The sequence below is a fragment of the Pseudomonas sp. P9_2 genome (assembly GCF_034008255.1).
Lineage (GTDB): Bacteria > Pseudomonadota > Gammaproteobacteria > Pseudomonadales > Pseudomonadaceae > Aquipseudomonas > Aquipseudomonas synxantha_A.
Map to the genome: position 1 here is coordinate 5,638,303 of NZ_CP125376.1, position 56,298 is coordinate 5,694,600.

At 59.4% G+C, this 56,298-nt stretch carries 52 protein-coding genes (2 of these 52 cut by a window edge); 27 read left to right on the plus strand and 25 right to left on the minus strand.

The features are described from left to right. The 3 genes from mgtA to QMK52_RS24635 all read right to left on the minus strand — a co-directional run. A protein-coding gene (mgtA, locus tag QMK52_RS24625) for a magnesium-translocating P-type ATPase (RefSeq protein ID WP_320403594.1) crosses the window boundary here: on the minus strand, positions 1-924 show its 5' portion. It extends 1,782 nt beyond the left edge of the window; the window shows 924 of its 2,706 coding nt (coding positions 1-924); the start codon lies at positions 922-924; the stop codon falls past the left edge of the window. 479 nt (positions 925-1,403) lie between these two features. Beyond that, entirely contained in the window at positions 1,404-1,748 is a 345-nt protein-coding gene (locus QMK52_RS24630) for an antibiotic biosynthesis monooxygenase family protein (RefSeq protein ID WP_194440424.1), read from the minus strand. Then, positions 1,745-2,905: a cytochrome P450 gene (locus QMK52_RS24635; protein WP_194440423.1), complete on the minus strand. Its 1,161-nt coding sequence runs from the start codon at positions 2,903-2,905 to the stop codon at positions 1,745-1,747. Before QMK52_RS24635 ends, QMK52_RS24630 begins: the two co-directional genes overlap by 4 nt. Positions 2,906-2,979: 74 nt before the next feature. On the opposite strand from QMK52_RS24635, the gene QMK52_RS24640 reads away from it, so the two are divergent. Next, a complete protein-coding gene (locus QMK52_RS24640) occupies positions 2,980-3,717 on the plus strand; it encodes an ArsR/SmtB family transcription factor (protein ID WP_005786968.1) in 738 nt (245 codons plus the stop codon). A 17-nt stretch (positions 3,718-3,734) separates the two neighbouring features. Here the strand turns inward: QMK52_RS24640 and QMK52_RS24645 are convergent, their stop codons facing one another. The 3 genes from QMK52_RS24645 to QMK52_RS24655 all read right to left on the minus strand — a co-directional run bounded on the left by QMK52_RS24645 (position 3,735) and on the right by QMK52_RS24655 (position 6,104). Further along, positions 3,735-4,079, minus strand: coding sequence for an FKBP-type peptidyl-prolyl cis-trans isomerase (locus QMK52_RS24645; protein WP_005786966.1), 345 nt, complete (start codon positions 4,077-4,079; stop codon positions 3,735-3,737). 357 nt (positions 4,080-4,436) lie between these two features. After that, positions 4,437-5,057, minus strand: coding sequence for a hypothetical protein (locus tag QMK52_RS24650; protein ID WP_005786964.1), 621 nt, complete (start codon positions 5,055-5,057; stop codon positions 4,437-4,439). A gap of 78 nt (positions 5,058-5,135) precedes the next feature. After that, positions 5,136-6,104, minus strand: a complete 969-nt coding sequence (locus tag QMK52_RS24655) for a hypothetical protein (protein WP_019821429.1) — start codon at positions 6,102-6,104, stop codon at positions 5,136-5,138. Between the two features lie 203 nt (positions 6,105-6,307). Here QMK52_RS24655 and QMK52_RS24660 point away from each other — a divergent pair, with 203 nt between their 5' ends. Both QMK52_RS24660 and QMK52_RS24665 read left to right on the plus strand, forming a co-directional pair. After that, on the plus strand, positions 6,308-7,804 hold the full coding sequence (locus QMK52_RS24660; protein ID WP_320403595.1) for a helix-turn-helix transcriptional regulator: 1,497 nt from the start codon (positions 6,308-6,310) through the stop codon (positions 7,802-7,804). A 103-nt stretch (positions 7,805-7,907) separates the two neighbouring features. Next, the gene (locus QMK52_RS24665) at positions 7,908-8,180 is read left to right on the plus strand and encodes a DUF1652 domain-containing protein (RefSeq protein ID WP_005786957.1); all 273 of its coding nucleotides are present in this window, start codon (positions 7,908-7,910) and stop codon (positions 8,178-8,180) included. On the opposite strand, the gene QMK52_RS24670 is transcribed toward QMK52_RS24665, so the two are convergent. Then, on the minus strand, positions 8,143-9,336 hold the full coding sequence (locus tag QMK52_RS24670) for an MFS transporter (RefSeq protein WP_005786955.1): 1,194 nt from the start codon (positions 9,334-9,336) through the stop codon (positions 8,143-8,145). The genes QMK52_RS24665 and QMK52_RS24670 overlap by 38 nt on opposite strands. Before the next feature lie 88 nt (positions 9,337-9,424). Continuing rightward, positions 9,425-9,733 (minus strand): RcnB family protein, encoded by a 309-nt coding sequence (locus QMK52_RS24675; RefSeq protein WP_005786954.1) that lies wholly within the window; start codon positions 9,731-9,733, stop codon positions 9,425-9,427. Positions 9,734-10,001: 268 nt separating this feature from the next. Here QMK52_RS24675 and QMK52_RS24680 point away from each other — a divergent pair, with 268 nt between their 5' ends. From QMK52_RS24680 to QMK52_RS24690, 3 genes are all read left to right on the plus strand, one after another. Beyond that, complete coding sequence (locus tag QMK52_RS24680) at positions 10,002-10,559, plus strand: helix-turn-helix domain-containing protein (RefSeq protein ID WP_032803410.1); 558 nt, start codon at positions 10,002-10,004, stop codon at positions 10,557-10,559. Between the two features lie 11 nt (positions 10,560-10,570). After that, positions 10,571-11,917, plus strand: coding sequence for a glutamine synthetase family protein (locus tag QMK52_RS24685; protein WP_320403596.1), 1,347 nt, complete (start codon positions 10,571-10,573; stop codon positions 11,915-11,917). 178 nt (positions 11,918-12,095) lie between these two features. Next, complete coding sequence (locus QMK52_RS24690; RefSeq protein WP_320403597.1) at positions 12,096-13,955, plus strand: DUF3857 domain-containing transglutaminase family protein; 1,860 nt, start codon at positions 12,096-12,098, stop codon at positions 13,953-13,955. Between the two features lie 123 nt (positions 13,956-14,078). Here the strand turns inward: QMK52_RS24690 and QMK52_RS24695 are convergent, their stop codons facing one another. Next, positions 14,079-14,972 carry a LysR family transcriptional regulator gene (locus QMK52_RS24695; protein WP_005786946.1) on the minus strand — a complete coding sequence of 298 codons (894 nt, stop codon included), beginning with the start codon at positions 14,970-14,972 and terminating at the stop codon, positions 14,079-14,081. Between the two features lie 129 nt (positions 14,973-15,101). Between QMK52_RS24695 and QMK52_RS24700 the strand changes: the two genes are divergently transcribed. The 6 genes from QMK52_RS24700 (at position 15,102) to QMK52_RS24725 (ending at position 22,832) form a co-directional block, all read left to right on the plus strand. Then, entirely contained in the window at positions 15,102-16,769 is a 1,668-nt protein-coding gene (locus QMK52_RS24700; RefSeq protein WP_320403598.1) for a GMC family oxidoreductase, read from the plus strand. Positions 16,770-16,860: 91 nt separating this feature from the next. After that, positions 16,861-18,483: an MFS transporter gene (locus QMK52_RS24705; RefSeq protein ID WP_320403599.1), complete on the plus strand. Its 1,623-nt coding sequence runs from the start codon at positions 16,861-16,863 to the stop codon at positions 18,481-18,483. 166 nt (positions 18,484-18,649) lie between these two features. After that, positions 18,650-20,599 (plus strand): DNA topoisomerase III, encoded by a 1,950-nt coding sequence (locus tag QMK52_RS24710; protein WP_320403600.1) that lies wholly within the window; start codon positions 18,650-18,652, stop codon positions 20,597-20,599. 130 nt (positions 20,600-20,729) lie between these two features. After that, on the plus strand, positions 20,730-21,170 hold the full coding sequence (locus QMK52_RS24715) for a CBS domain-containing protein (protein ID WP_005786938.1): 441 nt from the start codon (positions 20,730-20,732) through the stop codon (positions 21,168-21,170). Between the two features lie 8 nt (positions 21,171-21,178). Continuing rightward, the gene (locus QMK52_RS24720) at positions 21,179-22,033 is read left to right on the plus strand and encodes an NAD-dependent protein deacetylase (protein ID WP_320403601.1); all 855 of its coding nucleotides are present in this window, start codon (positions 21,179-21,181) and stop codon (positions 22,031-22,033) included. Between the two features lie 469 nt (positions 22,034-22,502). Beyond that, positions 22,503-22,832 carry a hypothetical protein gene (locus tag QMK52_RS24725; RefSeq protein ID WP_003190335.1) on the plus strand — a complete coding sequence of 110 codons (330 nt, stop codon included), beginning with the start codon at positions 22,503-22,505 and terminating at the stop codon, positions 22,830-22,832. Positions 22,833-22,887: 55 nt separating this feature from the next. Here the strand turns inward: QMK52_RS24725 and QMK52_RS24730 are convergent, their stop codons facing one another. Continuing rightward, a complete protein-coding gene (locus tag QMK52_RS24730) occupies positions 22,888-23,790 on the minus strand; it encodes a LysR family transcriptional regulator (RefSeq protein ID WP_032876764.1) in 903 nt (300 codons plus the stop codon). Between the two features lie 133 nt (positions 23,791-23,923). On the opposite strand from QMK52_RS24730, the gene QMK52_RS24735 reads away from it, so the two are divergent. From QMK52_RS24735 to QMK52_RS24745, 3 genes are read left to right on the plus strand one after another with little or no spacing between them, the layout of a single operon-like run. Then, positions 23,924-24,622: a CoA transferase subunit A gene (locus QMK52_RS24735; RefSeq protein ID WP_010211319.1), complete on the plus strand. Its 699-nt coding sequence runs from the start codon at positions 23,924-23,926 to the stop codon at positions 24,620-24,622. A 31-nt stretch (positions 24,623-24,653) separates the two neighbouring features. Next, on the plus strand, positions 24,654-25,313 hold the full coding sequence (locus QMK52_RS24740; protein WP_005786928.1) for a CoA transferase subunit B: 660 nt from the start codon (positions 24,654-24,656) through the stop codon (positions 25,311-25,313). Positions 25,314-25,324: 11 nt separating this feature from the next. Next, a complete protein-coding gene (locus tag QMK52_RS24745) occupies positions 25,325-26,506 on the plus strand; it encodes an acetyl-CoA C-acetyltransferase (RefSeq protein ID WP_005786925.1) in 1,182 nt (393 codons plus the stop codon). A gap of 166 nt (positions 26,507-26,672) precedes the next feature. Here QMK52_RS24745 and QMK52_RS24750 read toward each other — a convergent pair whose 3' ends face one another. Continuing rightward, entirely contained in the window at positions 26,673-27,092 is a 420-nt protein-coding gene (locus QMK52_RS24750) for a PaaI family thioesterase (RefSeq protein WP_005786923.1), read from the minus strand. Between the two features lie 157 nt (positions 27,093-27,249). Here QMK52_RS24750 and QMK52_RS24755 point away from each other — a divergent pair, with 157 nt between their 5' ends. Next, a complete protein-coding gene (locus QMK52_RS24755; protein ID WP_194440415.1) occupies positions 27,250-28,044 on the plus strand; it encodes a DUF4349 domain-containing protein in 795 nt (264 codons plus the stop codon). Here the strand turns inward: QMK52_RS24755 and QMK52_RS24760 are convergent, their stop codons facing one another. Further along, on the minus strand, positions 28,045-29,130 hold the full coding sequence (locus QMK52_RS24760; RefSeq protein WP_005786919.1) for a DUF1615 domain-containing protein: 1,086 nt from the start codon (positions 29,128-29,130) through the stop codon (positions 28,045-28,047). It abuts the gene before it with no gap. Between the two features lie 273 nt (positions 29,131-29,403). On the opposite strand from QMK52_RS24760, the gene QMK52_RS24765 reads away from it, so the two are divergent. Together QMK52_RS24765 and QMK52_RS24770 are read left to right on the plus strand one after the other, a co-directional pair. Then, positions 29,404-34,056: an RHS repeat-associated core domain-containing protein gene (locus tag QMK52_RS24765; protein WP_320403602.1), complete on the plus strand. Its 4,653-nt coding sequence runs from the start codon at positions 29,404-29,406 to the stop codon at positions 34,054-34,056. Beyond that, positions 34,053-34,382, plus strand: a complete 330-nt coding sequence (locus QMK52_RS24770) for a hypothetical protein (protein ID WP_032803409.1) — start codon at positions 34,053-34,055, stop codon at positions 34,380-34,382. The genes QMK52_RS24765 and QMK52_RS24770 overlap by 4 nt, the downstream gene beginning before the upstream one ends. 80 nt (positions 34,383-34,462) lie before the next feature. On the opposite strand, the gene hemB is transcribed toward QMK52_RS24770, so the two are convergent. The 3 genes from hemB to QMK52_RS24785 all read right to left on the minus strand — a co-directional run bounded on the left by hemB (position 34,463) and on the right by QMK52_RS24785 (position 37,098). Continuing rightward, positions 34,463-35,437, minus strand: coding sequence for a porphobilinogen synthase (hemB, locus tag QMK52_RS24775; protein WP_005786915.1), 975 nt, complete (start codon positions 35,435-35,437; stop codon positions 34,463-34,465). A gap of 116 nt (positions 35,438-35,553) precedes the next feature. Further along, on the minus strand, positions 35,554-36,396 hold the full coding sequence (locus tag QMK52_RS24780; RefSeq protein WP_194440412.1) for a PhzF family phenazine biosynthesis protein: 843 nt from the start codon (positions 36,394-36,396) through the stop codon (positions 35,554-35,556). 3 nt (positions 36,397-36,399) lie between these two features. After that, positions 36,400-37,098 (minus strand): glutathione S-transferase N-terminal domain-containing protein, encoded by a 699-nt coding sequence (locus tag QMK52_RS24785; protein WP_005786912.1) that lies wholly within the window; start codon positions 37,096-37,098, stop codon positions 36,400-36,402. Positions 37,099-37,350: 252 nt separating this feature from the next. On the opposite strand from QMK52_RS24785, the gene QMK52_RS24790 reads away from it, so the two are divergent. Together QMK52_RS24790 and QMK52_RS24795 are read left to right on the plus strand one after the other, a co-directional pair. Beyond that, on the plus strand, positions 37,351-38,052 hold the full coding sequence (locus QMK52_RS24790; protein WP_005786910.1) for a hypothetical protein: 702 nt from the start codon (positions 37,351-37,353) through the stop codon (positions 38,050-38,052). A gap of 58 nt (positions 38,053-38,110) precedes the next feature. Next, on the plus strand, positions 38,111-39,166 hold the full coding sequence (locus QMK52_RS24795; protein ID WP_320403603.1) for a permease: 1,056 nt from the start codon (positions 38,111-38,113) through the stop codon (positions 39,164-39,166). 109 nt (positions 39,167-39,275) lie between these two features. Here QMK52_RS24795 and mnmH read toward each other — a convergent pair whose 3' ends face one another. From mnmH to QMK52_RS24815, 4 genes are all read right to left on the minus strand, one after another. After that, complete coding sequence (gene mnmH, locus QMK52_RS24800) at positions 39,276-40,379, minus strand: tRNA 2-selenouridine(34) synthase MnmH (protein ID WP_194440409.1); 1,104 nt, start codon at positions 40,377-40,379, stop codon at positions 39,276-39,278. Continuing rightward, the gene (gene selD, locus QMK52_RS24805) at positions 40,379-41,413 is read right to left on the minus strand and encodes a selenide, water dikinase SelD (RefSeq protein ID WP_005786904.1); all 1,035 of its coding nucleotides are present in this window, start codon (positions 41,411-41,413) and stop codon (positions 40,379-40,381) included. The genes mnmH and selD overlap by 1 nt, the downstream gene beginning before the upstream one ends. A gap of 94 nt (positions 41,414-41,507) precedes the next feature. Then, entirely contained in the window at positions 41,508-42,257 is a 750-nt protein-coding gene (locus QMK52_RS24810) for a TerC family protein (protein WP_005786902.1), read from the minus strand. 31 nt (positions 42,258-42,288) lie between these two features. Continuing rightward, entirely contained in the window at positions 42,289-42,540 is a 252-nt protein-coding gene (locus tag QMK52_RS24815) for a hypothetical protein (protein ID WP_005786899.1), read from the minus strand. Between the two features lie 134 nt (positions 42,541-42,674). On the opposite strand from QMK52_RS24815, the gene nhaR reads away from it, so the two are divergent. After that, complete coding sequence (nhaR, locus tag QMK52_RS24820) at positions 42,675-43,577, plus strand: transcriptional activator NhaR (protein ID WP_005786897.1); 903 nt, start codon at positions 42,675-42,677, stop codon at positions 43,575-43,577. A 22-nt stretch (positions 43,578-43,599) separates the two neighbouring features. Here the strand turns inward: nhaR and QMK52_RS24825 are convergent, their stop codons facing one another. Beyond that, positions 43,600-44,754, minus strand: coding sequence for an MFS transporter (locus QMK52_RS24825; RefSeq protein WP_005786895.1), 1,155 nt, complete (start codon positions 44,752-44,754; stop codon positions 43,600-43,602). 240 nt (positions 44,755-44,994) lie between these two features. On the opposite strand from QMK52_RS24825, the gene sstT reads away from it, so the two are divergent. Then, on the plus strand, positions 44,995-46,215 hold the full coding sequence (gene sstT, locus QMK52_RS24830; protein WP_005786893.1) for a serine/threonine transporter SstT: 1,221 nt from the start codon (positions 44,995-44,997) through the stop codon (positions 46,213-46,215). Between the two features lie 77 nt (positions 46,216-46,292). Here sstT and QMK52_RS24835 read toward each other — a convergent pair whose 3' ends face one another. After that, positions 46,293-49,553, minus strand: a complete 3,261-nt coding sequence (locus tag QMK52_RS24835) for a hypothetical protein (protein WP_320403604.1) — start codon at positions 49,551-49,553, stop codon at positions 46,293-46,295. Between the two features lie 177 nt (positions 49,554-49,730). Further along, positions 49,731-50,240, minus strand: a complete 510-nt coding sequence (locus tag QMK52_RS24840) for a DUF1993 family protein (protein ID WP_005786889.1) — start codon at positions 50,238-50,240, stop codon at positions 49,731-49,733. 116 nt (positions 50,241-50,356) lie between these two features. Between QMK52_RS24840 and QMK52_RS24845 the strand changes: the two genes are divergently transcribed. Continuing rightward, the gene (locus QMK52_RS24845; RefSeq protein WP_005786887.1) at positions 50,357-51,007 is read left to right on the plus strand and encodes a YceH family protein; all 651 of its coding nucleotides are present in this window, start codon (positions 50,357-50,359) and stop codon (positions 51,005-51,007) included. 69 nt (positions 51,008-51,076) lie between these two features. Here the strand turns inward: QMK52_RS24845 and QMK52_RS24850 are convergent, their stop codons facing one another. After that, a complete protein-coding gene (locus tag QMK52_RS24850) occupies positions 51,077-51,895 on the minus strand; it encodes a shikimate 5-dehydrogenase (protein ID WP_005786885.1) in 819 nt (272 codons plus the stop codon). Positions 51,896-52,051: 156 nt separating this feature from the next. Between QMK52_RS24850 and QMK52_RS24855 the strand changes: the two genes are divergently transcribed. The 3 genes from QMK52_RS24855 (at position 52,052) to QMK52_RS24865 (ending at position 53,114) form a co-directional block, all read left to right on the plus strand. Beyond that, positions 52,052-52,426, plus strand: coding sequence for a hypothetical protein (locus QMK52_RS24855; RefSeq protein WP_087945233.1), 375 nt, complete (start codon positions 52,052-52,054; stop codon positions 52,424-52,426). A 219-nt stretch (positions 52,427-52,645) separates the two neighbouring features. Further along, positions 52,646-52,840 carry a hypothetical protein gene (locus tag QMK52_RS24860; protein WP_003190284.1) on the plus strand — a complete coding sequence of 65 codons (195 nt, stop codon included), beginning with the start codon at positions 52,646-52,648 and terminating at the stop codon, positions 52,838-52,840. A 91-nt stretch (positions 52,841-52,931) separates the two neighbouring features. Beyond that, complete coding sequence (locus tag QMK52_RS24865) at positions 52,932-53,114, plus strand: hypothetical protein (protein ID WP_005786881.1); 183 nt, start codon at positions 52,932-52,934, stop codon at positions 53,112-53,114. Between the two features lie 3 nt (positions 53,115-53,117). Here QMK52_RS24865 and QMK52_RS24870 read toward each other — a convergent pair whose 3' ends face one another. Then, entirely contained in the window at positions 53,118-54,185 is a 1,068-nt protein-coding gene (locus QMK52_RS24870) for an AI-2E family transporter (protein WP_005786879.1), read from the minus strand. Between the two features lie 172 nt (positions 54,186-54,357). On the opposite strand from QMK52_RS24870, the gene yegQ reads away from it, so the two are divergent. Then, positions 54,358-55,671 carry a tRNA 5-hydroxyuridine modification protein YegQ gene (yegQ, locus tag QMK52_RS24875; protein ID WP_005786877.1) on the plus strand — a complete coding sequence of 438 codons (1,314 nt, stop codon included), beginning with the start codon at positions 54,358-54,360 and terminating at the stop codon, positions 55,669-55,671. A gap of 4 nt (positions 55,672-55,675) precedes the next feature. Here yegQ and QMK52_RS27465 read toward each other — a convergent pair whose 3' ends face one another. Further along, positions 55,676-56,298: the 3' portion of a methyl-accepting chemotaxis protein gene (locus tag QMK52_RS27465; protein ID WP_413817853.1), read on the minus strand. 199 nt of this gene lie beyond the right edge of the window; the window shows 623 of its 822 coding nt (coding positions 200-822); its start codon lies off the right edge, out of view — the gene reads right to left on this strand; the stop codon is at positions 55,676-55,678.

Below are 56,298 nucleotides of genomic sequence, written 5' to 3' on the forward strand. Positions count from 1 at the left end.
GAACAACACCAGCGGCGCCATCACGAACATAAAACGAATCAGCAGCCAACTGACCTTGTTGACACCCTGCTGGAACGAGGTAGCCCCACGGTCAGTCGCCGTGACCCGTTGCGCCAAGGCCCCGAAATAAGTGCTGTTGCCGGTGGCCAGGATCACCGCCGTGGCCGCGCCGGACACCACGTTGGTACCCATGAACAGAATGTTTTCCAGCTCCAGCGGGTTACGGGTTTGGGCGTCCTGCTGATGGGCGAACTTCTCCACTGGCATGGACTCACCGGTCATCGCCGCCTGGCTGACAAACAAGTCCTTGGCGCTGAGCACGCGACAGTCGGCTGGGATCATGTCGCCGGCCGACAACACAATCAGGTCGCCCGGCACCAGTTGCTTGATCGGCAGCTCAATGCGTTTGGCAGCGTCGCGGCGCAGCACCGTCGCGGTGTTGCTCACCATGGCCTTCAAGGCGTCGGCGGCCTTGTTCGACTTGGCTTCCTGCCAGAAGCGCAACAGGGTCGAGAGCACCACCATGGAGAAAATCACCGTGGCGGCCTTCATGTCTTCGGTCAGCCAGGAGATCACCGCCAGCAAGGTCAGCAGCAAGTTGAACGGGTTTTTGTAGCAGTGCCACAGGTGCACCCACCACGGTAGCGGCTGCTCGTGTTCGACTTCATTAAGGCCGTATTGCACGCGCAGCGCGTCGGCATCCTGGGTGCTCAAGCCCTCGGCGTGGCTGCCCAGCACACCCAGCAATTGCACGGCGCTGCGGTTGGCCGACGCCACCAGGGTGTGCGCCAGGCTGGGCGGTACTTCGCGGCTGACACCGGCGTCGGTCACAGTCTCAAGCATCGCCAGACGGCGAAAATGCCGAGCGATATGCCGGGTCCGCAGGAAACCGGCGAAGAACTCTTTAAGCAGCGTGAGGTTCATGGTGTAGCTCCTGCGCGAGGAAAACCGCCGTGCAGGTACGGCCCGTCCACACCGCGCCCGTCACACAGGCACAGCCGAACCTGGCCCGCCCACCGTAAAAGGCAGGCGCGTCCGTAGCATCCAGGCGTTACCCCGGTGCTGGTCAGCGTCGATGAGAGGGATTCAGGCAGGCGCCAGGACGGGCCACTGCCGGGATACCGCTTCTCGCTTTGTGAGGCGAGACAACGGCATCTGGAAAATGCGCGTTACCTTGCCAAGTAGATGCCGGTTACCGAAACCGGCCGACGACTGTCACTCGAACAAGTACCCACTGAGGGTCTCCGCTATTAATGAAAACGCGCGAAGCTTACGCCCCGATGGTGGCCGAGTAAACTGTAGGAAAGTGCCAGCGTGGAGAATACGAAAATTCTTCAGGATGGGTTCAGGTAATGACTCTAGGAGCGAGCTTGCTCGCTCCTAGAGCAGGCGGTGTGCTGCTTTCATTCATGAGCTTGCCTGCTATCGGCCGGCGCTTGGACACGATCTTCGAGACTGTAATCGCGCACTACCTGAGCAATACGCAGGTGGTAGTCAGCAAAAACCTGCCGACGGCCTTCTGATTGAGCTGCTCGATGTAGCTCAAGGCTGCGCCACTGCTGGATTGCTTCCTCGTCACGCCAGAATGATAGCGAGAGCAGTTTTCCAGGTTCACTGAGGCTCTGGAAACGCTCAACTGAAATGAAACCATCGATTTGAGCAAGCAGCGGCTTGAGTTCGGCAGCGAGGTCGAGATAACGCTGGTAGTGCTCCTCGTGCGGCCAGGCTTCAAAAATAACAGCGATCATTGTTGAGTCTCCTCATCACGGCAGAACTGCGGGATACGGCCATTCAGGGAAGGCAAATAACGCCAGCGATAATCACGGGCAGAAGCGTTGGGCTGTCGATGCAAGAATGCCGAAATCACTTCTGAGGCAATAGCCAATGCCAAGGGTTGGCCTGGACATTGATGTCTGCCTGAGCCGAAGCTGAAGGTTCGTCGTTGCGCTCGCTTGAGCAAGAAGCTGTCGGGGTCTGGGTTGGCGCTGGGGTCTCGGTTGGCAGCAGCGAGCAATAATAAAATGGTATCGCCCGCCTCTAAAACGCTGTCGCCAATCGTGCATCGCCTGGCAACAAACCGCCGAGTGTTTTGTACCGGTGAATCGTGGCGCGCGACCTCTGCCACCCACTCAGCGACAAGCGTCGGTGTGGCTTGCATGCCTTCAAACAGCTCAGGCTTACGTTGGAGCGCTATGAGGCTGTTGCCGATCAGCCCGGCGGTGGCTTCGCAGGTCTGTGACAATAGCCCGATCAGATTCGCTATCAATGCATCATCGTCTTCCCAGGCTGAAGCGTCGTAATCGCTATAAAGACGGCCCAACACACCACTACCTTTATCATCGTTATTCAGCAGCGCCTGGAGCATCTGGCTCAGCCGTGCCGCCGCGCAATGGGCTTTACCGAGTTGAGCCTCGTCACTTAACGGCGACAGACAGGCAACAAAATCCCGTGTCAGCTGCGCGACTTCCTGTAACTGGCTGGATGTGAAACCTATCAAAGTCGCAATGACCGAAACCGGTAACGTGAACATCCACTCATTCGGGTTATCGCCCGAGATATCAAATGTCTCCACAACCTGCGCCACGAGGCCTGCGATATTTTGCGTGCCCATCGAGGCCAGGATGGGCTCGATAACCCCGCGCGGGCACTGATGTTGCGCCCCCTCGTTCATGCGCATCAAACGACCGAAAATATGGCCTGCGGCGCCTTGCCCAAGGGCAGCCGGAATCGGCTCGTGCAGTGGACGTACAAGGCAGTCGGGATGTTCCAGAATGGCCTGGACAACGCCGGCGCCACTGGCAATCCATACACCAAGATCTGCATCGAACAACAGTTCCCTTTGCTGCCTGAGGCATGAGTAATAAACGTAGGGATCGACATGAGTAGCGGCTTCAAACGGCGTCATTTTGGCAGTCCTTTTCACAAAGAACGGCTACTATCGAGCAATCGTCACCCCCACAATTCGCTCAGGAACGAAATATGGATTCCCAAAGCAATGACACTGCTGTTTCCCGTGTCGCAGGCGCCATTGCGGAGCCCGCGAGGACGAAAATGCTTTGTTCGCTGATGGACGGTCACGCCCGTACCAGCACCGAATTGGCAGTCATCGCCGACGTCAGCGCATCCACGGCGAGCGCGCACTTGGCAAGGCTCAAAGAGGACGGTTTGATAAAACTGAACACGCAGGGCAGGCACCGCTACTTCAGCCTGGCAGACGCGCACGTGGCCCAAGCTATTGAAGCTCTCATGGTGATCAGCCGAAACGCGCAGACCCAGTTCGTTTCGCCGGCCCCCAGTCGATTGCAGTTGGCGCGGACCTGTTATGACCACATGGCAGGATCCCTGGCTGTACAACTGCACGACTATTTCATCGACGCCGGCTGGTTGAGCATGCCAGTCGCTGGTGACGGTACGTATCAGCTCACCGCAGAGGGCGAAAAAGCGATGACAGGGCTCGGTGTCGAGATAGAAACCGTAAGGGCACAGCGACGTCGTTTCGCTTGCTCATGCCTGGATTGGAGCATGCGCCGCCCTCACCTCGGCGGCGCACTGGGGGCCGCTGTTCTACAAGCCGTTATAAGCCGCAAATGGGTGATCCAGGACCTTGATAGTCGAGCATTGGCCTTGACGCCCAAGGGGCGAAAGGAGCTGTACGGCAGATTTGGGATCACGGTTGAAAGCAAGGAGCTGGAGAAATCAAGCGCCGCCTCCATATGAGGCCATATTCAATCTCTTCAATCATCCCGCGTCAGCACTTCCAGCAGTTCAATCTCGAAACGCAGGTTACTGTTGGGTTTGATATGCGCGCCCATCGAGCGCTCGCCATAGGCCAGGTGCGCCGGCACGTACAAGGCGCGCAGGCCACCAACCCGCATGCCCATCAAGCCCTGGTCCCAACCCTTGATCACGCGACCGGTACCGATCACACACTGGAACGGTTTGCCCCGCTCCCAAGACGAATCGAACACCGTGCCATCTTCCAGGGTGCCGGTGTACTGGGTGGTGATCAGCGCGCCCTTGACCACGGTTTTGCCAGTGCCCAGGCGGATGTCGGTGACTTGCAGTTCGTCGTTGCTCATGGGGGTCTCATTGAAGGGTGAAAGGCTGGGTTTTCCCAGATTCGGCTGGGTTTGGCAAGCGTAGGAACAGTCGGAACAATGACATTTCCCTTTAACTTGAAGGACCCTTGCGAGAGAATCCCAACCGCTTGCGCCGTTCGAATCACGTGGCTAGTCTTCGTTGGTCACTGCCAATTAGATAGCCGTCCGCTGTCAGGCTGCCAACAGCCTCGCCACAGAACCAGCGCCGTACCGCAATCTACTGTGGGAGGGGGCTTGCTCCCGATGGCGGTGCATCAGCCCCTGCATCATTGACTGACACCCTGCTATCGGGAGCAAGCCCCCTCCCACATTTTGATTTGCGTGCAGCCCCGGTTTCTACAACCAATGCCAGAACCGGCTCCAGAAGCCTCGCCCCAACTCATCCTTGCACCCGGCATATTGCCGCGCATACATCTGCGAGCGCGCCTGTACCTTGCTCGCTACCGGCGGCAGCCAGGCTTTGCTGGCGTAGGTGCGCTGGCGATAGCCGCCCCAGCCTTCGTGGTAGTTCAGGTATTGGCCGTAGGCGTCGTATTTGTAGACACCGTTGATGGTGTACGTCTTGTCCATGTACCAGCCGATAAAGTCGATGGCGTCGTCGAAGTCTTCGCGATCAGCACCACTGCGGCCGGTGGCTTTGCGGTAGTCGTTCCACACTTCATCCTTGGCCTGGGCGTAGCCCGCAGCGGTGGACACTCGGCCCCAGGGGATGATCCACAACAGGTATTTACGCGGGGTCTTGGCGTCGTAGCGAAAGCCCGACTCCTGATACATGATCGCAAACGGCACCTGGATCGGCACGCCCCAGCGCTTTTGCGTGACCTTGGCGGCGTCGTACCAGTCATCTTTTTCGCGAAAGATGCCGCACAGGTCGTTGGGCGTGCGTGGCGGCGAGGTGCCGCACGCCGCCAACAGAGAAGTGAGTAATAACAGTCCAACGGCTTTGCCTGCGCTCAAGGGGCACCTTTGCGGGATACGGGTAAAAGGCCAGCATTTTACCCGTTCCCACAGGCGGCGTCCTTGCCGCAGACAGTTTTACGCCAAAGGCACGCGACGGGTAGTCAACGCGATACGACCGATAAAGAAGCTCAAGGCCGCGCCCAACAGCAGCATGGCCAAGGTGCTCCAGGCAGCGCGGGACAATTGCTTGGCCGCCACTTCACCGGCTTCACGGGCTTTTTGTTCAGCCTGTTTTTTCAGCTCATCGACCTTCTGCATGGCTTGCTGATAAGCCTGGGCATAGTTGTCGACAATCTGGGTGGCTTCTTCTTTGCTCTTGCCGGTACGGGCCGCAACGATGTTGACCAGGGCCTCTTTATCCGCTGCATTCAAGGCTGGCTCGCCCGACGCTTTCACGCGTTCAAACCACTGCTTGAGCTCGTCACCGGCCTGAGCAGGGTTGGTCGCTGCATCGGTGGCCGACTGTTTGCCATCGGCAGCCGCCTGGTCGGCTTTTTGCTCAACGTTGGCCGGGTCCAATTCCGCCTTGCCGCTTTGCTTGAGCAAGGTATCGAGTTGGCCTTGCAGGCTGTTCCAGTCCAGCTCGATCCCCTGCTCGTTCAGCTGCTGCTTGATGCTGTTGCCGATCCCCGGCGCTGCGGCCGCAATGCCACTGCCGGCAGCAGACAAGCCTTTACCCACGACGTTGCCGGCAGTGCCGACGACGCTGGAAGCCAAGCCTGCCAACAGCCAGGTGGTCAACAAGGTGGTCAGGGTCCAGGTCAGCACCCCGTGCAGGCCGCCGCGATCCGGCGCCGTACGTCCAGCCACAAACGCACCCAATGCGATGGCGACCAAGGTCGAGACAAACAACCAGATACCCGCACCCGTGCCGAAGCCGCTCAACGGGTTGCCTGCTTCCATCGGGTCAACGGCGCTGGCGCCGATAGCCGTCCCCAACACACTCAACACCAGGTAGGTCACCAGTGCGATTGCACTACCGGCCAATACCGAGCTCCATGACACACGAAATAGCGATCGATTGGTTTCATAGACAGTGGTCATACAAAGGTCCTTTTCAAATTTGGGAGCAAGGCAATACGCCTTGTTGAGTGTGAGTGTGGCGAAACGACATACGTTCAGTCCTGGCCCATATGCACCAGACCGGCTGGTGCATTCGCACTCCCCCCGAGGCAAATTCTCTGCACTATCCTGAAGCCGGGATGTCGTACTCGAATGCACTCAAGCCTCGCCCCCTCGGAGACGTTATGACCCAGGATGTTCTCGCCAAAGAAACCAATCGCCGCCAGTTGCAGCAGATCATTTCCGGGTTGTCCGACGGTGTGATTCTGGCCGAGGTCGACCAGACCATCCTCTGGGCCAATGACGCTGCCTTGACCATGCACGGGGTCAGCGCCGTCGAAGACCTGGGCGCCAATACCGAGGCCTACGCCGAGCGTTTCGCCTTGCGCTATCGCAATAACCATCCTTTACAGCTGGACAGCTACCCGTTAAGCCGCGTGGCCGCTGGTGAAGATTTCAGCGATGTGGTGGTGGAAGTCACCCCTGCCGCCGACGAGAGTCGCTACTGGGTGCACCGCTTGCGCAGCCTGATACTGTCCGACGCGCAGGGTGAGCCGGAGTTGCTGGTGCTGATCCTCAGCGACGCCACCGAATGGGCGAGCGCCGAGCAACGCTTTGAAAAAACCTTCAACGCCAACCCCGCACCCGCCGTGATCTGCCGCCTCAGCGACCTGCGCTACATCAAGGTCAACCAGGGTTTCCTGGAGATGACCGGCTACAACCGCGACCAGGTCATCGGCAAATCCGTGTATGAACTGGACGTGCTGGAACAGGCCGAGCGCAAAGACCTGGCGATCCAGCGCCTGGGCGAAGGCGCAACTATTCCGCAAATGCAGGCCGAACTGAGATTGCCCGAAGGTGGCAGCAAACTGGTGATTGTCGCCGGCCAACCGTTGGACATGAACGAGGAAGACTGCATGTTGTTTTCCTTCACTGACCTTGAGCCGCGACGCAAAGCGGAAGTTGCCCTGCGCCAGAGTGAAGAGCGCTTCGCCAAATCCTTCCGCCTGACGCCGGTGCCGACCCTGGTGTGCAGCGCCGACAACCGCCAGGTGGTGGATGTCAACGAAGCCTTCATGACCATCACCGGCTACATCAGCGAGGAGTTGATCGGCAAATCCATCGAAGACATCAACTTTATCGACAGCCCCCAGGCCGGCGCGCAGTTGTTCGCCACCCTGGAAAAAGCCGGCAACCTCGACGGCCAGGACCTCAAGGTGCGCAAGAAAGGCAACGAGGTGATCGACTGCGTGGTGTCCGCCGACACGGTGATCATCCAGGACGTGCCCTGCTACCTGCTGGTGCTGATGAACATCACCGAACGCAAACGCTCGGAGCTGGAACTGGTGGCGGCCATCGAGGAAGTCATGCAGGACGCGTCCTGGTTCAGCCAGACCCTGATCGAGAAACTGGCCAACGCCAAGAGCGTCAACAGCCCCAACCTGCCGAATGTCTCATTCACCGACCTGACCGCCCGTGAGCGTGATGTGCTGGGCCTGATCTGCGAGGGCCTGGCGGACAAGGAAATCGCCTCGCGCCTGAAACTGGCGCCCAATACCGTACGCAACCACGTGGCCACGGTGTATTCCAAGCTGGGGGTGCACAGCCGCAGCGCGGCCATCGTGTGGGCCCGTGAACGTGGGCTGTTCGCCGGTGAATTGCGCCTTAAAACCAAACCCTGACCCTTGCAAATGCACTAGTTCACCTAGTGCGAATTCGCCTTATGGCGCGAGGGTGCACGCCATAACCTTCAAGGGATCGTATTTATGCCTTGAAGGAACCTGCATGTTTACCCTCTCTCAACTGCGCAACTGCATCGAAGAAGGCCTGTCACCGCTGACGTGCGAATTCACCCTGTGCCGGGATGCGTCCCTGACCCTCAAGGTCTACGACGCAGAAACCGGCCGTGTCGACCTGGTGGTTACCGGCATCAGCACCAACCGCCTGCAAACCCCCCAGGAAGTGGCGAAGATGGTGGATGAGTTGCGCTACGAACTGCAAAGCAACAACGTCGGCAAGCTCACACTGGATGATTTGCCTTCATCGCCGCTCCCATGAAATAGAACACCCCGCCGCCAACGATAAACGCCCCCAGCATGTAGAACATGTAGTGGGCCGGCAGGCTGGCCAGCACCAGACCACACAGCACCGGCCCCAGCGCGGCACCAAGATTGGACAAGTTCTGCGCCCCGTAATACATGCCCCGCAGGTGGTCCGGGGCGATTCGGTCGATAAACATGTACTCGGCCGGGAACACAATGATTTCTCCCACGGTAAACACCGCCATTGCCAATACCCACCACAACACGCTGGTGGACAGCGCGAACCCGATCAACCCCAGCATGAACATGCTCAAGCCCGCGATCAGCCACTGGCTGAGATAGCGATGCGAGATGCGCCGACCAATCAGGTACTGCAAGGCAATCACCAGCACGGCGTTGGTGGTCAGCACTGCGCTGATCACGGTGTAGGTGTATTCGGCGGTGGTGGTGGTAACCAGGTATTGAGACAGGTAGGCCGTGAACTGGCCGAACACCACCGCACTGAGCAAACCGCCGAGGGTGAAACACACCAGGCGACGATCTTGCAGCAGCACGCGGGCGACGGCCAGAAACGGCACCGGTTTTTGCGTGGCATCCACAGTGGCCAAGGTGCGGTCGCCCCACCGCCAATACAGCAGGAAAAAACCGAGCCCCAGCAGTGCCGACAGAATAAACGGCAGGCTGATATCCAGCTTGGCCACCATCGCCCCGAAGGCCGGCCCCACGGCATAACCGATATTGGTGAGGGTGTATTTGATGGAAAACACTTCACTGCGTGCGTCTTCGGGCAGCAGGCTGGCGAAACCGGCTTTCACCGCAATGTCGATGACCGCGTAGGCCAGGTTGATCAGGATCAGGCAGCCATAGAACGCCCAGATATCCTGCGCCAACAGCGTGCCGATAAATCCCAGTACAAACACCAGGCTCAATGCGAGCAACAGCCGATAACTGTTGATGCGGTCGACCAGGAAACCGCCGTATACGCTGAGCAGCGAGCCGACGATCAGCGAACTGCCGATCACCAGGCCAACCTGGCTAATGTCCAGGGCGAAGTGGCTGGTGAGGTAGATCACCAGGTAGGGAAAGGTGATGGCCTTGGCCAACGTCAGCAGCAAGGTGGCGCACAGCAGCAGGTTCACGGTGCGCGGGTAGGTTCTTATTGTGGCAAGCATCCTGCTTCTTTCCTGTGAAGGTAACGCGACCATTGCGGTCGGTTACCTTAACGCATGAACCACGAAACGAGCAGGTGGCCCGGCAGAATTATTTCTTGACCGGCGTAATCTCAAGGATAGTGCCGTTGGTGGTCTTGAGCAGGACGTACTTGTCGCCTACACGCGCCCATTGGCTCTCATCCTCAGGCTGTTTGAGGCCGCGCTTTTTCCAGTCTTTAATCGCTGATTCCTCGCGCATCAACATGTCCGGGGCGCGGTCCCCTTCTTTCAAATCACGGGCGTTGATGTTTGAAGGTTGCACGGTTTCCTGAGGGGTATCGCCGGCTTGCACTACAGCGCTGGCGGTGGAAAAGCTGGCAGCGACCAGCAGGCAAGCGGCTAAGGTTTTCGACTTCATGGGTGCTCCTTCAATTAATGGTGCGTACCCAGGTTCCGACCGCGGCGGCGCAGAATCATTCAGCCCGCTCAGTTTCCCCTGTGGCCAGCTCGGCCTTGCTGACCCATACAGTCCGGCCAACAATTGTCCCAATCGATCCGCATCCGATCGCGTAGTACAGCCCTGCAGCTCCTGTCCCAGCGAGAATAAATGCGCTTTGAGTTCCACCCCGATTGCCTCCATGAAATTAATCCTGTAATTTTTCATGAAATTATTCGAACTAAATTTCATGAACCAGCAACAAGAACTCGCCACTCTCGCGACCCTGATCCATGACCTGCGCAAGCACAAGAAACTCACCCTGGCGCAATTGGCGCAAAAGATCGAGCGCTCGGTGGGTTTTCTGTCCCAAGTGGAACGCGGGTTGTCGCAACCCACCGTCGCCGACCTGACCGCCATCAGCCACGCCCTCGATGTGCCCACCACCTATTTCTACAGCCTGCCCAAACCCAAAGCGGTGGACTGGGTGACACGCCCCAACGAGCGGCGCACGGTGTATTACGCCAATGGCATCACCGATATCCTGGTGTCGCCGAGCATGAACGGTGCTTTCTCGATGCTCGACAGCTTGTTGGCCCCCGGTGCCAACAGCGGCGAGCAAAGCATGAGCGATCGCGCCGAGCAGGCTGGCTTTGTGCTGGAGGGCGAGCTGACCCTGTGGGTTGAGGGTGAGCCCGATGCAGTCACCCTCTACGAAGGCGACAGTTTCCACCTGGCCAGTTTCGCCCACTGCCGCTACGCCAACCTGACCGACCTGCCCGCCCGCGTCCTGTGGGTTTACAACTAGGAGCTGCACCCGTGAAAAGCCCATCTGCAACGTTGCTGGCCGAAGTACGGACCTTTCGCCAGAACCACCCCGACGTGCGTTATGTCGACCTGATCGCCCTGGATATTCCCGGGCATTTCTACGGCAAGCGCTACCCGGTGGAGATGCTTGAAAAAGTCGCCGCCGGCAGCCCGTTGAAGTTGCCGCAGAACGCGGTATTGCTGGGGGCTCAGGGCGGGTTGTTCAAGATTGGCGACTACTGCTTCAACGACGGTGACCCGGATGCCAATCGCCGCCTGGTGCCGGGCACATTGAAGCCGGTTAGCTGGGAATCGCAGCCCTTGGGGCAAATGCTCATCACCTCGGACGGCACCGCAGCGCCGATCGAGTTCGAGCCCCGCGAAGTATTGACCAAGGTGCTGGAACGCTTGCAGCACAAGGGCATCCACCCGGTGGTAGCGTTTGAGCTGGAGTTTTACCTGTTCGATAAAAAGCTCGACAACGGCCTGCCGCAATTTGCCCGAGACCCGCTCAGTGGTGACGCCGACGACCAGCCCAACCTGCATATCGAGCGGCTCTCGCGCTTCAGCGAAGTGCTCGACGACATGGCGCAAACCGCCCAGGAACAGGGTATCGACATCACAGTGATCACGGCCGAGATTGGTCCCGGCCAGTTCGAGATCAACTTTGGCCACTGCGACGACGGCTTGCTCGCCGCCGACTGGGCCGCATTGTTCTGCCGCAGCACCCGGGGCGTGGCACTCAAGCACGGTTACCGCGCCAGTTTCATGGCCAAGCCCTACCTGCAATTTCCCGGCAGCGGCATGCATGTGCATGTCAGCCTCTACGACGCGGCGGGCAATAACCTGCTTGCCGCCCATCAACAGCAACCGCTGCGCCACGCCGTGGCCGGTTGCCTGGAGCTGCTGCCGCATTGCATGCCGATCTTCGCGCCCAACCACAATGCCTTGCGCCGCCTGGGTGGCACCGTCAACGCCGCCACCCGCGCCAGTTGGGGCTTTGAAGACCGTGACGCGTGCGTGCGCATCCCCGAGTCCGACCCGCGCAACCTGCGGATCGAGCACCGCCTGGCCAGCGCCGACGCCAACCCCTACCTGGTGCTGGCGGCGATCCTGATGGGCCTGGAGCATGGGCTTGAGGCCAAGCGCGAGCCGATCACATCGCTGAACGAAGACCGTAACAGCGGTACCGATTTCCCGGTGGAGATGCTCGACGCCGTGCGCGCCATGCAGCAGCAACCGGTAGTGCGCGACAAACTGGGCGCGGAATTTGTCGATGTATATTGCGAGAATAAGCGCCAGGATCACTTGGCTTTCCAGCAAGAGATTCATGCCCGGGAATATCGCTGGTTTCTTTAAAAACCGCCGAAACCGACTGGCAAAAAACCTGACTTAAGTCAAAGAAAGGCTCTAGCACGGGCCTTTCAGACGGATAAATTGTCGAACAATCCTGGCTTTTGCCGTTGAGACACATTATCATCCGGCGCCTTCTCGCTACCCGCCGGGTAGCTGTTTCAATGTGTCACCCGAGGCGCCCATGTACCGTTTTTCGTTTCACCGCCCTTTGATTGCCATCAGTCTGGGGCTTGTTTCCCATTCCGTCAGCGCTGCCCTGCAACCTATTGCCGAAGCGCCGCTGGCCAACGACACCGAATTGCACTGCCACTTCAACCGCGACGCCAGTACCGACTGCACCACCACTTACCGCTACACGATCCTCAAGCCCAACGGCCGCGAAATGCTTTCGCGCATCGACTTCGATTACTCCGAAGGCGATACCTTTGAGGTGATCAGCGCACAGTCCACCCAGCCTGGCGCCAAGCCGGTCCCCCTGGCGGCCACGCAAATCGACACGCGCAGCGCGCCCAACCCCGACCAGGGCTTCAGTCGCGACAAACAAACCTCCCTGGCCTTCCCCAACTTGCGCGTGGGCACAAAGATCCGTTACACCGTACGCCAGCACTACCCGGCCAAACCGCTGATGACCCAGTTCCATTACGTGCTCAAGTTCGGTCCCGGCGCGGCCCGCCGTGACCGCTTCAAGGCGCGCTTTACCGCTGAACGCCCGATCCAGTGGCGCAGTGAAATGTTCGACGCGTTCAACGTGACCCCTTCGAGCAACGGCAAGACCCTGGACGTGGCGCTTAAAGCCCCGATCTACCTCAACTACATCAATGAATCCTCCGCTGCCGCCCTGCTACGCATCCCACGCCTGGAAGTCGGTAGCGCCGTGGAACGCCAGGCTTACTTCGGTGATTTCGCCCAGCGTTACAACCAGATTCTCGGCGCCAACCTGCCGGCGCAAGCCGCCGCCGCCGTGGCCGCCGCACGCAGCCTGGCACCGGCCGAGCAAGTGGCTGCGCTAATGCAGCACATCAATGATCACTATCGCTACCTGGGTGACTGGCGGGCCAGCGAGCGTGGTTATGTGCCATTCAGCCTGGCGGAAATCGAGCAGCATGGCTACGGCGACTGCAAGGACCTGGCGACGCTGCTGACGGCCATGCTCAAGGCCAGTGGCATCAAGGCCGAGACCGCCTGGGTGAGCCGTGGCGATGTGGTCGATGCCTTGCTGATTCCGGGTACCCAGGCGCCTAACCACGCCATCGTGCGTGCCGAAGTGAATGACCAGGTGTGGTGGCTTGACCCGACCAATCCGGTCTTCGCCCCCGGCCAGATCATGCCCGACATTCAGGACCGCTGGGTGCTGGTCAACGACGCCCACGGCCAGGTGCGCGAAGAGCGCATCCCGCTGGAACGCCCCGAAGTCTCGATCCGCCTGGACAAACAGGTGCAGTACGGCAAAGAGGGAGATGGCGCGGTGAAGGCGACGATCACCTTCAGCCGCCTGCCGCTGATGCAAATGAGCGTTGCCGACCGCCAGCAAGGCACCACCGCCACCGACCAGAATATCTGCGCCAACTTCGGCAACGACATCAGCGACTGCCAGATCACCCGTGAACCTACCGGCTTTGTGGTGCATGACGGTTACAGCGTCACCGCGCGCATGAATGATCAGCGCGCCCTGGAAAAACTGGCCAATGACTATGTCTACACCGACCCGTCGTTGAAAGACCGTTGGGAGGGCTACATCAACTATCGCCGCCAGGGGCAGCAGGCCGACCTTTACCTGGGCAACCCGGAAACCTACGACTACACCTACACCCTGACAGGCGGGAAGATGGAAAAAGCCATCCCCGGCTGCACAGTGCGCTCGCCCTGGTACGACCTGGACCTGGACGGAAAACTGCAGGATGGCTCGCTGCGCTACCACTATCGCCTGAGCCAGAAGAAACGCTGGCTGACCCATGCTGAAGTGGCCAGTGATGCGTTCGGCAAGATGATTGACGAGGCTCGGGCGTGTGCCGAGCAGGTGCATCAGGTAGTCAAGCTCTAAAATCAAACTCAGATCAAATGTGGGAGCTGGCTTGCCTGCGATGGCGGCGGGTCAGCTTGCACATGAGTGACTGATACACCGCCATCGCAGGCAAGCCAGCTCCCACCTTTTAGTCCGTGTGTGTCAGCGGGATTCGCCGAGTAGCAAACGCTGCTCCCGTGCACACAACTCCACCACATAATCCCACAACACCCGCAACCGCACCGACTTGTGCAACTCCCGACGCGAGCTGATCCAGTAGCTGCGCTGGATGCTCTCTGCCGGCAGCAACGGCACCAAATCCTTGTCGCCAGCCGCCATAAAGCATGGCAACACGGCAATACCCAACCCCGAACGCGCCGCCTGGTGCTGGGCGATCACACTAGTGCTGTGGAACACCACCTTGGGGTTGCGACAGAAGCTGTTGAGGAACTTCAGTTCCTGGCTGAACAGCAGGTCATCGACGTAATCGATCCAGGCATGGGCGGCGAGGTCTTCGCGCTTTTCGATCGGCGGGTTGCACGCAAGATAAGCGCGGCTGGCATACAGCGCCAGGCGGTAGTCGGTGAGTTTGCGTGTCACCAATTGATCGACGCTGGGGCGTTCCAGGTGGATGCTGATCTCCGCTTCGCGATTGAGGATGCTGACAAAACGCGGTACGGCCACCAGCTCCACTTCCAGACCTGGGTAACGCTCGAACAACCCGCCCATGCGCCCGGCGAGGAACATCACGCCCAGACCTTCGGCCACCCCCAGTCGGATCTTGCCCAAGGGCGCGGCTGAGTGGGTGAGTTCGTCTTCGGCCAGCAGCGCCACGTTCTCCATGACTTCGGCATGTTTGAGCAGCGCCTCGCCCGCGGGTGTCAGTTCGTAGCCTTGGGCGTGTTGCACAAACAGCGCGGTGCCGAGGCTTTTCTCGATGGCCTCGATATGCCGGGCCACGGTGGCATGCGTGGTTTTCAAGCGTTGCGCGGCGGTGAGCAGGCGGCCACTGCGCTGCAACTCGAGAAAAAACCGCAGGTCATTCCAGTCGAACATATCGCCTCCATTGCCTGAGCCCGGACCGCGCTGTTTAAAAACGCACAGCAGCTGGGTAAAAACTAACATTTTTAAGACGAAAACTAACAACTAGGATGGGGTCAACAAGAAAAACAAGCGAGCCCCCAGATGCCCATTGCAACTGCTGAATACGATTACATCGTGGTCGGCGCCGGCCCCGCCGGTTGCCTGCTGGCCAATCGTTTGTCCGCCAACCCGGCCCACCGCGTCCTGCTGCTCGAAGCCGGTGGCCGCGATAATTACCCCTGGATCCACATCCCCGTCGGCTACCTGTTCTGCATCGGCAACCCGCGCACCGACTGGTGCTTCAAAACCGAAGCGCAGGCCGGCCTGCAAGGTCGCGCCCTGAGTTACCCACGGGGCAAAGTGCTCGGCGGCTGCTCGTCCATCAACGGCATGATCTACATGCGCGGCCAGGCCCAGGACTACGACGGCTGGGCGGCAGCAGGCAACACGGGTTGGGCCTGGAACGATGTGTTGCCGCTGTTCAAACACAGCGAAAACCACTTTGCCGGTGGCTCGGAATTCCACAGCGATGGTGGCGAGTGGCGCGTCGAGCAGCAGCGCCTGTCGTGGCCAATCCTCGATGCGTTTCGTGAGGCGGCAGCCCAGATCGGCATCGCCAACATCAACGATTTCAACCAGGGCGACAACGAGGGCTGCGGCTACTTCCAGGTCAACCAGAAGGCCGGGGTGCGCTGGAATGCGGCGAAGGCATTTCTCAAGCCGATCCGCCAACGCCCCAACCTGACTGTGTTGACGGAGGTGGAGGTCGACCGTGTGCTGCTGGAAAATGGCCGAGCCTCCCAGGTTGTCGGGCGCCAACACGGCCGACAGCTCAGCTGGAAAGCGCGCAAGGAGATCATATTGTGCGCCGGTGCCGTCGGCTCACCGGGCATTCTGCAGCGTTCCGGGATCGGCCCCACCAACGTGCTCAAACCGTTGGGCATTGATGTGGTGCATGAACTGCCGGGCGTGGGCGGCAACCTGCAAGATCACCTGCAACTGCGCCTGATCTACAAACTGGAAAATGCACGTACCCTGAACCAGATCGCCGGCACGCTGTGGGGCAAGATGGGCATGGGCCTGCGCTACCTGTACGACCGCAGCGGTCCGCTGTCGATGGCGCCAAGCCAGCTTGGCGCATTTGCCCGCTCCGGGCCGGAGCAGACGTCGGCCAACCTTGAATACCATGTGCAGCCGCTGTCCCTGGAGCGCTTTGGCGAACCGTTGCACGGCTTCCCGGCGTTTACCGCATCGGTCTGCGACCTGCGCCCGCAAAGCCGCGGCCGCGTGGATATTCGCTCGGCCAACCCGGCAGATGCCCCGCTGATACAACCCAACTACCTCAGCCACCCCGAGGACTTGCGCGTGGCCGCCGACGCCATCCGCCTGACCCGGCGCATCGTCGCCGCGCCCGCCTTGAGCCAGTTCAAACCGGTGGAATACCTGCCTGGCGATGCGCTGCAAACCGAAGCACAACTGCACGAAGCCGCGGCACGCATCGGCACCACCATTTTCCACCCGGTGGGCACCTGCCGCATGGGCGATGACAAGGACGCCGTGGTCGACAGCCAACTGCGTGTGCATGGCATTCCCGGGCTGCGCATTGCCGATGCGTCGATCATGCCGCGCATCACCTCCGGCAATACCTGCTCACCGACGCTGATGATCGCGGAGAAGGCCGCGCAGTTGATCCTTTCACCGAACACTGTAGGCGCGAGCTTGCTCGCGAAAAACCCACCCGCACCGCGCACCGCAGGGCACCCCGCGTAATCGTTAACGGTATATGAAGTTGAAAAACAGCGGCGCTGAGGTTGGCGCCGACAGTGGGACAACAATAAATAATCACTGTGAGGGACACCCAATGTCAGAACATGCTCAACCCCTGGGCTCGGCGGCCAGTGCAAGCACTGCCAACGAATCAAGAAAAGTCATCTTCGCCTCGTCCCTGGGGACGGTGTTCGAGTGGTATGACTTTTTCCTCTACGGCGCCCTGGCGGCGGTGATCAGCAAGCAGTTCTTTGCCGGGGTCAACGACACCACTGCGTTTATCTTTGCCTTGATGGCCTTCGCCGCAGGCTTCGTGGTGCGCCCGTTCGGAGCATTGGTGTTCGGCCGCCTGGGCGACATGATCGGGCGCAAGTACACCTTCCTGGTCACCATCATTTTGATGGGCGTGGCAACCTTCTGCGTCGGGCTGCTGCCGACCTACGCCAGCATCGGCATTGCCGCACCGATCATCCTGATCGTACTGCGTATGTTGCAGGGCCTGGCGCTGGGCGGCGAGTACGGCGGCGCGGCCACCTATGTGGCCGAACATGCGCCACCCGGCAAGCGCGGCCTGCATACCAGCTGGATTCAATCCACCGCCACCCTCGGCCTGCTGCTGTCGTTGCTGGTGGTGCTGGCCTGCCGTTACTTCACAGGCGATCAGTTCGAAGTGTGGGGCTGGCGCATCCCGTTCCTGTTTTCCATCGTGCTGCTGGGCATCTCGACCTGGATCCGCATGAGCCTGCACGAGTCGCCGGCCTTCCTGAAAATGAAAGAGGAAGGCAAGGCCAGCAAGGCGCCGATCCGCGAATCGTTCGGTAAATGGGAAAACCTCAAGGTCGTATTGATCGCGCTGTTCAGTATCAACGGCGGGCAGGCCGTGACCTTTTACGCGGCGCAGTTCTATGTGCTGTTCTTCCTGACCCAGTTCCTGCGCATGGACCCGGCCCTGGCCAATATGTTGCTGATCATCAGCGTGGTGATTGGCGCGCCGTTCTTTATCCTGTTTGGCTGGCTGTCGGACAAGGTCGGGCGCAAGCCGGTGCTGATGCTCGGCCTGCTGCTGGCGACCGCGCTGTACTTCCCGATCTTCAAGGGCCTGGCGCACTACACCAACCCAGCGATGGACCAGGCCAGCCGACAGGCGCCGATTACCGTGCTGGCCGACCCGGCCACCTGTACTTTCCAGTTCGACCCGGTGGGCAAGGCGCGTTTTGACAGCCCATGCGACAAGGTCAAGACCTTCCTGGTCAAGCAGGGCCTGCCCTACAGCAGCGCCGCCGCTCCGGCAGGCAGCCCGGTGCAGGTGAGCGTGGGTGATGTGCGCATCGACGGCTTTGACGAGGCGGCACTGCGTGGCGCCGTGACCCTGGCCGGCTACCCGTCTTCGGCGGACGTGGCCCAGGTCAACAAGGTGATGGTGGTGGTGCTGATCGTCGTGCTGATCCTGATCGCGGCCATGTGCTACGGGCCATTGGCGGCGCTGATGGTGGAGCTGTTTCCGACGCGTATCCGCTACACCTCGATGTCCCTGCCCTACCATATCGGCAATGGCTGGTTTGGCGGGTTCCTGCCGACCGTATCCTTTGCCCTGGTGGTGTACACCGGCGATATCTTCTATGGCCTGTGGTATCCGGTGGTGGTGACTGGGGTGAGCTTGATCGTCGGGTTGTTCTGCCTCAAAGAAACCCGGCATGTGGATATCGATGACAACTGAGTTCGTTTGAACACCGAAGATCCCTTGTGGGAGGGAGCAAGCCCCCCTCCCACATTTTGGTTGTTGTTGCTCACACATATTGCTGTACATCCATACAGATAATGGTTGCTCAAATCCTTCTGACTAAGCATCCTGCAAGGCATCAACCCGATCTGATGTGATGACCATGCGGCTGTACCTCTGTGAAAAACCCTCCCAGGCCAAGGATATCGCGGCCGTGCTCGGCGCCACGCGCCGCGGCGACGGCTGCTGGCTGGGCAACCGGGTTACTGTCACCTGGTGCATCGGGCACCTGTTGGAAACTGCCCCGCCCGACGCCTACGACGCCAAATACAAACGCTGGGTGCTGGCCGACCTGCCGATCGTTCCGGAAAAATGGAAGATGCTGGTCAAGCCCAAGACCGCCAGCCAGTACAAGGCGGTCAAGCGCTTGCTGGGGGAAACCCAGGAGCTGGTGATCGCCACCGATGCTGACCGTGAGGGCGAGATGATCGCGCGTGAACTGGTGGAGCATTGCCGCTACCGCGGGCCGATCCAGCGGCTGTGGCTGTCGGCACTGGACGAGGCCTCCATTCGCAAGGCCCTGGCGGCGCTCAAGCCGGGCGCCGAAACCTTCAGCCTGTATCACTCGGCCCTAGGCCGCTCCCGCGCCGACTGGCTGATCGGTATGAACATGAGCCGCCTGTTTACCCTACTGGGGCGCCAATCCGGCTATCAGGGCGTATTGCCGGTAGGCCGGGTGCAAACCCCGACCCTGCGCCTGGTGGTGGACCGTGATCGCAGCATCGCCGATTTCGTACCGGTGGCGTATTGGGCCATTGATGTCGACCTGCGTCACGAAAGCATGACCTTCACCGCCCAGTGGCGCGCCAATGAAGATGCCTGCGATGATCAGGGCCGTTGCCTCAACCCGCAACTGGCGCGGGACGCTGCCGACGCCATGGGCAACGCGAACGCGGCGCGGCTGGTAAAGCTGCGCACCGAACGCATGCGCGAAGTCGCGCCCCTGCCCTTTGACCTCGGCACACTGCAGGAAATCTGTTCCAAAAAGCTCGGCCTGGGCGCCCAGGAAACCCTGGATATTGCCCAATCCCTCTACGAAACTCATAAGGTCATCACCTACCCGCGCAGCGATTGCGGCTACCTGCCGTTGAGCCAGCACAGTGAGGCGCCAAAGATCCTCTCGGCGCTGGGCCGTGCGGATGCGGCGGTCAACGAATTGATGCCGCACATCGACCCTCAACGCCGCTCGCGGGCCTGGAACGATGCCAAGGTCAGCGCCCACCACGGCATCATCCCCACTGGGGCGGGCAAGGATTTAAGCCAACTGACCGGCAAGCACCGTGCGGTCTACACCTTGATACGCGCGCGCTACCTGGCGCAGTTCCTGCCCAACCATGAATACGACCGCACCCAGGCAGATTTCGACTGTGCCGGCCAGGCGTTGCGTGCGGTGGGCAAGGTCATCATCGAAGCCGGCTGGAAACGCGCATTGCCCGAGGCACTGGCGCCCGCCAAAGGCCGTGAAGCGCCCGCGCCCCAGGCCTTGCCGACGCTGGTGCAGGGCCAGGACTACGCCGTGGCCAAGGTCAACCTCAAGGACCTGTGGACCCAACCGCCCAAGCCCTTTACCGAAGGCGACCTGATCAAGGCGATGAAAAACGTCGCCAAACTGGTGCAAGACCCGCTGCTCAAGCAAAAGCTCAAGGACACCACTGGCATCGGCACCGAAGCCACTCGCGCCGGGATCATTCAGGGCTTGCTGGACCGCGGTTACCTGGTGAAAAACGGCAAAGCCCTGTCGGCAACTCCAGCCGCGTTCAGCCTGATTGACGCGGTGCCCCGCGCCATTGCCGACCCAGGCACCACCGCCATCTGGGAACAAGCGCTGGACATGGTGCAAAGCGGCGAAATGAGCCTGGAAGAATTCGTTGCCAAGCAGGCGGCGTGGATGAGCAAGCAGGTGGCGCGCTGTAACGGTATGCGCATGACCATCACCGGCCCCGCCAGCCCGGCAGGTCGAGGTGCCACGCCCTGGAAGAAGAAACGCAAGAGCGCTCCACGCAAGGCTGCGGCCAGTCCAAAGCGCACAAAGAAACCGACAACTGTGGGCTAGAACACGTAAAAATCCGGCAAATGACGTTTTTCGACAGGTTTAACGCCGCTTTGGGTCTTGCCCTGCCGCAGGCCGTCTAGGATTCTTTAGGGGACCCTGACTACCTAAAAACAACACCGGAGTGGCCGCCATGAAAACCGTCGCACAATTGCTCAAAGCCAAGGATCAGAAAAACCAGGACGTCCACACCATTCAATGGGACCACACGGTGTTCGAAGCGCTGGTGCGGATGTCTGAGAAAAACGTCGGTGCCTTGCCAGTCGTCAAGGAAGGTGTGGTCGTAGGGATCATCAGCGAGCGTGATTACGCACGTAAACTCATTCTCAAAGGCCTGTCGTCGGTGACCACTCGGGTCGACGATGTTATGAGCTCTCCCGTCATCACCGTCGACACCCATAAAAGTGTCGAGGAATGCATGAACATCATGACGGACAGTCACCTGCGCCACCTACCGGTGGTCGAAGACGGCGAACTGTTGGGCCTGCTGTCCATCGGTGACTTGGTGAAGGAAGCCATCGCCGAACAGGCTGATCTGATCAAACAGCTGGAGCAATACATCCGCGGCGAATAGGAGACACCATGCTCGACACGCTGGAACATCAGGCAGACCACCTCGAAATCCTGCACCGGGCTATGGCTGAACGACGCTTTTTAGCCTTGACCGGCGCAGGCATCAGCACCTCGTCGGGCATCCCGGATTACCGCGACAGTGAAGGTGTACGCCGGGGCAAAGCACCGATGATGTACCAGGAATTTCTTGCCACCCCGGATGCGCGACGCCGTTACTGGGCACGGGCGATGCTGGGTTGGCCGCGTGTGCGCATTGCGCAGCCGAACAAGGCTCACCTGGCACTGGTGACACTGCAACACCGTGGCCATATCAGCGGGCTGATCACACAAAACGTCGACACCCTGCATGACCAGGCCGGCAGCCACGACGTGATCGAACTGCATGGCAGCTTGCATCGGGTGCTGTGCCTGGATTGCCAACTGCGCAGCGCACGCGATGTGATCCAGCGGCAGATGGAAGTCGATAACCCGCATATGGCGCAAGTCCACGCCGTGCAAGCGCCGGATGGCGACACCTTGCTCGATCCGGCGTTTGAACAACACTTCCAGGTGCCCCACTGCCCCCATTGCAACGGCGAGCGGCTCAAACCTGACGTGGTGTTTTTTGGCGAGAATGTCGCACCGGCGACGGCGCTAAAGGCGATGGCGGCGGTAGAACACGCTGAGGGCCTGCTGGTGGTGGGGTCGTCACTGATGGCCTATTCGGCGTTCCGATTGTGCAAGGCCATGGTCGAGCGGGGTAAGCCGGTGATTGCGATCAATCTGGGCAAAACACGCGGGGATGAGCTGCTGCAGGTTAAAATCCAGGCCTCCTGCGAGCAGCTACTGCCGTTGCTCGTCGACCGGCTCCTACAGGAGGGTTGAAACGCCCGACCTGCACCTCCAAAAAATGACGCCCAAGTCACGTTTTCCCGCATTCCCCAGCCCCCACAACAAATTATGTAGTGATAAAAAATAATCACTACATAATCGTTGACGTAACCTTTTTGTCCTTGCATGATCTAGACGTCTCCCGGATCGGGAGCGTTGGTAACAAGCGTTTTGAACAGGCTCGTCTGACCGCCGAGCTGTTTTTCCGGATGTGCACTGCCCACAAGGCAGATTGATGAAGCTGACCAGGCCCGAAAGGGTCCGGTACAAGGAGCTAAAACGCTGCTTGTCTTCGTTATGAAAGCGTTGCGTAGCAGTTCATCAGCAAGACTACATGCATCAGGTTCAAGACCCTGCCCGTATTCGGCAGACCGTCACTGACGCCCGGTTTTCGGAACCGGAGACAACTACGCAGTTTTAACGAATCAATTGATAGATCGCCAACTGGTCAAGGGGCTTACACATGAATCTGAACAACCAACCAACTATCGATGAATTGGCTGAGATGTTCGCAGCGCAGAAAGACACACTCGACGACCATATCCTGTGGATTGGCAAATCGGGCGAAGTGCAAATTGACTGCCTGGCGCCCCATACCGAAGAAGCCGAGTTCGACCGCAATAACCGCGAACTGGCGGCGCGCCTGAAGATGTACCGCCGTGGCCAGGGCTATGTCGGAAAGAAGGCTGCGGCTGATCGCAACTTTATCGAGCAGGTGTTCGATACACTCAACAATGCCTGGGCATCTTTCAAAGACAGCTCGCAAGTTAAAGTGATCGACCGCTACTACTAAGTATTACTCAATCAATGCGGGAGCTGGCTTGCCAGCTCCCGCATTTTTTATAACGTTAGAAAGTTGGAAACCTGCCCTTCCCCGCCTCATCCCGAAAAATATCGAACAACACTTGCGCCGCCGCCGACAACTCATGGCCCGGTTTGGTCAACACGCCAATTGGCCGCTCGATCACCGGGCCGGTCAAGGTAATGCAATGAGCACCCGCCTCCTCCATCTGCCGGGCACATAACGCTGGCACGGCGCTGACGCCCAGCCCGCTGGCGACCATCTTCCCCACGGTCGCCAGTTGATGGCTTTCCAACGCTACGGGCAATTTCATCTGCAAGGCGCCAAGGTGTTCTTCCAACATCACACGTACCGTGGAGGGGCGTTGCAACGTGATAAACGGCTGCTCCAGCAAGGTTTTCCAATCGATCTCGGCACGCTGAGCCAACGGCGAATCCCCTGGCACCACGGCGATAAAGCGATCCAGATATAACGGCGTAAATGCCAACGATGACCCTTCGGACGGCTCGAATGCCACGCCCAACTCCACCTGACGGTCGCGCACCATCTCCAGCACTTGCTCGTTGATCAGGTCATGCACCGTCACGTTCACCTGAGGGTAACGTGCGCGGAAGATCTTCAGGATCGGCGGCAACAGGTTACCGGCAAACGACGGCATGGCCGCCACCGTCACGCGCCCGCGTTGCAGGGTAAAACGCTGGCGCAGTTCGTCCTCGGCGTTATCCCAATCTGCAATCAACCGGCGCGCCAGGGGCAACAGCGATTCGCCCTCGGGGGTCAGCGCGACGTTACGGGTATTGCGGCTGAACAGGCGCCCGCCCAACCCTTCTTCCAACCCCTTGATGGTCAAGCTCAGTGCCGACTGAGAAAGGTGCAGGCGCTCGCAGGCAGCAGCAAAACTCAGACTCTGAGCAACGGCGAGAAAGGCACGCATCTGTTTGACGGTCATGAGGCAGCTCCAGACAGCAGTTGGACTATGCTGTTTTCTAAATCAATCAACCTTAAAAAACAACTTAACAAATCAATCCACTGGCGCAACACTCAACGCACTGGCTGGACCACAAACAATAAAAGAGGTGCATATGGCAGGTTTCGATAAACGCGTGGCGTCCTATGAAGAAGCACTGGCAGGCCTGGAAGACGGCATGACCGTGCTCTCCGGCGGTTTTGGCCTGTGTGGCATTCCGGAAAACCTCATTGCCGAGATCAAGCGCAAAGGCACCCGCGACCTGACGGTGGTTTCCAACAACTGCGGCGTCGATGGCTTCGGCCTGGGCGTGCTGCTCGAAGAAAAACAGATCAGCAAGGTGATCGCCTCTTATGTGGGTGAAAACGCCTTGTTCGAGAAGCAACTGCTCAGCGGCGAAATCGAAGTAGTCCTCACCCCCCAGGGCACCCTCGCGGAAAAAATGCGCGCAGGCGGAGCCGGCATCCCGGCCTTCTTCACCGCAACCGGCGTCGGCACCCCAGTTGCCGAAGGCAAGGAGACCCGCGAATTCAACGGCCGCCCGTATTTGATGGAAGAATCGATCACCGGCGATTTCGCTATCGTCAAAGGCTGGAAAGCCGACCACTTCGGCAACGTCATCTACCGCCATACCGCCCAGAACTTCAACCCGCTGGCGGCCACCGCGGGCAAGATCACCGTGGTCGAAGTCGAGGAAATCGTCGAACCGGGCGAGCTGGACCCGGCGCAGATCCACACCCCTGGTATCTACGTCGACCGGATCATCTGCGGCACCTTCGAGAAGCGCATCGAACAGCGCACCGTCCGCAAATAATCCACGTCCAGAACAATAAGAGGAAACAACCATGGCTCTTACCCGCGAACAAATGGCTCAACGCGTCGCCCGCGAAATGCAGGACGGTTACTACGTGAACCTGGGCATCGGCATTCCGACCCTGGTGGCCAACTACATCCCCGACGGCATGGAAGTGATGCTGCAATCGGAAAACGGCCTGCTCGGCATGGGACCGTTTCCTACCGAAGAAACCATCGATGCCGACATGATCAACGCCGGCAAGCAAACCGTCACCGCGCGTATCGGTGCCTCGATCTTTTCTTCCGCCGAGTCGTTCGCGATGATCCGAGGCGGCCACGTCGACCTCACGGTACTCGGCGCGTTTGAAGTGGACGTACAAGGCAACATTGCCTCGTGGATGATCCCCGGCAAGCTGGTCAAGGGCATGGGCGGTGCGATGGACCTGGTGGCCGGTGCGGAAAATATCATCGTGATCATGACCCACGCATCCAAGGACGGTGAGTCCAAACTGCTCAGCCAATGCAGCCTGCCGCTGACCGGCGCCAACTGCATCAAGCGCGTGCTCACGGACCTGGCGTACCTGGAAATCGAAAATGGCGCTTTTGTCCTCAAGGAACGCGCACCTGGCGTCAGTGTTGAAGAGATTGTGAGCAAGACCGCCGGTAAACTGATCGTCCCGGACCACGTTCCAGAAATGCACTTCCAGTGAGGACAGATTCCATGCAAGACGTCGTGATTGTTGCTGCCACCCGCACCGCCGTGGGCAGCTTCCAAGGTTCGCTGGCGAACATCCCGGCCCCGGAACTGGGTGCCGCCGTGATCCGTCGCCTGCTGGAGCAGACTGGCCTGGACCCGGCCCAAGTCGATGAAGTGATCCTCGGCCAGGTGCTCACTGCAGGCAGCGGCCAGAACCCGGCGCGCCAGGCTTCGATTCTCGCCGGCCTGCCCCACGCCGTGCCGAGCCTGACCCTGAACAAGGTTTGCGGCTCGGGCCTCAAGGCCCTGCACTTGGGCGCACAGGCCATTCGTTGCGGCGACGCCGAGGTGATCATTGCCGGCGGCATGGAAAACATGAGCCTGGCACCCTACGTACTACCCGCCGCGCGCACCGGTTTGCGCATGGGCCACGCGAAGATGATCGACAGCATGATCACCGACGGCCTGTGGGACGCATTCAACGACTACCACATGGGCATCACCGCCGAGAACCTGGTAGACAAGTACGGCATCAGCCGTGAAGCCCAGGATGCGTTCGCCGCCGCCTCCCAGCAAAAAGCCGCCGCTGCCATTGAGGCCGGACGTTTTGCCGACGAGATCACCCCGATCCTGATTCCCCAGCGCAAAGGCGACCCGGTGGCTTTCGCGGTGGACGAACAGCCCCGCGCCGGTACCACGGCAGAGTCCCTGGCCAAGCTCAAGCCGGCGTTCAAGAAAGACGGCAGCGTCACCGCCGGCAACGCCTCCAGCCTCAACGACGGCGCCGCCGCCGTGCTGCTGATGAGCGCCGACAAGGCCCGCGCCCTCGGCTTGCCAGTACTGGCGCGTATCGCCAGCTACGCCAATGCGGGCGTGGACCCAGCCATCATGGGCATCGGTCCGGTATCGGCTACTCGCCGCTGCCTGGACAAGGCCGGCTGGCAGTTGGCAGACCTGGACCTGATCGAAGCCAACGAAGCCTTCGCTGCGCAATCTTTGGCAGTGGGCAAAGAGCTGGAATGGGACGCCGATAAAGTCAACGTCAACGGCGGCGCGATCGCCATCGGCCACCCGATTGGCGCCTCAGGCTGCCGCGTGCTGGTGACCCTGCTGCATGAAATGATCAAGCGCGACGCCAAAAAAGGTTTGGCGACGCTGTGCATCGGCGGCGGCCAAGGCGTGGCCCTGGCGCTCGAGCGCAGCTGAATCGGATCGCTATTGTGGCGAGGGAGCTTGCTCCCGTTGGGCTGCGTAGTTGCCCCATGCCAATAAGAGCAACACAGAAAAGGCCCGGTTCCACGAAAAGCCAGGCCTTTTCTTTTATCGATTCCCTACCTGTAAGCACTCGGTCAGCCAGCTCCCACATTTGATCTCACTGCCTGTCAGCTTGCGGCACCGCGAACACCGCGCTCGCCCGTAGTACCACTCGCTCCTCCACTTGCAAACTCAGCGTCGCAAACGCCATCTGCCGCCCGCGCTTGTGGCTTTCCAAACGCACCACCATCCACTCCCCCACCTGCACGGCGCCCAGGTAGTCCACGGTCATGCTGGCAGTAATCAACGGCAGCGGTGGCTCACTGGAAAACGCCATGGCGTATCCCATACCAATATCGGCCAGCGTCGCCAGCACCCCGCCATGCACCGTACCGCGCCCATTGGCGTGACGATGATCGGCGCGCAGGCCGACTTCCAATTGCAAGCCTTCACCGCGGCAATACGCCGGGCCGAGCAATTCCAGCAAGGGGCTGCTGCGCGGCAATGGGACAAAACCCTGGGGTACGTGAGCGGTCATGGCGGAGGCTTCCCTGGTGTGAGGCTTGAGGTGTACGCCAGCCCCGACCCGGCAGCCACCACCATCAGCCAGGCAAATCCCGGGCAATGCTTTGCGTTAATGGACCAGACCGGCTTTAATCGCGATCAATTTCTCCTGCACATTTCAAGGAAACGCAATGCGCCACCTGGACGGCAATTCCCACCCGCTTCGCGCGCTGCTGTTGATTTTGCTCGCTGGCCTGGCCTTGGCCGGTTGCTCACCCAAGGACCACTCTCGCGCCACGGTCATCAATGGCGAACAGGGCAAGGCCGGGGCGCAACTGGCCTATGAGCATGAACTGACCCTGGCCCTGCCCGGCGCCCTGCTCGCGCCGCGTATGCAGGCCACCCGCGAGGCGTGTGAATTGGCACGCTTTGGTGCCTGCAATATCCTTGGCATTACCGAAGACAGCAACGGCGGCCAGATCATCCTGCGGATCGCACCCACGGGTGTGGAACCGATGGTCGCCCTCGCGGCTGAAGGCGGCAAACTCGGCCAGCGCATCACTACCGCCGAAGACCTGGCCGATGCGGTCGACGATGTGCGCCGCCGCCAGCAGCGCCTGCAAGCCCAGCAGCAACGCCTCGACGAACTGGCCAAGCGCAAGGACATCAACGTCAGTGACTTGATCGTTCTGAGCAAGGAGCAAGCAAGTATTGAAAATGAGTTGCAGGCATTGGCCCAGGTTGCCGCCGGCCAGCAACGCCGCCTCGATACCAATCGCGTGACCCTGAATTTCCGCTCTTCTGACGGTGCGAACCAAGCGTCACGTTTCAGCCGGATGTTCAGCCACCTGGGAGACAACCTGGTGAACGGCACGGCCGACGCCCTGGAGCGTGCCAGCTATGTGCTGCCATTTGTGATCCTGGCGTTCCCGGTGGTGTGGCTGTGGGTTGGGTTGTGGCGCCGCTTCGTCAAGCGCCGCAGCTGATCAGCGCTTGATACAGCGCTGATAGCGCTCATCCACACGCTTGGCAAACCAGGCCGTGGTCAGGTTGCGGGTGATCTTCGGGCTCTTGAGCACAATGCCCGGCAGGATCGCCCGTGGCAGCGGTTTGCCGGCCGCCTGGTCGGCCAGGCTGAAGACGCGCTTGTATAACGTAGTGTCCTCGAAATCCAACTGGTCGCCCTGCTCCAACTGGCTGCGGATGCTCGGGTTGCGCATGTCCAGCTTCGCCCCCAGTGAGCGCACTGCCAGTTCGGTGGTGCCGGGCAGCAGGGAGCCATAGCGGATCAAGTCCCCATCCAGCGCCAACTCTTTACCCGTCACGCGGCTGACCGCGGCCTGGAACGCAGCATTGCGGCTGGCGTACCAACCGGCATTGAAATCGGCAAAGCGGTACAACGGCTGGTCGTAGCTCACCGGGTAGCCGAGCAAATGGGCGATGCCGAAGTACATACCGCCGCGACGGGTGAACACTTCACGGCGAATCGTACCGTCCACCGTGTAGGGATAACCCCGCGCCTGTTTTTGTGCAAAGTCGATACTGACCTGCATCGGGCCTGCGGTGTGCACCGGGTTGAAGCCGCCAAACAAGGTATTACCCAGGGGCACCATGCTGATGAAGTCATCGAAGATCGCGCTCAAGTCCTTCTCCGTGCGTGCGGCATTCAAGCGGTCGGCGTAGGTTTTGCCGGTGGGCGAACGCAATTGCAGGGCGCTGCGTACCACGAACGCGGGCACATGCACCTTGCCGGCGCGACGCAGGATTTCATCCTGGGCGATCTTGCCCATGCCCGGCACAGGCGGGTCGACCTGATAGGTAGACTCCTGCTCGGTCACCGCCAGCACGGCGCAGATGTTTTCGGTGCTGGGGTAGATTTTCTGGGTGTCGAAGGCGGTGTAGATGTCCTGGGCCCAACCGTTGCGGTCCGACACCTTGGCCGGCAGCAGGCGCACGATCTGTGCCTTCACCTCGGCCTCACTGCGCTCGGGTTGCTGCGGGCCACGGGAGGTGGAACAACCGGCCAGCACCAGTAAAGGCATAAGGCAAAAGAGCAGACGACTTGTATACATGAGGCTTCCTTGGTTAACGACAGGCCGGGCAGTGCAGATATCGACAGGTAAGTCTAACCGGGGTTCGTCGGTGAGCCGAAGCGGATGCCTGGTCTTAGCTGAAACATCCCACATAACTGCCGGATAAGCGCTACTCCCCTGCCCTGTGAACCGCTGCAAAGTCCCTCGCCTGATCAAACAGTGCGAGGGATTGCAGATGGTTGTTTTCGTTACGCCCCCGATTCATGGGGTTGGCGCTTGAACCCGGTCATTGGCAGGCTGGCCCTAACCCCAATGAACGTGAAAACGGTCGACGTTGAAAGCGTCTTCCGTGACTTTCGCGATTGCCTGAACACCTTTGACGATTGGGCCGATAGCTTCTGGAGCTTCTCGGCGCTGGAGCTTGAGCAGGTGTTCAAGGTCGGCGATGAGGTAACGCTCGTTGCCCCGATCAATCGCTCCCTGTTTCCCAGCAGCACCGTCGCCACCTGCCAGGCCAACGGTACGTTGACCCTGGTGCATATGTTTCAGAGCACGCGGTTCGTGCCGATCGGCGACACGGCGGTGATGCTGCAACGCGTTGATCCAAACGGCGGCCCGTTGGGCGAGCCCATCCACAAGACCATCGGCCCGAGCGGCATCCTTGAGATCACCGCGTGTGATCGCAACCAGCAATATCGGGTGAGCTTTTACCCCAACGTTTCCCACGAACACGTCAAGGTGCTGTATGCGTCCTACCAATCGGTGATCACCGGGCTGGAAGGACGACTGCGTAAAGAATGGACCGATAATTTCGAAGCACAGTGGGAAAACTACACAGACATCAGCCCGCTTGACCGGCGTCGACTGCTGGAAACGGCATTTCTCAGCGGGATGGGCAAAGCGCTTTACGGTCTTTGGGACAACATCACACAGCTGTATGACCTGTTGGCGAACCTCAAGCCCAACAGCGAAAAGCTGCTGCAGTACCTCTCACAAGCTGAACTCGACGAACTGCTGACGCTGGGTAATGACTCCGTCGCCAAGGGGTTGTTGGTGCTCAGCGATGAGCCGCTGCTGTTCATCTATGTATCGGCGATGGTCAGTTGGATGCGCATGTTGCCGCCGCCGCAGATGACTGAGCTGTGGGGAGAAATTACCGCTGAGGTGTTGATCAATCTACTGCTGATTCGTGCTTTGGGGGCTATGGGGATCACGGCGCGATTGGGGTCTCAGGTGCTCAGTCGCATCAAGTCCGCACAGGTGCGGGCGCTGTTGGAGTTGCTGGCCAGGCAGGTAGCGGGGCCGCGGCTGGACACGCATGTTGAGGCCGCCAAGCCTGTGTTGCTGAGCAGTTCGGCGACACCGGTCAAGGCCGTGCCGGTGGTTCCATTGAAGGCGGGCGACACGCTGGTTTCGAACCCGGTGCCGATGGTTCGCAACAAGACTCGGCAGACGGTATTGGTCCGGCAGGAACACGTTGATGATGCCCCCGCCGTGGCGTCGAATCCCAAGGGAGATGCGGCGGCGCCAGCGGACAAGACGGTCACCAACGGCTGCCCGGTGTCGATGGTCACCGGGGAAGAATTACTCACCCTCACCGACGGCGCGCTGGATGGGGTTTTGCCGTTTGAGTGGACCCGGCTGTATCGCACCAGTGCGGTGGATGTGGATTGCGGGTTGGGGTTTGGCTGGAGTCATGCACTGGCGCACAGGCTTTGTGTGTCGGGCGATTCCGTGGTGTGGACCGACCATGAGAACCGCTCGACCACCCTGCCCTTGCCGACTTCTGCTCGACCCGCGATTACCAACAGCCTGGCGGAAGCGGCGATCTACTTGGGCTCGACGCCTGATGAGCTGGTACTGGCCCAGGCGTCGCGGTTCTATCACTTTCGCGACGGTGCACTGGTTTCGATCAGCGATGCGTATGACAACCGTCTACGCATTTGCCGTGATCGTTCCGGGCGGATTGAGCGGCTGGATAACGGTGCTGGCCGCTCGCTGCTGCTGCGTTATGAGCTGGATCGAATCGTCGCGGTGGACTACCAGGTTCATCGCGCCACAGGGCGTGCACCTTACGTCTGGGAAACCGAGCAGAACGTTGTTTCCTACGCCTATGACGAAGCGGGACGACTGGTTTGCGCGACCAATGCCGTCGGTGAAAGCGAGCGTTATCGGTACGACGATCAGCACGTCATTCTTGAGCGGCAGCTGGCCGGTGGGGCGAGTTTCTTTTGGGAGTGGGAAGGCTCCGGCAAGGCGGCGCGTTGCGTCCGGCACTGGGCGAGCTTTTCGCAGATGGACACGCGCTATGCCTGGGGGGATGACGGCCGTGTCACCGTGCATAACGTCGATGGTAGTCAGGAGGTGTATGTCCACGACGACCGGGCGCGGTTGGTGCAGCGCATCGATCCGGACGGCGCGCAGCATTTCAAATCCTACGATAAAAAGGGCCGGCTGACCGTCGAGCAAGACCCGCTGGGCGCGGTGACGGCGTATCAGTACGACGAAGCTGGGCGCTTGGTGGCGTTGTTTCCGGGGGATGATGAGCCGACGTCTTACGAGCATGACAACGGCTTCTTAAGGGTTGTAAGGCGCGGTGAGGCGGTTTGGAAATATGAGCGCAATGACCAGGGTGACGTCATCCGCAAGATTGATCCGGATGGCAGCGCGACTGACTACAGCTATAACAAACACGGGCAACTGACTGGGGTTTGGTACCCGGATCACAGTTGCCATCGGCTGGTGTGGAATGAGCGTGGGCAGTTGCTGGAAGAGCAATTGCCCAATGGCGGGATCAAGCGTTATCGCTATGACGATTTAGGGCGCCAGATTGCCCGTGAGGATGAACACGGCGCCCAGACCGTTTATGAATGGGACAGCGTCGGTAGGTTGATTCGCCTCGTCTTGCCAGGCGGCGCCACACGAGAGTTCAGCTACAACCCCTACGGGAAAATCATCGCCGAGCGCGATGAACTGGGCCACGTCACCCGCTACGAATACGCCGATGGGTTGCACCTGATCAGCCGCCGTATCAACGCCGACGGCACCCAGGTCAAATACCGCTACGACAACGTTCGCTTACTGCTGACCGAAATCGAAAACGAAGTCGGCGAAACCTACCAACTCGACTACCACCCCAACGGCCTGATCCAGCAGGAAACCGGCTTCGACGGCCAACGCACCGCCTACGTCTACGACCTCAACGGCAACCTGCTGGAAAAGACCGAACACGGCGACGACGGCAGTCAGCTCATCACCCGCTACGAGCGCGACCACGCCGGTCGCCTCGTACGAAAAACCCTGCCTGATGCCAGCGTTGTCGACTATGCCTACGACCGCCAAGGCAATCTCCTCAGCGTCGAAGACGGCCACTGGGCGTTGGCCTACGAATACGACCGCCAAAACCGCCTGACCGCCGAACACCAAGGCTGGGGCACCTTGCGCTACGGCTACGACGCCTGCGGCCAACTACAAAAACTGCGCCTGCCCGACAACAACCGCCTCACCTTCAACCACGACAAAGGCGGCCACCTCGCCACCGTCGAACTCAATGGTGAAGTGCTCACCTCACATCTCTTCAAGAGCGGCCGCGAACACCAACGCCAACAAGGTCAACTGCTCAGCCATTACCACTACGACGACCAAAACCGCCTACACGCCCACGCCGTTACGCAGCAGCAAAACTACCTCTACCAACGCCAATACGACTACGACAAAAGCGGCACCCTCACCCGCCTGCTCGACACCCGCAAGGGCCAACACGACTACCGCTACGACCCGCTTAATCGCCTGACCCGCGCCGATCATTCCCAAGACGTCCAGGAGCGCTTCGCCCACGACCCGGCGGGCAACCTGCTGATGCAAGACCGTCCCGGCCCGGACATCGTTGCCGGCAACCGCCTGATGATCCAGGGCGACCGCCATTACGACTACGACGCCTTCGGCAACCTGATCCGCGAACGGCGCGGCAAGGGCCAGCAACTCGTTACCGAGTACCGCTACGACTGCCAGCATCGGTTAATAAGCATCACAAAACCGAACGGCGAAACCGCTAGTTATCGCTATGACCCGTTTGGGCGACGTGTCAGCAAAACCGTGGATGGCAAGACCACCGAGTTTTTCTGGCAAGGCGACAAGCTGATTGCCGAACACCATGCGGATTGTCATCGCAGCTACATCTACGAGCCCAGCAGCTTCCGCCCCCTGGCACTGCTGGAAGGCTATGGACCGCAAGTCACAACGCCCTACCACTACCAACTCGACCACCTCGGCACACCGCAGGAACTCACCACGCCCGAAGGCGAAATCGTCTGGTCCGCCCACTACCGCGCCTACGGCCAGATCGCCCGGCTCGACGTAGGCAAGATCGACAATCCGTTGCGCTTTCAAGGGCAGTATTTCGATCAGGAAAGCGGGCTGCACTACAACCGCCATCGCTACTACAATCCGGATATCGGTCGTTACCTGACGCCGGACCCGGTGAAGTTGGCGGGTGGGGTCAATGGGTACCAGTACGTGCCCAGCCCTACTGGCTGGATTGATCCACTTGGCCTGAGTAGATGCCCTGGTGAATGCGGTCCCGCTGAAGGCGTCGAAGATCCTGCAACCAGTGCAAAAACCAAAGACAGCCAGCCGACGCTGCCTGCTCCTGAAGAAATTCAGTGGACCGCTCATGGTTATAAGCACAGCCCGTCTAAGAAAATGCCTTGGAAAGATATTTTGGCAACAACAAAGTCCGGCCCGGCAAAGTACAAACCGGGTATAAATATTGAAAATCTGGAAAGAGAAGCCTATAAAAATGGCAGAGCGACTACTAATGGAAAACCTTGGAAAGTGATGGAGTACTCTGAGAGCATTGGGGCCAGCGAAGGAGCATCCAGCCGCTGGATACGCATAGAGTTGAGTGCAAAAACCATTCACGGCCACCCTATTTCAGAAAGAGAATTTCGGAGGTTAACTAAATGATCTCGTTAGATTTCCTGAAAGGCAAAATCACTTACGATGAGCTATCAATACTGCAGAATTCCGGGATTGAGCACCAAGCCCATAACCTAAAGGAGGACATGCTTCAGGTTGAATATCCAGACGGCTTTCTTATTGATGTAGGTTGGTATCCTTCATTCGATGCAAAAGGGCATTTTCAAATAAAGGTGATTAAAGACTACGAATGGGACTCTCCCACTTTAAAACTTACCGCACAATCAATTAGCACACTAAGCGAGCTGCTGCTGCTCGCTCAAGACTCGATTAATACAAAACTTCAAAAAACCACCACTTCGTTGATCGCTTGATAACGTCTAACGAAGTGTATCTGCGCAAGCTCGCCCCTGTGAAAAGCAAACCCACTCACCACAGGGGATAAACGGCGCCGTTAGATCCCCGCCAACGCCAAATCCATCGCAAAATACGTAAAAATCAAATCCGCCCCCGCCCGCTTGATCGACCCCAACGTCTCGCGCACCACCCGGTCCTCATCAATCGCCCCGGCCTGGGCGCCGAACTTGATCATTGCGTACTCACCGCTCACCTGATATGCCGCCACCGGCAGGCGTGACGCCTCGCGGATGTCGCGGATGATGTCGAGGTAAGCGCCGGCTGGCTTGACCATCAGCGCATCGGCACCTTCCTGTTCGTCCAGCAGCGATTCGCGCACGGCTTCGCGGCGGTTCATCGGGTTCATCTGGTAGCTTTTGCGGTCGCCCTTGAGGGCGCTGCCGCCTGCTTCGCGGAAGGGGCCGTAAAGGGCCGAGGCGAATTTGGTCGAGTAGGCCATGATCGGGATATGGGTGAAACCGGCGTCGTCGAGGGCGCGGCGGATGGCCTGGACCTGGCCGTCCATGGCGGCGGACGGAGCGATCACGTCGGCGCCGGCGCGGGCAGCGGCCACAGCTTGTTTGCCGAGGTTGACCAGGGTTGCGTCGTTGTCGACATGGGCACCGTGCATCACGCCGCAATGGCCGTGGTCGGTGTATTCGCAGAAGCAGGTGTCGGACATCACAATCATTTCCGGCACCGCGTCCTTGATGATCGAGGACATGCGCGAAACCAGGCCGCGCTCTTTCCAGGTATCGCTGCCGTTGGCGTCGAGGTGGTGGGACACGCCGAAGGTCATTACCGACTTGATGCCGGCACGGGCGTAACGCTCGATCTCACCGGCCAGTTTCTTCTCCGGGATACGCAGCACGCCCGGCATACTGGTGATCGGCACGAAATCGTCAATTTCTTCTTCAACGAAGATCGGCAACACCAGATCGTTAAGGGTGAATTCGCTTTCCTGGAACAAGCCGCGCAGTTGCGGGGAGCGGCGCAGGCGACGTGGGCGGGCTTGGGGGAACTGACTGGTCATGGCTTTCCTGAAAAATGGCTGAAATCTTTGGGGCCAAAGCTTATGCCCCCAAGTCCCGGCAACACAAATGCCAAGGGGCCAATAGTGTATTGCCAGGCGCGTAACAATTTATTGATCTAGAGCTGTAGCTGCCCTTGGATACACAGCGCTACGGCGCCGCCGACCCACACCTCATCGCCTTGGCGCTCGATGTGAATACGCCCTGCTCGCCCCATCGTCGTGCCTTGGCTGACCACATAACGGCTGGGCGCCAAGCCCTCGGCGAGCAGCCATTGGGCAACACCTGCGTTCAAACTGCCGGTGGCCGGGTCTTCAGGGGCGCCGTCGCCAGCGATAAAGGCGCGCACTTCAAATTGCGCGTCTACTGCGTCACGCACCGGATCACAGGGAGCGATCACCCCCACGGCCAGGCCCTGCAGTTGCGCATAGTCCGGTTGCAACGCGAGCACCGCGTCACGATCAGCCAGCATCACTGCCAGCCACCCGGCACCATTGTCGACCCACTGGCTGCGCACAATCGCCTCGGGCGCCAGCTTCAATGCCAGACGCACGCGTTCCAGCAACGGTGCCTCCACGGCCCCTGCACGCAACAACGGCGGCGCGATAAACGCCAGTTCGTCACCTTGGCGGCGGATGCGCACCAGACCGATTTCGCACTCCTGAACAATCTCCTCGCCTCGGGGTACGCCACCGGCCTGCAACCAGGCGTGGCAACTGCCCAACGTCGGGTGGCCGGCAAACGGCAGCTCCGTGAGGGTGGTGAAAATGCGTACGCGGTAGTCGGCCCGTGGATCCCTGGGTGTGAGCAAAAACGTGGTTTCGCTGAGATTGGTCCAGTTGGCAAAGTCCGCCATCTGTTGGTCAGTGAGGCTATCGGCGCCGAGCACCACGGCCAACGGGTTGCCTTTAAGCGGTACGCGGCTGAATACATCCAGTTGTTGGAACTCGAAAGTCGGCATGCTTCAGCTCGGAATATTCAGGCCACGGATGACCGCCGGACGTGCGACAAAGCCGTCCAATGCGCGCAGTACGTTAGGGAAATCGGCAATGCCCACCAGGTCGCCGGATTCGTAGAAACCGATCAGGTTGCGAATCCAGGGGAAAGTGGCGATGTCGGCGATGCTGTAGTCATCGCCCATGATCCAGGTGCGGCCCAGCAGGCGTTTTTCCAGAACGCCCAGCAACCGCCGGGCTTCAGCGGCGTAGCGGTCACGCGGGCGCTTGTCTTCATAAGCCTTGCCGGCGAACTTGTTGAAGAACCCCACCTGGCCGAACATCGGGCCGATCCCGGCCATCTGGAACATCAGCCACTGCAGGGTTTCATAGCGGGTGGCCGGGTCTTCGGAAAGCAACTGGCTGGTCTTTTCCGCCAGGTAGATCAGGATCGCGCCGGACTCGAACAGCGCCAGCGGTTGCCCGCTCGGGCCGTTAGGATCAATGATCGCAGGGATTTTGTTGTTGGGGTTCAGGGACATGAACTCCGGGGACATCTGGTCCTGAGTGTCAAAACTGACCTTGTGCGCTTCATAGGGCAGCCCCAGTTCTTCGAGCATGATCGACACCTTGACGCCGTTGGGCGTGGGCAACGAATACAACTGCAGGCGATCCGGGTGCTGGGCAGGCCATTTGCTGTTGATCGGGAAAGCGGCGAGTGCGTTCATCGAGAACCCCCTGGACGGAAAGCCCTCATGATAGTCATCTGCCCGCCACCGTGCATGGGTCATCGTTGCGCAACATTTGCCCGCTAGTATCCCCTCTGGGCGAACCAAAGCGCCTGATTGCACTCTTAAGAGCGCCCGAAGGGTAAATGGAAGCACCTTGCTATATCGACAGGGAATACCGCAGGACGCTTGCCGCGTCACTGGGGCCGGGCCTGTCCGCCTTAACCCGACGCACGAAGACTCGAACCTATAATGAAGATCAAGCCTCTGCGCCTTGTGCAACGATTCAAACGTTATTCATACATGATGTTGCCGCTGCTGCTGGTCAGCGCGGCCATCGTCACCGCTCTCGACGCCCGTGAAAGCCGTGCCCAACCCGTGGACGGCGTGCAAACCCTGGTATTCCTGCGCCACGGCGAAAAACCGGCCGGTGGCCTGGGCCAGCTCAATTGCCAGGGCCTGAACCGTGCCATGAACCTGGCTACTGTCCTGCCGGAGAAGTTTGGCAAGGCCAATTACGTGTTTGCCGCCAACCCGACACGCAATGTCGAGGAAGGTGAACTGGACAATTCCTACAGCTACATTCGCCCACTGATTACCATCAGCCCCAGCGCGATCAAGCTTGGCCTGCCGGTGAACATCGAATTCTCAGCGAATGACACCAGCGCCCTGGCCGAAGAACTGGTCGAGGACAAGTACCGCAACGCGACGATCTACACGGCCTGGTCCCATGGTTACTTGCCGGAACTGATCAACAAAGTCGCCAGCGAAGCGTCCGGCGAAAAGCACACCCTCACCGATGACTGGTCTGGCAATGACTATGACTCCCTGTACGTATTGACGCTGACCTGGCACAACGGCAAGGCCTCGCTGCTCAGTCGCAACTATAAGCAGGGGCTGAATAACGGCGATGAAACCTGCCCGGATCCGACCCAGGTCAGTGCAGATATCTGAAGCGTGAGCCGCAGGGGCGTATGATGCCCGGCTATCGACTCACCTGCGGATCCTCTTCATGTCCAACCTCGCGTCCTCCCAGCCCAATCGGGGCTGGTCGTTCTGGTGCAAGCCTGCCCTGTTTCTGCTGGTGGCCTGCATCGGCCTCTACTATGTGAAATGGTCGCCCTACTACCTCAAGGCGTTTGTAGCGGCGGACAACCACAGCATTGGCGCCTCGATTCTCAATGACCAGCAAAGCTCGCCCCTGGCGGCGGCGCTGGCCTACGCCCAAGTGTATTTCCTGGCGATCTGGAAAGCCGCTGTGCTGGCGGTGATCCTCGGTTCATTACTGCAAGTACTGATCCCTCGCGACTGGCTGCTGCGCCTGTTTGGCCGTGCCGGGCTGGGCTCGACCCTGCGCGGCGGGCTGTTTGCCTTGCCGGGGATGATGTGCAGTTGCTGTGCAGCGCCAGTGGCGGCGGGCATGCGCCGTCAGCAGGTGTCGGTGGGCGCGGCGCTGGCGTTCTGGATTGCCAACCCGGTCTTGAACCCGGCCACGCTGGTGTTCATGGGGTTTGTGCTGGGCTGGGACTTTACCGCGCTGCGGCTGGTGGCCGGGATTGTGCTGGTGGTGGGGGTGTCTCTGGTAGCGCAGCGTATCGCGCGCCCTGATCAAGTGCCGGAAGCGGCGCTGGAGGCTGTCGCCGAAGTCAGCACCCTGGAGTCGCAACCCTTCCTGAGCCGTTGGTTGCGCACCTTGTGGCAACTGTTCTGGAGCACCATCCCGGTGTACATCCTGGCAGTGCTGGTCCTCGGTGTGGCAAGGGTGTGGCTGTTCCCCCATGTGGACGGGGCGATGGCCAACAGCTTGGTATGGCTGGTGCCGCTGGCGATCGTCGGTACGTTGTTCGTGATTCCTACGGCGGCAGAAATACCCATCGTACAAACCATGATGACCCTGGGCATGGGCACCGGCCCGGCCGTGGCCCTGCTGATGACCCTGCCGAGCGTGAGCCTGCCGTCGCTGTTGATGCTGCGCAAGGATTTCGATGCGCGGGTGCTGGTGACAGTGGCCGGGTTGACCATGCTGGTGGGGGTGGTGTGTGGGTTGATTGGGGCGGTGATTCTTTAGATTTTCAGTGGGGCTGATGGCCTCATCGCAGGCAAGCCAGCTCCCACCTTTGTATGTATTCACACTTCAAAAGGTGGGAGCTGGCTTGCCTGCGATGGCGTCCGAAAGATCACCCCACCCGAGATGCTCGTTCACGCAAATATTCCACCACCGCCTCTTGCTCCCCGGCAAACTCGATCCGTGCGCCTTTGCTCTCGCGCTGGAACGCATACATCGGGTCGTAATACTCGCGCAACAAGCCTTCGATCCACACGCGGTGCAGCTCCACTGCACCGCTGCGCGCCTGTTCCGCCAGGGCGTCCTGCAAAATCGCCTGCAGCCGCTGGAAACGTTCGCCGCCCAGACGCTTGTGAATATTGACCAGGCTTTGGGTCAGGCGCTCGGCAAATAATAGCTGGCCGCCTTCACCAAACACGTCAATGAACTCGGCGCACAGGTCGACCACGTAATCCTTCAGGATGCGCTCGACGCGGCCTTCGACGCTGTCTTCCAGCCACACCATCGGAAACGTCTGCATCCCCTTGTGTAACGGCAGGGGCAGCGCGCAACTGCCGATCATGCGGCTCTCGTCCTCGACTACAAACTGCCCGATACCGCCTGCACGCTTTTTCAACAGGTCGACCGCCAGGCGGTTCTCGAAGTCGATATTGGACGGTTGCGCGGTGGCACGCTTGCCGAAGCTGGAACCGCGATGGTTGGCATGGCCCTCCAGGTCCAGGGCGTTGCGCAGTTGACCCAATACCTCGGTCTTGCCGGTACCGGTCATACCGCCAAGCAGCACGAAATCACACTGGGCGGTCGCCTGCTCCAAAGTATCCAGCAGGAAGGTACGCATGGCCTTGTAACCACCGCCGACCCGGGGATATTCGATCCCCGCTTCGGCTTTCAACCATTGCTGCACGATTTGCGAGCGCAGCCCACCGCGAAAGCAGTAGAGGTAGCCATCCGGATTAGCCTGGGCAAACTGCGCCCATTGCTCGATGCGCTCGGTCTTGATCGCTCCAGAGACCAGCTCATGGCCCAGGACAATTGCAGCTTGCTGGCCTTGTTGCTTGTAGCAGGTGCCCACCCGCTGGCGCTCGTCGTCGGTCATCAGCGGCAGGTTGACCACGCCGGGGAACGCGCCCTTGACAAATTCGACCGGCGCGCGGGTATCCATCATCGGCCGGTCATTGAGGAAGATGTCGCGGTAATCGGTGATGTCAGTTGCCATCAAATCACCTCTACCGCGTTGGTCTGTCGCTCAAGCAGTTCGCCGATTGGCTCAAGGTTCAGGCCCAGTTCGGCGGCTACCGCATGAAACTCGGCATCGCCTTCGGGGGTGACGGCGATCAGCAGGCCACCGCTGGTCTGTGGGTCGCACAGTACGCGCTTGTGCAACTCCTGCACGCGCCCGAGCTTGCTGGCGTAGCTGTCGAAGTTGCGCAAAGTACCGCCCGGTACGCAGCCCTGGTCCAGGTAGTACTCAACCCCTGGCAGGCGTGGGACTTTTGCATATTCAATGCGGGCCGTCAGGCCACTGCCATCAGCCATTTCCACCAAGTGGCCGAGCAGGCCGAAACCGGTAACGTCTGTCATCGCAGTGACACCGGCCAACTTGCCGAAACGGCTGCCGGGCTTGTTGAGGGTGCACATCCAGTCACGGGCCAGGCCGACGTCGGCCTCGCGCAACTTGCCCTTCTTTTCGGCGGTGGTGAGGATACCAATGCCCAAAGGCTTGGTCAGGTACAGCTTGCAGCCGGCAGTGGCAGTGTCGTTGCGCTTCATGTGGCGCTTTTGCACGATCCCGGTAACGGCCAGGCCAAAGATCGGCTCCGGGGCGTCAATGGAATGCCCACCCGCCAGCGGGATACCGGCGGCGTCGCACACTGAACGGCCCCCGCGGATCACTTCGCGGGCAATCTCCGGCGCCAGCACGTTGACCGGCCAGCCAAGAATAGCGATGGCCATCAAGGGGTCGCCGCCCATGGCATAAATGTCGCTGATCGCATTGGTGGCGGCGATGCGGCCGAAGTCGAAGGGATCGTCGACTATCGGCATGAAAAAGTCCGTGGTGGAGACCACGCCGCGCTCGTCGTCAATGGCGTAAACCGCCGCATCATCACGTGAGGCGTTGCCCACCCACAGGTTGGGGTCCAGGTTCTGTGCGCCGCTGCCGGCAAGGATCACCTCCAACACCTGGGGCGAAATCTTGCAGCCGCAACCCGCACCGTGGCTGTACTGGGTAAGGCGAATCGGCTCGTTCATGGAAGACCTCAAGCTATCAAGTGGGCCGATTCTAGCAGACAGCAAAAGGCCGGCTGGGCTCTTGTGAGCGCAGCCGGCCTGTTTGGGTCAGCGGTTACTCGCGGGCAGCGAGCAAACGCTTGTGGCGGTTACGCCGTGCGATGTTCAGGCATTCGATAGCCGCCGAGAACGCCATGGCCGCATACACGTAGCCTTTTGGCACGTGGGCGCCGAAGCCTTCGGCGATCAGCGTCATGCCGATCATGATCAAAAAGCCCAGGGCCAGCATCACCACGGTCGGGTTGTCGTTGATGAACTTGGCCAACGGCTCGGCCGCCACCAGCATCACGATCACCGAGGTCACCACGGCAATGATCATGATCGGCAAGTGCTCGGTCATGCCCACGGCCGTGATGATGCTGTCGATGGAGAACACCAGGTCGAGCAACAGGATCTGCCCGATGGCCGCCGCGAAGCCGATGGCCACGGTGTTGCCAACCGTTGCTTTCTCTTCAGGCTCCGGGTCCATGCTGTGATGGATTTCGGTGGTTGCCTTCCACACCAGGAACAGGCCACCGGCGATCAGGATCATGTCCTTCCAGGAGAACGCCTGGCCGAACACTTCAAACACCGGCGCCGTCAACTGCACGATGAAGGCGATGGTGCTCAACAGGCCCAGGCGCAATACCAGCGCCATGCTGATACCGATGCGCCGCGCCTTGGCCCGGTGCTGCTCGGGTAGTTTGTTGGTGAGGATCGAGATAAAGATCAGGTTATCGATGCCCAGCACGATTTCCATGACGATCAAGGTAGCCAGTGCGACCCAGGCGGTGGGGCTGGCGGCCAGTTGTAAAAGGTAATCCATAGGTCAGTCCTGACGTGGTAGTGCTGGGAAATTAGGTTTCTTGGGTGTTCGATTCGGCGTCTTTTTCTTCCTGATCATCTTTCTTCTGCGGATTGATCAAGCCCTGGGTCGCTTCACTCAATGCCTGCTCGGCAGCCTTCTGGGTGTCATCGATCGCTTGCTTGGCCGATTCGCTGGCTTTGCCCAACACTTGCTGCGCGCTTTTCTCGACCTGATCACAACCGCCGATCATCACCAATGAAAGCGCAAGCAGCGACGCCGCGCCCAGGGAATTGAGTTTCATGCTGTATTCCTCATTAGAACCATTGGGTCCAAATAGTGGCCCCGCGATAGCGATGCATTCTATGCAGGTGAACAGTTCAGGAAAATTCGTATTTTTCTCGCGTATACTTCGATTTTTACGAAGTGTAGACCGCGATGCTCAATTATCGACAACTGCATTACTTCTGGGTGGTAGCCAAGACTGGGAGCATCGTGCGTGCCTGCGAACAACTGAACCTCACGCCCCAGACTATCAGCGGGCAGATCAGCCTGTTGGAACAGACCTTTGGCATTGCTCTGTTTCAGCGGGTGGGGCGCCAGCTTGAGCTGACCGAAGCCGGGCGCCAGGCGCTACCCTACGCCGAGCAGATGTTCCAGACCGGCAACGAACTTGAGGCGATGTTGCGCGCCCAGCCCGATGAGCAACAGATCCCGTTCAGGGTCGGCGTGGCGGATGTGGTGCCAAAATCCATCGTCTACCGCCTGATCGCCCCCACCATGGAGCTGAGCGAACCGCTGCGCATCACTTGCCGCGAAGACAAACTCGAACGTTTACTCGCCGACCTGGCGATCCAGCGTCTGGACCTGGTGATTTCCGACAGCCCGATGCCGAGCCATCTGGACATCAAGGGCTACAGCCAGAAGCTGGGGGAATGCGGCATCAGTTTTTTCGCCACCCAGGCGTTGGCTGACCAGCATGGCGGCGATTTCCCACAGTGTTTGCACGGTGCGCCGTTATTGATTCCGGGGGCAGAGACCGTAGTGCGCAGCCGATTGCAGCGCTGGTTTGCCGAGCAGCAGATTCAACCGCGGATCATCGGTGAGTTCGACGACAGTGCGTTGATGCAAGCGTTTGGGCAATCCGGCAGCGGAATCTTCATCGCCCCCAGCGTGATCGCCGATGAGGTGGTGCGCCACTACGGCGTGGTGCTGATCGGCCAGACCGACGCGGTGACCGAGTCGTTCTATGCGATCTCGGTGGAGCGCAAGGTCAAGCACCCCGGTATCGTGGCGATTACCGAAGGGGCAAGGCGCGAGTTGTTTACCGCCCTGCCCTGAAAAAACTGCGCGCCCCCTTTGATCAGGCGTTGGCCGCGGTAGGTTTGGCGGTCATCAACCACAGTGCGAGCAGGATCGACACCAGGATAAACCCCGATGCGGCAAAGCCAAGGCTGCCCAGGCCCAGGGTGTCAATCACATGCCCACCCACCATTGCACCCAGGCCAATGCCGAGATTGGCCCCGGCGATATTCAGCGAGGCGGCAAACGCCGGCGCGTGGGGCGCCGCCTTCATCAATCGCACATGGCTGACCAGGAACATCGCCGCCTGGGTCACGCCCCATACCGCCATCGCCGCCGCCAGGCCAATGGTCGAATGAATCGCCGGCACCACTGCCATCATGCCCGCGATCATAAACCCGCAGAACACCATGGACGCAATCAAGGGATGACGATCCACCGCGCGCCCGCCAAGGGAATTGCCGATCAGCCCGACCGCGCCGAAGCCCATCAGGCACCACCCCACCAGCGTGCCGTCGAACCCTGCCAGGCGCTCAAGGATATCCGCCAGGTAGGTATAGGCGGTGAACATGCCGCTGAAGACCAGGATCGACAACAGGATGTGGCCCTGCATCACCGGGCTGCGCAGGATCTTGAATTGCGAGCGCAAGGTGACTTGCTCGTTCTTTGCCTGGGTCACCGGCAGGTAAATGAACAGCAATAACGCCTTGGCCAGGGCAATCACCGCAAGCACTGCAAAGGCGGTGCGCCAACCGAACATATCGGAAATCAGCGTGCCTACCGGAATCCCGAACACGGTGGCGCAGACGATGCCGAAGCCGATTTTTTCAATTGCACGCCCGGCGAATTCAGGGCCGACAATGTCCACCGCCGTTTCGCTGGCCAAGGCCCAAAACACCGGCAAGCCCAACGCCGGAATCAAGCGAGCCAGGGACATTATCCAAATATTGGGCGCCAATGCCGCCACGGTATTGGCCACCGCAAACATGATCAGGATGCTGATAAACAGACGCTTGCGCTGGAACCGCGCGCAGTAGGCGGTCAGGAAGGGGCCGAACGCCGCCACGGTAAACGCGAAGAGCGTCACCAGCAGCCCGGCCTGGGACACACTGACATTCAGGTCCCGGGCGATCGAGGGCAACAAGCCGACGATCACGAACTCTGTGGTCAGCACGGTAAAACCGGCTGCCGACAGCAGCAAGATAGGGAACAACATGCAAACTCCAGAAACAGCGACATCAACGACAGCCCGAAGGGCTCGCTGATAGAGAGGAAAGATGAGAGGGGTGAATCTTAACAGAACATGTCCGGATTTGACCTAATCCCACGTATACAGGTGACGGAATGCCGCAGCGAACGAGACGCGTCCTACAGCATGCTAGACTTCGCGCCTGCTTCCTACAGTACTTCTGCCTGCAATGCTGTGCCCTACTAAAAAAACTAGAGACAACTCTTTATGACTGCTGCCCCTTCCCTATTACAACGTTTAATGCGCGTCAGCCTGGTCACCCAAATTGTCATCGGCCTGATTGCCGGGATCGTGTTGGCCCTGCTGTTCCCCGAGGCCGCGCGCGCCACGGGCTTTATCGGCAAGGTGTTTGTCACGGCGCTGAAGGCCGTCGCACCGATCCTGGTGTTTGTGCTGGTCATGGCCTCGATTGCCAACCATAAGCATGGCCAGGAAACCCATATCCGCCCGATCCTGTTCCTGTACCTGCTCGGCACCTTTTCCGCCGCCGTGGTCGCAGTGGTCGCCAGCACGTTGTTCCCCTCCTCTCTGGTACTGGCCACCCATGACGCCACGGTGAGCGCTCCCGGCGGCATTGGCGAGGTGCTGCAAAGCCTGTTGCTCAGCGTGGTGGATAACCCGGTCAGCGCACTGATGAATGCCAACTTCATCGGTATCCTGGCCTGGGCCATCGGCATGGGCGTTGCCATTCGCCATGCCGGTGAAACCACCCGCACGGTGCTGGACGACCTGTCCAACGGCGTGACCCTGATCGTACGCGTGGTCATCCGCTTCGCCCCGCTGGGCATCTTCGGCCTGGTGGCCTCAACCCTGGCCACCTCCGGTTTCGGCGCCCTGCTCGGCTATGCGCACCTGCTGGTGGTACTGATCGGCTGCATGGTGTTCGTGGCGCTGGTGATCAACCCTGCCATCGTGTTCTGGAAACTGCGCCGCAACCCTTACCCGCTGGTGCTGATGTGCCTGCGTGAAAGCGGCATCACTGCTTTTTTCACCCGCAGCTCGGCGGCCAACATTCCGGTCAACCTGGCGTTGAGCAAGCGCCTGGGCCTGCATGAAGACACCTACTCGGTGTCGATCCCGCTCGGTGCCACCATTAATATGGCCGGTGCGGCAATCACCATCACCGTGCTGACCCTGGCGGCTGTGCACACCCTCGGGATTGCCGTGGACCTGCCGACCGCCGTTCTGTTGAGTGTGGTCGCCGCGATTTGTGCCTGTGGTGCATCGGGAGTGGCAGGCGGCTCGCTGCTGCTCATCCCATTGGCGTGCAGCCTGTTCGGCATTCCAAGTGAAATCGCCATGCAGGTAGTGGCCGTCGGTTTCATCATTGGCGTCCTGCAGGATTCAGCCGAAACCGCGCTCAATTCGTCTACCGATGTGCTGTTTACTGCGGCGGCGTGCCTGGGCAAGGAAGAACAAACCGCTTGAATGAAAAAAGAAAAGCCCGAGCGGCTCATTGCTGAGCCGACTCGAGCCTTTTCTAACGAGGGTTGAAAGTATTGAGCTTAAGACGGGGAGTTTTCCGGAGTGAATCCCTGAAGAGGTGTCCCATATCGCTTGTTAGTTTTCGGATCGACTCGGTACCACTTACCGGTGATTTCATCTAACTGAGCCAAGATCTTTGATGTATCAACGCCCTGATAAATGCCTGCTATCACGTCTTTGGGCTTGTTCTGATACACCCTATCCACACTGGCAGTAGCCGCATACACTTTCCAGATAAGACTCCCTTTGCCCGCGAACGAGGAGAAAGCTGTGAGGCCTCTGGTTCCAATGGCAGCCCCCCCTGCAAACGGGTTGGCCGCACTGATAAATGCCCGACCCAACCTGCCTCCAACGCCTCCTTTTCCTAGCTTCTCGCCCACCTTCACTATCTTGGAAACTTTACCGAGCGCCCCGGCACCGGCGACAACGAAGCCGAATATATCGAATGCAAGAAACGCAAGCCCTTCACCCACTCTGCCCTGCTGAAAACTATGAAGCGCCGCTGCACCTGGTATCAGCGCACGGGTAACAGCTTGTATTTTTTCGAACTCCGTCACTTCAGTATCGAATGTGGTCACGCCTCTGGCTCCGCTAGCCAACTGTTCACGCTCTTTAGTACTGAAAAAATGGCTCGTAACTGCATCGGCTATGTGCTGTGTTCTCGCCGAGGTAAACGTGTGTGTGGGTGTTGAGGTTTGAGGCTTGGGTTCTCGTTCCTTAGTGTCTGTCGAGTTGTCGGCTTTCATTTCTCTAAGTGTGGTGCTTGAAATAGCTCTCACCCCTTCCTCACCCGTAGCAATGTCAGCCCAATCGCCCTGTAGACCAACCTTCAGGCCATCGGTCAAATCAGCTCGATGCCGCAGCCCCCCTGCCGATGGATTGAATTCATAAATTCGCTTACTGCCTTTATGCAGGGTTTCGAAAAATACGGAGCTGCTTTTGACGTCCTCAACTTTTTTGATACGGCGCTGAATACCAGTGCCTGTATCGGTAATGGTCCGAGTGATCTTCCCTGCCCCATAAATTTTCAGCTCACCATACTGCAACGCCTCCTTATCCTCCGCAGGCAGCAGTGACATTTGGTGTTGTACGGTAACCTTCATAGCGCCTTTAAGCCCGTCGTAATAATCAACAACGTGCTTTTCAAACAGCTCATTGGGCGACGGCATAAACTTGAGCTCATGGAATATCTTTTCGATAGGAACGGCAGGATCATTGGAATACCACTCCACATGCTGCTGCGGCTGCAAAAAGATATCCAGTATCGAGTAAGGGCCTTGTAAACCACGATCCCGTACTTTTGGATAGATTGCTTGCTTCTCAAAATCTATCACCCCGTATTCTTTTACGGGACACTTCTCCTTCAGCGCATCGAGCGCCAGTGCTTTACGGGTGGCCAACTCGGTGCGTTGAGCTTCTGAAGCTTGCATCAAGGTGTCGAAACGCTCACTGGCGAGGGTCGTAGCACGTTCAACTTCTTCTTCCGTGTAATTGTTATCTGCCCGTTTTTCAACGGCTTCATCCGCCACAGCCCAGTGAATCAGGCCCTCCTTCCCAGCCAGCGCTTCCACTTTTTTTTCGGCATCGGTAATCGGGGCCAGGTCGTCTTTGAGCAGTTGCTCATAAGTTTTAGTCGCCGCCGCCCCCGGATTGCGCATCTCGGATTTGGCAACGATGGCTTTCAAGCTGACCCAGGCCGCAGAGCCGTAAGTCACACTGTCAGGGATGTTTTTGACCAATAACTCCGGAGCGTGATGCGACAACAGCAGGTAGGCTGCCACCGCAGCGTTGTTGCCATATGACTTGCGCAAATGCTCGGTTAGCCCCTCAAGGACAAAAGACAACGGCTTACCCCAATTTTCGCGCGCCGACAAATCAAACCCGGCCACCTTGTTCTTTTCTTCTGGCTTCCACAGTGCGTCCTGATTGAGGCCTATCTGAAGCGCCGCAAGCGCCCAATCTTCGGTACTGCCCGCGCCCTCGAACTTGCTGCGCAAGGCTTCGCCTATAGCCTGCGCAGTGGGGCCTTTCAAAAGCCTGAGGATCGCTTGCCGGGGATCTTTGAGCTCTGCTTCGGACCACTCGATGGTTTGCGTCAGATACCCAAAGGCGCTTTGGCTCAGCTTCAACTTGTCGAACTCAGGCAACTTCATCGAGTTATAACTGACGGCATCATAGATGGCCTGCTGTTGCTGTGAATCAAGCGCAGTTGGCCACGATAACCCGCCCCCGAGATCGCCATGCAGTTGCCGGTACTCGGTTGGACGGAGCAACTCCATGATCATGTTCTTGACCTGCGCTTGATCAAGCGGGTGATCCAAACCAGTGCCAGTCATGAACTGCAAGAGGTTCACTTGCTTACCTGCCATTGGTTGATTATCCAGATGGAAGCCAGAGTCAGGATCAAGTGTGATGTGTCGCGTTTGCAGAAAAATTTTCAGCTCGGCACTACGGTCATAAGCTGCAGCGTCATGGGGTAAGCTATTGAAGGCCTGCAATGCTTCTTGCTTATTCAGATAATCGTCCGCCTCCACATGCGCCACGAGCAGGGCATCCCTGAAGGTTTGCAGGTCGCGTTTATTAGCCAATTGTCGTTTTTGCTCCACCAGCGCTTCTTCACTGCGCTCCTTACCAGCTCCCGCCGTTGAGAATGCTTTGTTTTCTTGCAACGCTTGGGCGCGTTGTCGATCTTTGAATGATTCGTTATGGATCGTTTCGCCATAGAACTGGGCGATCCACTTGAGCGGCGCACTCTCCTCATACAGCGCCGACCAGGTGATCCCATCGGGGGCATAGGCTTTTACCGCCGCCAGAATCGGCCCAGCGAAAGTCGCCCAAGGGGAGTTATCTTGCAAAGTAAACAGCGTAAGCACCCCCTGTTTGTTCCTGACACTCAGGAACCCGTCCTCAGTAATCTTGAGGGAAGATGGATCCAAGCCATCCGACTTAAGCCAATCTAAAAACCCCTTGTCCTTAAGTGCATTACGCAACTGTGTACGCCACTGGCCGAAAGATGAAGCGTGTGGAATGTTCGCGATAACAGCGTCCTCATCACGGGTACGCTCCATCAAAACGTCGGCATAACTGGCTGCCAGGTCACTGTTGGCTTGTTCACGCTGAGAAGTTTGAGAGAATGCGCCATCGCCCGGCACCTCACGCTTGGTTCGGGTCACAGCATTGGACTTTGAAGAAGACAGGGTTTGACTGTTGGACGCCTCCAGTGCCGAGTCGAAATGAGCGTTTCCGAGAGGTTTAATTACCGCGGTGGAAGAAATATTCATATCGTTTGTAATCTCTAGGCACTTCAATTGAAGGTTGTTTAGGCGCTCCTAAGTGGGGAATATTCGAAAACGCGTTGCACAGAAATATGTAACGAAACATCAGACTGATGTAAAAACCCACACATAAAAAAAACCGGGGCTGTTCATTCAAGAACAACCCCGGGCTGTGTTTAGAGCTTAGAACGCGCCCATGTAATCGCGCTTGCCCACTTCAACACCGTTATGACGCAGCAGGGCGTAAGCGGTGGTGACGTGGAAGAAGAACTGCGGCAGGCCGTAGGTCAACAGGTAGGACTGGCCGCTGAAGCGCTTCTCTTTCGGGGTGCCTGGGCGGGTGACGATCTCGATACCTTCCTTGCCGTCAATCTGCTCGGGCTTGATGGTGTCGACAAACGCCAGGACCTTGGCGATCAACGCTTGCAGGTCGGCGAAGGTGACTTCAGTGTCTTCGTACTTGGGCACTTCGATCTCGGCCAGGCGTGCCGACACGCCTTTGGCGAAGTCGACGGCGATCTGTACCTGGCGCACCAGTGGGAACATATCCGGAAACAGGCGCGCTTGCAGCAGGGCATTGGGCTCGATGTTCTTTGCAGTAGCGTGGGCTTCGGCTTTGTTCAGCACATCGCTCAATGCGTTGAGCATTTGCTTGAAGACTGGGATAGAAGCGGCGTACAGGGAAATAGTCATGTCAGTCTCACGATAATGGCAGGGTTGGAACCAGCGGCGATTATAGCCATGCCCGGCGCTTGTCTTTTATTTTTTGAGGATTACGCTGGTGACCTTCACTGCATAGGGAACGCGCGATGACCGCCGAACATGACACCGACACCCCTGAGCCGCGCCTGAACAGCACGGAAATCCGCATCCTCGGCTGCCTGATCGAAAAACAGGCGACCCACCCGGAAACCTATCCCCTGACACTCAACGCCCTGGTGCTGGCCTGCAATCAGAAAACCAGCCGTGAGCCAGTGATGAACCTCAGCCAGGGCCAGGTCGGCCAAAGCCTGCGCGCGCTGGAGGGCCAAGGCTTTACCCGCCTGGTGATGGGTAGCCGTGCCGACCGCTGGGAACACCGTGTGGACAAGGCGTTGGAACTGGTGCCGGCCCAAGTGATCTTGACCGGGTTGCTGTTTCTGCGGGGGCCGCAGACGGTCAACGAGTTGCTGACCCGTAGCGGGCGTATGCATGACTTTGAAGATGCCGAGCAGGTCGTTCACCAGTTGGAACGCCTGATTGCCCGGGGGTTGGCGGTATTGGTGCCGCGCCAGGCGGGCCAGCGGGAAGATCGGTATACCCACGCGCTGGGGGATCCGGCGGATATTGAAGCGATCATGACCGCACGAGGCAATCCAGTAGAGCGTAGCGCGGGGGCTGTTTCGGTGGAACGGATCGAAGAGCTGGAGGCGCGGATTGCCGCACTGGAAGAACGGCTGGCGCAGTTGGAGCAGACCTGACACAGATAATAATCTGTAGGAGCTGGCTTGCTCGCTCCTACAGGCATTAGGGCTTGCCCCCTCCCACCATTAGCTTCGGGCGAAGGCTACTGCCGCCTCGAACTGCTCCTGCGTTGGGCGCACGCCTGTATAAAGCACAAACTGCTCCAGTGCCTGGATCGCGATGACCTCCAGCCCGGTAATCACCCGCTTGCCCTTGGCACGGCCACGCACGATCAATGGTGTTTCAGCCGGAATTGCCACCACATCAAAAACAGTTTCTGCCTGATCAATCGCGTCGGCATCGAACGCCAATGCATCCGCCTCGGCCCCGCCTGTCATACCAATGGGCGTCACATTGATCAGCATTTGTGGGCGCAGGTCGCCCAGGTCCGCCTGCCACTCATACCCCAGGTTGCTGGCCAATGCCCGGCCCGCCACCTCATTGCGCGCTACGATCACACCGTTGGCATAACCGCCATCACGCAAGGCGCTGGCCACCGCCTTGGCCATGCCGCCGCTGCCACGCAGGGCGAAGGTGGAATCTTTTGGCACGGCGTGCTTCTTCAGCAGTTGCTCGACAGCAATGTAATCGGTGTTGTAAGCCTTGAGATGACCGTTGGTGTTGACGATGGTGTTCAGCGAGTCAATGGCTTGAACCGAATCGTCGAGTTCGTCCACCAACGCGATGGCCGCCTCCTTGAACGGCATGGAAACCCCACAACCCCGCACGCCCAAGGCTCGGATGCCACCGATCGCGCCGGGTAAATCCTGGCTGCTGAAGGCTTTATAGTAGAAATTCAGCCCAAGCTGCTCATACAAATGGTTATGAAAACGCAGGCCAAAGTTCCCGGGCCGCGCCGACAGCGACATGCACAGTTGGGTGTCCTTGTTGGGGTGCATCTGCATGGGTAACTCCTTGAAGTAAGCAAATCGGTACAGACCTTACACAACCTTTACCTAATGGCCGTGCTGTTTTTTTGAAATACGTTGTCTTAAAAGTATCCCCGCGACAATCCTTGGGTCTATTGATTGCAGACCACAAGCGCAGGGGCTAACCGAGGAATGACCATGATGCGTAAAATCCCCAGAATCGCCTTGCTTATCGGCGCACTTGCGATGGCCGGCCAAGCCTCCGCCCACGGTGGTGGTTGGGGTGGTCCGGCAGTGTTGGGTGCACTTGTGGGCGCAGCTGTCGTCGGCTCCGTGGTTGCCAGCCAACCTCGTGAGGTCTATGTGCAACAGCCGGTGTATGTGCAACCGCAGCCGGTGTATGCCGCCCCACCCCCGGTCTATTACGCGCCGCCACCACCGGTGTACGTGCAGCAGCAGGTTTACTACCGCCCGGCGCCGGTCTACTACGGGCCTCCCCGCGGCTATTATGGCCCGCCTCGCGGCTACTACGGCCCTCCCCAGGGCTACTACCGCCACGGTTGGTAATTTTCAATTGAGTTGAGTGGAACAGGCCCCGCCCACATACGGGGCCTTTTTTTGCCTGGAACGTCCGGTTTTATCCTGCCAATGTCGCTATGACGACAATCCCACAGTACAAGAGTCGCATATCCTCTTGATCGGCCCAGGCGTGCGCTGTCATGGTTGCGTCATAAAACAGTCTCACTATCGACCCGGTCCACCAATAACAATTAAGGACGAACGAACATGCCCACCCAGAATCCGCACCGCACCGCCGGCCTCTGCACGTCCAGCAAGGTCTACAGCGCCTTGACCGAGCTCAAGCACCTTGAAGGCCATCGCAGCGCGAAGTTCCTGGCGCTGTTGGCTGAAAACCTGGTGCGCAAGGGGCTGCTCAGTGAGCACGAAGTGGTGAACATGCTCGACCAGGTGGTGGATTAACGCCTGGCGTTGATGTCGACTATCGAGCCAGGTGATTTTTCCTGGATAGCGACACCCCTTAAGGTGACCTCCATAGCGATTGGAGGTCCTTATGCCCACTGTTCAAATCATGTCTGTCATCGGTAGCGCCGTTCCCACCCCTCTGCGCAAGCTCGGCTTGCTTGCCTGCTGGTACGTGGTACGTGATGGCGAGCCTATCAGCGGCCCGCTCACTTCGTTGTCTGACGCCGAAACACAACGCCGGCTGGCAGCCGACTTCAGGCTCCAGGCCTGAGACCTAAGGCAAGGGCAACTTGACCCGCGGCTTGGTTTCGGCGAACAACGCCCAGCACGACATGAACAAGGCCGCCACCAGCGGCCCGATCACGAAGCCGTTGAGGCCAAACACCGACAAGCCGCCCAGGGTCGAGATCAGGATCAGGTAGTCCGGCATCTTGGTGTCTTTGCCCACCAGGACCGGGCGCAGCACGTTGTCCACCAGGCCAATCACGAAGACGCCAAAAAGCCCCAGCACCACGCCCTGCCAGATGGCGCCGCTCAACAGGAAATAAACGGCCACTGGCGCCCAGACAATCCCTGCGCCCACCGCCGGCAGCAAGGACAGGAACGCCATCAGTACCGCCCAGAGCAACGCACTGGGGATATCCAGGAACCAGAAGATCAAACCACCCAGCGCACCCTGGGTCACGGCCACCAGTACGTTGCCCTTGACCGTGGCCCGCACCACCCGGTTGAACTTGAGTTGCAGGCGGCGCTTTTGCGGCTCGGCCAATGGCACCGCCGTGCGCACCTTGCGCACCAGCTCGGGGCCATCGCGCAGCAGGAAAAACAGCAGGTACAGCATGATGAAAAAGCTCACCAGGAAATCAAAGGTGCCCTGGCCGAAGCTGAACGCCTGGGAAGCGAAGAACTGACTGCCCTGCATCGCGCCCTTGACTACCTTTTCACGTAGCCCTTCCAGGTTGCCCATGCCAAAGCGATCGAGCAGTTGCTGGAAGTACGGCGGCAGGAAGTTCTTGAACTGCTCGATATAACCGGCCACGTCGAGCTTGCCGCTTTCGACGTTTTTATACAGCGTGGCCCCCTCTTGAACCAGCAACGCACTGGTAATGATCACGGGCAGAATCGCGATCACCAGGCACACCATCAAGGTGGTCAGGGAGGTCAGGTTGCGGTTCCAACTGAAGCGTTGCTGCAGGCGGCGCTGCATCGGCGCGAAGATGATGCCGAGGATCACTGCCCAGAACACCGCACCATAGAACGGCAGCAATATCCAGATAAAGGCGATGGTCACCAGCGCCAGCAATAGCAGCAGGGTTTTGAATTGCAGGTTGGTTTGATTCATGTCCGGTCCATATGAGAAAAGCCGGGCCGGTGTCAGCCCTGTTGCTTAGTCCGCGGCGAAACCTGGGAGTGCCCTTGTTTATCGAACAAGCATAGATCGGCTTGTTTAGACCTGGGTCAATAAACCATGACCGCCCGTGCACTACCCTCGCGCCTTTTTGCGACCCACGCCCATGCCCCCGATGATCGCCCCCGAACTGCTCGCTCCCGCCGGCACCCTGAAAAACATGCGCTACGCCTTCGCCTACGGTGCCGATGCGGTTTACGCCGGCCAGCCGCGCTACAGCCTGCGCGTGCGCAACAACGAATTCGACCACGCCAACCTCGCCCTCGGCATCCAGGAAGCCCATGCGCAGGGCAAGCGTTTCTATGTAGTGGTGAACATCGCGCCGCACAACGCCAAGCTCAAGACCTTCCTCAAGGACCTGGCGCCGGTGATCGCCATGGGCCCGGATGCGCTGATCATGTCCGACCCTGGGCTGATCATGCTGGTGCGCCAGCATTTCGCGCAGATGCCGATTCATCTGTCGGTACAGGCCAACACGGTGAACTGGGCCAGCGTGCAATTCTGGCAGCAACAAGGCATTGGCCGGGTGATCCTGTCGCGGGAACTGTCCCTGGAAGAAATCGGCGAGATCCGCCAGCATGTACCCACCATGGAACTGGAGGTGTTCGTACATGGCGCCCTGTGCATGGCCTATTCCGGGCGCTGCCTGCTGTCGGGCTACATGAACAAGCGCGACGCCAACCAGGGCACCTGCACCAATGCCTGCCGCTGGAAATACCAGGCCACGCCGGCAGTGGAGAACGCGACCGGCGACATCGTCCAGCACCATCAGCCGACGCTGGGGGTCGGTACACCCACCGACCAGGTATTCCTGTTACAGGAAGCCAACCGTCCCGATGAGCAAATGCCGGCCTTTGAAGACGAACATGGCACGTACATCATGAACGCCAAAGACTTGCGCGCCGTGCAACACGTGGAGCGCCTGGCGCAGATGGGCGTGCACTCATTGAAGATCGAGGGCCGCACCAAATCCCATTTCTATTGCGCACGCACCACCCAGGTGTATCGCCAGGCGATCGACGACGCAGTGGCCGGGCGCGCGTTTGATCGCGGCTTGATGACCAATCTGGAGTCCCTGGCCCAGCGCGGCTACACCGAAGGTTTCCTGCGTCGACATGTGCACGACGAATACCAGAACTACCAGAACGGCAGCTCGGTGTCCGAGCGCCAGCAGTTTGTTGGGGAATTGACCGGCGAACGTCGCGGGGAGTTGGCCGAGGTCAAGGTAAAGAATCGCTTTGCCGTGGGCGATCACCTGGAATTGATGACGCCCGCCGGCAACTTTCACTTTGACTTGGCCACCTTGCACAACGCCAAGGGGCAAGCCATTGAGGTGGCGCCGGGGGACGGGCACACGGTGTATGTGCCCTTGCCGACCGAGATGGACCTGCGTTTTGGCCTACTGATGCGCGATTTGTAGAACCTCAGATCCTGAATTGACCGACCAACTGCCCCAACCGTTGGCCAAGGTCCGCCAGGCTGCGCGAGGTCTGGGCGCCGAGCTGGGTTTCATCCGCTACGCTGTCCACCGCCACGGCAATCTGATGCACGCTGCGGTTGATCTCTTCGGCCACAGCAGTCTGCTCTTCGGCGGCGCTGGCGATCTGCGCATTCATCGAGTTGATGGTGCCGATCAACTGGGCCATGGTATCGAGGGACGCCCCGGCTTCGTTGGCCTGGGCCGAGGTGCCTTCGCCCGCATCGCTGGAGCGGCGCATGGCGTCCACGGCGGCTTCGGTGCCCTTTTGCAGGCGATCGATCATGCCCTGGATTTCCTGGGTGCTGGTTTGCGTACGGCTTGCCAGGGCGCGCACTTCGTCGGCGACCACGGCAAACCCGCGACCGGCCTCCCCGGCCCGCGCAGCCTCGATGGCCGCATTGAGCGCCAGCAGGTTGGTTTGTTCGGCAATCGAGCGGATTACGCCAAGCACACTGACAATCGACGACACATCCTGCTGCAGGCTGTCCAGGGACACACCGCTGCTGCGGATATCGTTCACCAGCGCGTGAATCTGCGCGATGCTGCCGTCCACCACGCGTTTGGCGG

Excerpts from the sequence above, each read along its gene's own strand:
- QMK52_RS24630 (WP_194440424.1), bottom strand. The coding sequence starts at position 1,748 with ATGATCGCTGTTATTTTTGAAGCCTGGCCGCACGAGGAGCACTACCAG.
- QMK52_RS24635 (WP_194440423.1), bottom strand. The coding sequence starts at position 2,905 with ATGACGCCGTTTGAAGCCGCTACTCATGTCGATCCCTACGTTTATTAC.
- QMK52_RS24640 (WP_005786968.1), top strand. The coding sequence starts at position 2,980 with ATGGATTCCCAAAGCAATGACACTGCTGTTTCCCGTGTCGCAGGCGCC.
- QMK52_RS24645 (WP_005786966.1), bottom strand. The coding sequence starts at position 4,079 with ATGAGCAACGACGAACTGCAAGTCACCGACATCCGCCTGGGCACTGGC.
- QMK52_RS24655 (WP_019821429.1), bottom strand. The coding sequence starts at position 6,104 with ATGACCACTGTCTATGAAACCAATCGATCGCTATTTCGTGTGTCATGG.
- QMK52_RS24660 (WP_320403595.1), top strand. The coding sequence starts at position 6,308 with ATGACCCAGGATGTTCTCGCCAAAGAAACCAATCGCCGCCAGTTGCAG.
- QMK52_RS24665 (WP_005786957.1), top strand. The coding sequence starts at position 7,908 with ATGTTTACCCTCTCTCAACTGCGCAACTGCATCGAAGAAGGCCTGTCA.
- QMK52_RS24670 (WP_005786955.1), bottom strand. The coding sequence starts at position 9,336 with ATGCTTGCCACAATAAGAACCTACCCGCGCACCGTGAACCTGCTGCTG.
- QMK52_RS24675 (WP_005786954.1), bottom strand. The coding sequence starts at position 9,733 with ATGAAGTCGAAAACCTTAGCCGCTTGCCTGCTGGTCGCTGCCAGCTTT.
- QMK52_RS24680 (WP_032803410.1), top strand. The coding sequence starts at position 10,002 with ATGAACCAGCAACAAGAACTCGCCACTCTCGCGACCCTGATCCATGAC.
- QMK52_RS24690 (WP_320403597.1), top strand. The coding sequence starts at position 12,096 with ATGTACCGTTTTTCGTTTCACCGCCCTTTGATTGCCATCAGTCTGGGG.
- QMK52_RS24695 (WP_005786946.1), bottom strand. The coding sequence starts at position 14,972 with ATGTTCGACTGGAATGACCTGCGGTTTTTTCTCGAGTTGCAGCGCAGT.
- QMK52_RS24700 (WP_320403598.1), top strand. The coding sequence starts at position 15,102 with ATGCCCATTGCAACTGCTGAATACGATTACATCGTGGTCGGCGCCGGC.
- QMK52_RS24705 (WP_320403599.1), top strand. The coding sequence starts at position 16,861 with ATGTCAGAACATGCTCAACCCCTGGGCTCGGCGGCCAGTGCAAGCACT.
- QMK52_RS24710 (WP_320403600.1), top strand. The coding sequence starts at position 18,650 with ATGCGGCTGTACCTCTGTGAAAAACCCTCCCAGGCCAAGGATATCGCG.
- QMK52_RS24715 (WP_005786938.1), top strand. The coding sequence starts at position 20,730 with ATGAAAACCGTCGCACAATTGCTCAAAGCCAAGGATCAGAAAAACCAG.
- QMK52_RS24720 (WP_320403601.1), top strand. The coding sequence starts at position 21,179 with ATGCTCGACACGCTGGAACATCAGGCAGACCACCTCGAAATCCTGCAC.
- QMK52_RS24725 (WP_003190335.1), top strand. The coding sequence starts at position 22,503 with ATGAATCTGAACAACCAACCAACTATCGATGAATTGGCTGAGATGTTC.
- QMK52_RS24730 (WP_032876764.1), bottom strand. The coding sequence starts at position 23,790 with ATGACCGTCAAACAGATGCGTGCCTTTCTCGCCGTTGCTCAGAGTCTG.
- QMK52_RS24735 (WP_010211319.1), top strand. The coding sequence starts at position 23,924 with ATGGCAGGTTTCGATAAACGCGTGGCGTCCTATGAAGAAGCACTGGCA.
- QMK52_RS24740 (WP_005786928.1), top strand. The coding sequence starts at position 24,654 with ATGGCTCTTACCCGCGAACAAATGGCTCAACGCGTCGCCCGCGAAATG.
- QMK52_RS24745 (WP_005786925.1), top strand. The coding sequence starts at position 25,325 with ATGCAAGACGTCGTGATTGTTGCTGCCACCCGCACCGCCGTGGGCAGC.
- QMK52_RS24750 (WP_005786923.1), bottom strand. The coding sequence starts at position 27,092 with ATGACCGCTCACGTACCCCAGGGTTTTGTCCCATTGCCGCGCAGCAGC.
- QMK52_RS24755 (WP_194440415.1), top strand. The coding sequence starts at position 27,250 with ATGCGCCACCTGGACGGCAATTCCCACCCGCTTCGCGCGCTGCTGTTG.
- QMK52_RS24760 (WP_005786919.1), bottom strand. The coding sequence starts at position 29,130 with ATGTATACAAGTCGTCTGCTCTTTTGCCTTATGCCTTTACTGGTGCTG.
- QMK52_RS24765 (WP_320403602.1), top strand. The coding sequence starts at position 29,404 with ATGAACGTGAAAACGGTCGACGTTGAAAGCGTCTTCCGTGACTTTCGC.
- QMK52_RS24770 (WP_032803409.1), top strand. The coding sequence starts at position 34,053 with ATGATCTCGTTAGATTTCCTGAAAGGCAAAATCACTTACGATGAGCTA.
- hemB (WP_005786915.1), bottom strand. The coding sequence starts at position 35,437 with ATGACCAGTCAGTTCCCCCAAGCCCGCCCACGTCGCCTGCGCCGCTCC.
- QMK52_RS24780 (WP_194440412.1), bottom strand. The coding sequence starts at position 36,396 with ATGCCGACTTTCGAGTTCCAACAACTGGATGTATTCAGCCGCGTACCG.
- QMK52_RS24785 (WP_005786912.1), bottom strand. The coding sequence starts at position 37,098 with ATGAACGCACTCGCCGCTTTCCCGATCAACAGCAAATGGCCTGCCCAG.
- QMK52_RS24790 (WP_005786910.1), top strand. The coding sequence starts at position 37,351 with ATGAAGATCAAGCCTCTGCGCCTTGTGCAACGATTCAAACGTTATTCA.
- QMK52_RS24795 (WP_320403603.1), top strand. The coding sequence starts at position 38,111 with ATGTCCAACCTCGCGTCCTCCCAGCCCAATCGGGGCTGGTCGTTCTGG.
- mnmH (WP_194440409.1), bottom strand. The coding sequence starts at position 40,379 with ATGGCAACTGACATCACCGATTACCGCGACATCTTCCTCAATGACCGG.
- selD (WP_005786904.1), bottom strand. The coding sequence starts at position 41,413 with ATGAACGAGCCGATTCGCCTTACCCAGTACAGCCACGGTGCGGGTTGC.
- QMK52_RS24810 (WP_005786902.1), bottom strand. The coding sequence starts at position 42,257 with ATGGATTACCTTTTACAACTGGCCGCCAGCCCCACCGCCTGGGTCGCA.
- QMK52_RS24815 (WP_005786899.1), bottom strand. The coding sequence starts at position 42,540 with ATGAAACTCAATTCCCTGGGCGCGGCGTCGCTGCTTGCGCTTTCATTG.
- nhaR (WP_005786897.1), top strand. The coding sequence starts at position 42,675 with ATGCTCAATTATCGACAACTGCATTACTTCTGGGTGGTAGCCAAGACT.
- QMK52_RS24825 (WP_005786895.1), bottom strand. The coding sequence starts at position 44,754 with ATGTTGTTCCCTATCTTGCTGCTGTCGGCAGCCGGTTTTACCGTGCTG.
- sstT (WP_005786893.1), top strand. The coding sequence starts at position 44,995 with ATGACTGCTGCCCCTTCCCTATTACAACGTTTAATGCGCGTCAGCCTG.
- QMK52_RS24835 (WP_320403604.1), bottom strand. The coding sequence starts at position 49,553 with ATGAATATTTCTTCCACCGCGGTAATTAAACCTCTCGGAAACGCTCAT.
- QMK52_RS24840 (WP_005786889.1), bottom strand. The coding sequence starts at position 50,240 with ATGACTATTTCCCTGTACGCCGCTTCTATCCCAGTCTTCAAGCAAATG.
- QMK52_RS24845 (WP_005786887.1), top strand. The coding sequence starts at position 50,357 with ATGACCGCCGAACATGACACCGACACCCCTGAGCCGCGCCTGAACAGC.
- QMK52_RS24850 (WP_005786885.1), bottom strand. The coding sequence starts at position 51,895 with ATGCAGATGCACCCCAACAAGGACACCCAACTGTGCATGTCGCTGTCG.
- QMK52_RS24855 (WP_087945233.1), top strand. The coding sequence starts at position 52,052 with ATGACCATGATGCGTAAAATCCCCAGAATCGCCTTGCTTATCGGCGCA.
- QMK52_RS24860 (WP_003190284.1), top strand. The coding sequence starts at position 52,646 with ATGCCCACCCAGAATCCGCACCGCACCGCCGGCCTCTGCACGTCCAGC.
- QMK52_RS24865 (WP_005786881.1), top strand. The coding sequence starts at position 52,932 with ATGCCCACTGTTCAAATCATGTCTGTCATCGGTAGCGCCGTTCCCACC.
- QMK52_RS24870 (WP_005786879.1), bottom strand. The coding sequence starts at position 54,185 with ATGAATCAAACCAACCTGCAATTCAAAACCCTGCTGCTATTGCTGGCG.
- yegQ (WP_005786877.1), top strand. The coding sequence starts at position 54,358 with ATGCCCCCGATGATCGCCCCCGAACTGCTCGCTCCCGCCGGCACCCTG.